This is a genomic window from Mycobacterium pinniadriaticum (assembly GCF_026242045.1).
GTDB classification, from domain to species: Bacteria; Actinomycetota; Actinomycetes; order Mycobacteriales; family Mycobacteriaceae; genus Mycobacterium; species Mycobacterium pinniadriaticum.
Genome location: NZ_JAPJDO010000009.1, coordinates 173,015 through 226,653, shown reverse-complemented (window position 1 = coordinate 226,653; position 53,639 = coordinate 173,015). Strand labels below are relative to the sequence as shown.

The following is a 53,639-nucleotide window of genomic DNA, read 5'->3' as shown; positions in this document are numbered from 1 at the left end:
GCGCGGCATCCAACGCCACATCGATATCGGCGCCGGTGGAACGCGCCACCTCACAGAACACCTCACCAGTCACCGGCGTCGGATTCTCGAAATACTCACCCCCCACCGGCGGCGTCCACTCACCGCCGATGAAGTTGTCGTAGCGGGTTTGGAAGGACATCACGGAGCCGTCGGCGCCGGGCCTCGCGTATACGGTCATGGCATTCTCCTGCCTGTTCGGGACGACGAAGTGTGTCGGTCGTCACTCAAAGTAGGCAGTGCAGGGTTGCAGCACGGTTGCACGCGGCGTGCAACGTTGCGCGGCCCGATCAGGCCAGGTCGAAGTCCAGTCCGGCCAGCTTGCCGCGGGCCTGGGCCTGGTGCACCGAGCCGGGCAGGGTGCCGTCGTGCAACGCCCGCCAGCCGTCCCGGTCGTCCCGCCCGTCGGGGCTGTCCAGCCAGCGGCGCAGTACCGCCGGGTCGCCGGTGGCCAGCACCGCGGCGCGCAAGGTCATCGTCAGCTCGGTGCGCAGTCTCCCGACTGCCGGTGAGATCGATTGCGGCAGAAGCGGCCCCGGATACCGGTCAAGGGCGGCGGTGACATCGCCGGCCTCGAGCGCCTCGTACACCTCGCCGATGTCGGTGGTGATCGGCACCAGCAGCCGGTAGGGGCGCGAGTCGATGACGTCGGCGCCGACGACCTTGCGCAACCGCGACATCTCGGCGCGCACCGTCACCACATCGAGGTCCTTGTCGTCGAGCAGCATCGCCAGATGGTCGGCGCTGAGCCCCTCCGGGTGACCGCTGAGCAGCACCAGGATGTCGGCGTGCCGGCCGGTCAGCGGGGTGGCACGCAGATGCCCGAACTCGTCGGTGACCAGCCAGCGCGGCCGCTCGGACCCGAGCACTGCCAGCCTCGGGCGCCGCGGGGCGGCCTCGACCACCGAGCCGGTCAGCCGCAGCAGCGCCAGGTGACTTTCCACGGCAACGACCGTGGCGCGCACCAGCGCCAGCGCCTGCGGGCTGGCCACCCGTGATCCGCCGGTCAGATCGAGGGCGCCCAGCAGTGCGCCGGTGGTGGGGTCGTGCACGGGCACCGCCGTGCAACTCCATGGCTGCACCACGCGGGAGAAGTGCTCCGAACCATGAATCTGCAGCTCAGCGTCCACGGCCAGGGCGGTCCCCGGCGCGTTGGTGCCCGCGCTGCGTTCGCTCCAGTCCGCACCGGGAATGAAGTTCATCGCCTCCGCGCGGCGGCAGGCGCTGCGGTCGCCTTCCACCCACAGCAGGGTGCCGTCGGCACCGGTCACCGCGACCACCACCCCGGAGCCGGCGGCGTCGTCGACGAGCAGACGCCGGATCACCGGTAGGGCCGGTGCCAGCGGGTGAGCCTGGCGCAGGCGGGCCAGTTCCTCCCCCACCGGCGAGGGCTGGGCCGCCCCGTCGGGGTCGACACCCTTGGCCAGGCTGCGCTGCCAGCTCTTCGCCACGATCGGGCGCAGCGAGCTGGATTCCAGGTAGGAGGCGTCGACCTCGCCGGCGACGAAGAGTTCGTGGACCGCACGCAGCATCGCCGACGGCCGTGAATTCCCGGCCCCGGTGCGCGGTGTTCTGGATGTGCCCATCGGCGATCACACTCCTCGCGCGGTCGCCCCGACCGGCGCGCGTGCGGCCACGATACGCCACATTCGGCGCACCAGGTCCGCATCGGATCGGAACGCCCGAAGTGACTGTGCGGCCCCGACGGCTCTCCTCCGAAGGGGCCGCACAGAGTTCACTGGGCGGTCAGCCCCACATTCCGGCAGCGTGACGGTCGGCGTCGGCCACATCGGCGGCGCCGTCGCGAACCGCGGCGCCCAGGCGCACGAGGATGTCGTTCAACGCGGACGCGGCCTGCTGCCAGCGCGCCTGCTCGGCCTGGTAGGCAGCCGCGGCGTCGCGCGTCCACACCTCCTGCAGCGGAGCGATCTGGCGGCTGAGGTCGTCGAGGGCGGCACCCAGTCGAGCCGACGTGCCCTGGATGTCAGCGAGCACCGCCGCGTCGATCTCCGCGAAATCGTAGGAGAGAATGGGATCCATGGTCATACCTCTTCGTCAGAGATCTGCGGTCACTGCGGCGATGCGCTGAGCATGTAGCTGTGCTGCCTCACGCAGTTCGTATTCGTTGTTCCGGATCGTGTCGGCAATCCCGGCCAGGGCGTGGGACAGCGTGGTCGATTCGTTGTTCCAGTGCGCGACGACGGTCTGGAATCGCGCGGCCGCCAGGCCGCCCCACACCGTTGGCGGAACCGACTGCATGCGGGTGATGAAGCCCTGCAACAGAACCCGGATCTCGTCGTTGCGGGTGTCGGCGGCCGCAGCAACGCTGCGCATGAGATCGAAGTCGGTGCTCAGAGTCGTCACGGTTCATCCTTCGAGTTGAGTTGTATACGTTGACACAGGTTTCGACGTTCACACGCCCCCAACGGTTCCCGTCACTTCGCGGGCTGACTCGACCGCCTTCTCGCACGGCTCGGCGACCATCTCCTCACGACCAGAGGCACTCTGGCATCCGACGCTGATTCGCGTCGACCCGTCGAGCACGACCACCCAACGGATGTCGCGCCCGACCCGGATCTCGCGGTAAGTGACAGCGGGGCGGCCTCCGCGACGGTCGGAGGGATTGAACTCGACGAACACCCCGCCGGGCTGATCGGCGACGGCTCGGCGCAGTGTCGCACCGGTTCGTTCCAACGTTTCCCCCGGAGAATATGTTTGGGTCATGTGCAGTGCGACGTTGGGTTCGATCGGCGAGGTTGCCTGGATGCGACGCGATCCGGGTCCGGCGGTAATCCGGGTGACCGCCCACTCGGCCGGGATCAGCAAGGTAACGCGGCCTTCGACGAGGTTGACGGCGTCGAGGGTCGGTGCCGCAGCGTGTGGTCGGGCCGCATTCAGGCCGATTGCGCAGAGCGTCAGGGCCACTGAGACCGCTACAAGTGCCGACCCCCTCCAGTGTCGTGGCCGCGTGGACGGTGAGACGGGTTTCGCCGCCGAGGCGGGTGGTGGCGGCAGGTCAGGGGTGCGAGCCAGTTCGACTGCCACGCCGACTCGGGTCAAGGTCGCCCGCAGCGCGCGAGCATACTCGGGAGCACCCGTAACTCCCGGTGGTGCATCGATAACAACCCTTGTACCGTAAGCCGTTTCGAGCGTACGCGCGACATCGCCCGGATCTTGCGGACGAGCAATTATCCTCGGTGGTTCGTCCCGGCTGCTGATTGCGACCACGTCGTCGGCGATTTCCACCATGGTGGTCGAATCTCCGGCGGCGAAGACCGCGAACCTCGGCAGCGTGCGGACATCGGCAGCGACCGCCGTTGCCGCATCGACGACGCGTGCCACCCGATGCCGCGGCCACCATGACGGGTGCACGATCGTCAGTGATTCACAGCCGGTTTCGACATGGGCACCGATGATCTGTCGCAACAGGTCGGACACCGCGATCGGCCGTTCCCGGTACAACACCGTGGTGTCGTCGATCCCGGCGAGCGCCACGGCGACCATCTCCGCCGAGTTCGACGTTTTGCACACTTCTTCTCGAACTTCCCCGCCCGAATGTCGGTTTGGGCGAGAATGTACGGTGGCGGGGCCGATCTCCAGCACCGCGTTGATCACGGTGCACACCAGCCGATCTGGACCAGTTGCGCCGTCCCGTGGGTCACCAGCAGACCGCGCCCGGGTGGCTGTGGCATCGCTCGGTGGTGGCCGACCAATGGGCCCTCCTCGGGGCTTCCGCTCATCACCAAGAACATGGCGCCGCTTTCGCGCAAATGCGCCAGAAGTGGTTCGAACATCGCCCGTGCGGATCCCGCACCTCGCCGCGCGAGGATCAGGTGCAACCCGATATCCGAGGCGTGCGGCAGCACACAGAGAAGTGAACCGAGCGCGTCCGGCGATGTGGCCGACACGAGGTCATAATCGTCCACGATCACGAAGATCTCCGGACCTGTCCACCATGACCTGGCCTTGAGCTGCTCGAGCGAAGTGTCTGCGGCCGGCAACCTGTTCTGCAGCAGGGTGATCAGCTTGGGCACCTGGTCGGCAAGACTTCCCTCGGAGAACGCATATCCGAGCAGATCTCGTGCCTCGGCGAGACCGAGCAGACCGCGTCGGTAGTCGATGACGAACATCAGCGCCGGCCGTCGTGTTGTAGCGCGCACGATCTCACCGCACAGTGCCCGTAGCGTCGCGGTCTTCCCACACTCGCGGTCGCCGAGGATCACCAGGTGCGCCTGCCGACTGAAGTCGAGAGCCACCGGTTCGAGGCGGTCGTCGCCGAGCCCCAGCAATACTCCCTTCGAACCGCCGCCTGCCTGGTCTACCACTGCGGCCTGGTCGACGACTTCGGGCAGCAGCCGGACCGGCGGCGCCTGACACGATCCCCGGGTGTCCCCCGACACCCCTGCCGGCGCGGCGATCAGGAAGTGATCGCCGTCCCGGGTGATTCCGCGACCGGGCCTGTCCATCGGTACCAGCGCCGCCCGCTTGCGGTCGATATCGGAGTCGACCGGATCCCCCAGGCGCAGTTCGATTCTGGTACCGATCCGATCCTTGAGCGCGGGCCGGATATCGGCCCAACGTCCCGCGGTGAGGATCACGTGGACACCGAAGGACAAGCCACGTCCGGCGAAGCCGGTCACCGCCGCCTCGAGATCACCGAACTCCTCGCGCAGGGTCGGCCAGCCGTCGACGACGAGGAAAACGTCGGCATACCGGTCAGCGTTCCCAGCGGATTCACGGGCGGACAGCACCGCACCGATGTGGCTGACCGTACGCCGCACCAACTCGGTTTCACGACCGTTCGCCACCGAACCCACGTGCGGCAGGAGTCGTAGCGTATCCAAGGTGCCGCCGCCGAAGTCCAGGCAGTAAAACTGGATCCGGTGTGCATCGAGGCGGGCGGCCAGCGCGGTGACCAAGGTGCGCACCACGCTGGACTTGCCACTGCGGGGTGCGCCCACCACCGCCACATTGCCGCCGGCACCGCCGAGTTCGACCACCAGCGGCACCCGCCGCTGCTCGAACGGCAGATCGACGAGGCCTATCGCCGCACTCAGCTCGCCTCCGGCAACCTCCCGCAACTCCGTCAGCTCCGGGGTTTTCGCCAGCGGCGGTAACCACACTTGATGAGCCGGGCTGCCCAGGCCGCGGAACCGGTCGACGATCACGTCCCACGCGGTCGGCTCCGTGTCGTCGGCGATGTCCCGAGGCACTGACGGCACGGAGGTGAACCGTCGCACCCCTGGAGCCGGCAGTTCGGTTTGGGCGCGGTCGCGCACCCGGGCTCCAAGATAGGTGGCCTGAAAACGGATGAGCCGACCATCACCGGTTCGAAGAAGCGCCGCCCCCGGTGTCGAGGGAAGCTCCGCGGCGTCCGCGACACCCAGCACGGCTCGGGACTCAGCGGCCGTCGACATCTTGAGGCAGATACGGTAGGACAGCAACGATTCCAGAGCACGCAACCGTCCCTCGTCCGGCCGTTGGCTGGCCAGGAGCAGATGCACTCCCAGTGAGCGGCCAACTCGCCCGATCATCGTGAAGAGGTCGGCGAAATCGGGCTGCTGGGATAGCAGTTCGGCGAATTCGTCGACAACGATGAACAACGTCGGCAGGACCGGCAACGCCGGATCGGCATCCCGACGCCGTTGATAAGAGTCGAGGTTGACGGCGTTGCCGGCACGACGCAGTAGTTTCTGACGACGGTGGATCTCACCCCCGAGGGCGTCTCTCGCTCGCGCCACCAAGTGCGACTCTTGGGAGAGGTTGGTTATGACAGCGGCGACGTGATGTAAGCCCTCCAGCCCGAGGAAGGTTGCACCGCCCTTGAAGTCGATGAGCACGAGGTTAAGATCGTCGGGTGAATGGCGGGCGATCATCCCAGCCACCACGGTGCGCAACAGCTCAGATTTCCCCGACCCGGTCGCGCCGATGCACAACCCGTGCGGCCCGTGCCCACCAGCGGCTGCCTCCTTGATGTCGAGGTCGACGAGTCCGCCATCAGCCGCGGCGCCCAGCGCCACCCGCAACCGGGCAGAACCGGTCACGGGCTGCCAGACGCGCTCCGAAACAGGGCCGTTGATCGCGAACGCCGTGCGCCACTGGCGTTGGTCGTCCGGCGCTGGGTAGCCAGGCCCTCGATGCCGGGCGAGGCGACGTGCGCAGGTCAGCGCCTGGGCCATCGTGAGGCCGTCGACGGCGGCGAACTCCTCGGTGCTCTGCCCGCACCGCACAGCGAGCCTGCCGGTGTCGACACGCAGCCGAAGCGCGGTGGACTCATCGACCTCACCCCCGACAACGATGACAGTCACGCCAGGCGCGGCGAGGCTTTGGTGGTCTACGCCGTCGACAATCAACACCACATGGCGCCTTCGTGTTTCGTCATCGATGACCGAATCGGGTATCGATTCATAGACCATGGGCTCGCCACGGGCCGAACAGCCGTTGTGCGGCAACCACTTCAACCACTCCCAACGTCGCCGATATCCGTCGGCCACCAGCGCCGCGATCGCGACCCCGTCCGGAGCGTGCAGCACGGCCAGTTGGCACACCATCGCGCGTACGAGAGCGCACGCATCCGTGGACTCACCCTCAATGATGAGCATCCGTACCCCGCACAACGCCACCGCAAGCGGTGCATCGTCGAGTGCGATGTGGCAGTGGACGAAGCGTCGCAATGCATCCGCGGTCACCGGGTCGACATCGTCGACCGGCCCGATCGGCGGCACCACGATGCGTCGAGCCAGCCGTTGCCGGCCGACCCCGATGCGGACGTGACAGAAGTCCGAGTCCGTGCGGACACGCTCCCACATTCGTCGCCCACCGGCTAGTGTCCACAACGATCCTGGCGCCGGACTTGTCCACAGCAGCGATGCACGCTGGCGCTGGGCCGCATCGGACAGTTGCTCGCTGAGCCGGCCGAGTTCGGCAAGGTAGTGGATCCGCTGACGGTCGAGGCCACCACCGGAAGACCTGCTGCCGACACGCATCGCCATGCCGAGCGCCGACACCAGCATCATGGCCGGAAGAACCGCGGCGGTCGGCCCGCGTGCGGCCATGCCCGTCCCCCATACCAGGGCACCGACACCCACCATCGCGCCGACGCCCAGAATCGGCGCGAATCGCGATATCCCACTCATCGGGGGTGGCTGCGGCGGCGCACCGACGATCAGATCGTCGGTCGGAAAGTCCGGTGCCAACCGAACGGGACGATTCATGCACGGACGGTAGGCAGCGCCAACCCCGGTGGGCAATTCACCTGTGGACAATCGAGTTCGGCAGCATCAGAGTCCGGATAGCCTCCGCTGTCATGCCTACCGCCGATGAGACGTGCCGGGTGTCCGTCCGCACCGTCGACCGCGAAACGGACGTGGCGCTGCCTGCCCGTGCACCCATCGCGGAACTGATTCCCGCCATGGTGGATCTCATCGGCACGGACCACTTCGCCGGCCACGAACCCCACCTCACCCGGGTCACCGGGGAGGTTCTCGACCCGGCTTCGACGCTGGCCCACTGCTCGATTCAGGACGGCGAATTGCTGATCCTGACAACCTCGGTTCCACCGCCCCCGGTGACGCGGTTCGATCCGAGCACCGCCGTCGTGTCGGCCGTGACCGCCTTGACCACCCCAGCGCGGTCGGCGGCCGGTCTCCGTACGGGATGGATCACGGTGAGCTGGGCTTCGGTCGTGCTCCTGGCATTACTCGGGCACACCGTTGTGGTCCCGGATGCCGCCGGCCATGCCGCGGTCGGCGCGGCGGCGGCCGTACTGGCAATGGCCGGGGCGGTGGTTTTGCACCGCACACGTCGTGATCGGCGGGGTGCTGTCGTTCTCGGGGTGCTGGCGAGCGCATTCGCGAGCGTGACCGCGGCGCTGGCTTCCTCGGACCGCGCCGGATTGCCGGATTTTCTGCTGGCGATGTCCGCCGCCTCGGCGGTATCGCTGGTCGTGTGGCGCCTTTTAGGTTGTGCTGCTTCGGTTTTCCTGCCCATAGCCGCCGTGACGATGGCGGCCTCGACGGCGGCGGTGGGCGCGGTGGCCGCCTGGTGGCCAACGGCGGCGACCGGCCCGATACTGGCGACGGCATCAGTCGGCACCTTGGCCGTGTCCGGGTGGCTGTCGGTCCGCAGTTCCGGACTGCCGAGAGCGGACCTGTCCGACGCCGAGGTCGACGCCAAGACAGAGGTCGCTCATCGCCGGCTGACCACACTTGTCGTCAGCGCGGCCGGGGCGGGGGCACTGGGTGCGGTCATCACCGCGGCGACCACGCGGCGACCGGTCCTCGCAGCGGGCTTCATCGCGATCGTCGGCGCTACGATGTTGCTGCGTTCCCATCGCCACGAAGACCGTTATCGCACTGCAGCCCTGAAGGTTTCGTCGGGTATATCGATCACGTCGTTGATCGCCCTGTGCGCAATGAAGGCACCACCGAGTTCGGTATGGCTGTGCGGGGGGCTGCTGTTCGCCGGGGCCTGCGCGCTGTGGCTTCCACGGCACGAACAGTGGCTGCGATCGATAGCGTGGCGGCGGGTCATCGCCGTGCTCGATCTGGCGGTCGGCGCGGCCGTCGTCCCCTCTGCAGCAGCGGCGGCTGGAGCTTTCGCAGCGCTGCCCTGGCTGGGGCAGGTGTGACGAGCAGCGGCGGGCGGGCCATAGCCGCGACCGCGGCGGTACTGCTTGCCTCGGCCCACTGCGCCCCGCCGGCGTTTGCCGTCGTCCCGCCGGCAATCGACAATTCACTGCTGCCGCCACCGGCACCTGCCGCCCCGACTCAGCCGACCGAACAACGTGAACCGTGCGCGGTGCCGGTGCCCGTGACAGGTGTTGACGTATCGGCGACGCAGCTGGCCGGTTTCGATATGCCGGAGATCTGGCGGTTGACCCGCGGTGCGGGACAGCGGGTGGCGGTGATCGACACCGGGATCGCCGCGCATCGCCGACTGTCCGATGTGGTCGCCGGCGGCGACTACGTCTCGAGTGGCGACGGCAGGCAGGACTGCGACGGGCACGGAACCGCCGTCGCCGGCATCATCGCGGCAGCACCCGATCGGACCGATCGAACCGGGTTCACCGGGATGGCCCCAGAAGCGACACTGATTGCAATCCGTCAGTCCAGCAACAAATTCAGTTCATCGGTTGATCCAGCAAGCAGCGGATTCGGCGACGTCTACTCCCTGGCCATGGCCGTTCGCACCGCTGCGGACATGGGCGCATCAGTCATCAATATCTCCTCGGTGGCCTGTACCGAGGAGATGCTCGAGGACCGGGCTCTCGGCGCCGCGTTGTCCTACGCGGTCGACGTCAAGGACGTGGTCGTAGTGGCCGCGGCTGGCAACGTCGGTGGGGAGGGGCAGTGCCCGGCTCAGAACACCGCCGTGCCACCGACGGTGATCGCCAGCCCGGCGTGGTACGACGACTACGTGTTGACCGTTGCCTCGCTGGACTCGAGTGGTACTCCTTCGGCGTTCAGCCTCCGCGGCCCCTGGGTCGACGTCGCGGCACCCGGTGAGCACGTCGTCTCCCTCGACCCGGACGGCGTCGGTGTGATCGACACGATGCCGACACCGGCCGGGCAGGCACCGATGTCGGGAACCAGCTACGCGACGCCGGTGGTGAGCGGCCTGGTGGCGCTGGTGCGTTCCCGATTCCCCCGGCTGTCTGCGCGTCAGGTGATGATGCGCATCGAGGCCACCGCACACCACCCGCCCGGCGGCTGGAATGCCACGAGCGGCAACGGCGTCATCGACCCGATGGCCGCTCTGAGTGACCAGACCACCGCATCGTCCCCGCCTTCCCCTCGGCCGTCCGCCGCACTGCAGCCCACCGATCCGGCACCGCATCGTCCCTACGCCGTCGCCGCGACCAGTGCTGCGCTCTGTGTGGCCGGCCTGATCGCGGCGGCATCCGCGCGGCTAGGGCGCCGACACGAAGACGTCCCGCCGGACTAGAGCGGCCTCACGGGTAAGTTCCGGGCCCGAGGGCAGGGCACTGAGGATGGCCCACGGCGCCGCTGCGGGCTCACCGTCCAGACCCAACGCGGTTGCCGCCGAATCTTTCACGGGAAAGCGAACTCCCGCGGCGCCGATCAAATATCGGGTCGCTGCGCTCGGGTCGACGACGTCGAGGCTGCGACCCGGGGACATGCGCGCTTTGTCGACGCCGGGTCCGTCGCCGTCGGCTCCGGCCAGGACCACCGCTTCGATTCGGTCGCCGGTCGGCCGCCCGACGGCGATCCCACTGCGGCCTGATAGCCATGTCGCGCACAGTTCCTCGCCGACATCGAGCAACGACGGCGTGTCGTCCGGGTAGGTGCCGACCGGCAAGGCGTCGATGAGGGGGGATCGCGCGACCAGTTCGAGTGGCACCTCGGGGATCTCCGTGCTCGTAGCCGGGTTGGCGAACCGGATGAGATCAACGGTCAGCCGTCCGACGCGCTGAAGCCCTCCCCGCAGGACGACGTAGTACTCGGGCGAATCGGCCCTGCTGACGCGTACGACGGTACCGACCGGTAGACCGCCCGTCCCGGAACGTTCGGCCAACCCGGCGACGCGGGGCGGGTTGATCGCCGGCACCTCGGGAACGACGTTGAGAACGGTCGCCGACACTTTCCGGGCCACCACACCGTCAAGGTGCAGCGCGCGCGCGGTGGCCGGATCGCCGGGGTCGATCATCGCCCGCTTGCCGTCATAGAGCAGATAGACGGCTCCATCGCCGTGCGCCGCTGTGACGAGGACGGCAGCGTTCGGGTCCAGTTCGGCAGGCGCCGCGTCATCGCCAACCGAGACCGTCGTCGTCCCGTCAGCCTCGTCGCAGACATCCCAGCGCACGTCCACAGGTGCCGTCACCGTCCCGAGTGACCGGGGCGCCCCGGGGATGCCCAGCACCGGACCATCGACGACGCGCGCCAGGGCGGCGGCGTCGACGAGTCGAGGCGTCGCCGGCGAGCCCAGAATCAGACGGGCCGATGTCAGGTCCGCCACCGGGCGCAACCGGCCGTCGACACGGACGAACAATGCACCGGACTGCCGGACCATCACCAGGGCGTCGTCGGGAATCTTGTCGTGCCGCGCCGACCCCAGGATCACGTCGAGAACCAGCATCCCGGCCGCCGCCGCGCAACCGGCCAGCAGCGCGAGCTTCTGCGCGCGGAGCGGGTCATGCCGAGAGGGCATCGCCCGGCCCAGAATCGAGTATTCGAGGCGGCGTAGCACGAATCGCTGTGCGCTGACCTGAGCTCGAAGGGACGGTCGGCCGGCCATTCCGGTGAACCTAGAACAGTTGCCTACTCGTTGATTACCTTCATCAACAGGGGTAGCCCGTCAGATCCCGCGGCTATCGCGAGCGCGCCCACACGTACGGGACCAGCGATCGCAGGAAATCCAAGTCCGGACCCTGTTGCGCATCGCAGAACGCCTGCTCGAAATACTCCTCGGCAACCAGAAGAATGCCCTCGGCGTATTCGCCGGTGGCGCGCTACCCCTCTTTCGAGCGGCGCTCCCGATAAGCGGCCACATGCTGGCGGTTACCGCAGTTGCCGGTGTCGCAGAACATCCGCGAGCGGTTGCGCGACAGATCGATCAGTACCGCATCGCAGTCGGGCGCCGCGCAGATCTTCAACCTGCGCAAGTCGCCGGCACGCACCAGGTCGGCCAACGACATGGCCATCTCGGCGCCCATGCGCTGGGCGAGCGGATCGTGGATCGACGCCAGGTGCAGATGCCACTCGGGCATCTCGGGGTGGCGGGTCAGCCACGGTGAGGCCCGGGTATCGGCCAGCAGCGCGTTGATCTGCCCGACGGCGCGCGCCTCGTCGTCGGCAGCCGCCCAGATCCGGCCCAACCGCCCACGCAGCTTGTGCACCGCCTCCACCTCGGCGTCGTCGTGGTCGCGCCGGCCGGTCCAGCCGTAGCTGTCCAGGTAGGCGTCCAGGGCCGGCAGATCGCCCAACTGTTCCCCGTCCACCCGATCGCTGTTGATCAGCGCACACGCAGCCCGCAACGTGAGCTCCGTGTCATGACTAAAAAGCATTTGACGCATGACCCCCTCGGGACCTAGTGTCACGACCAAGAGTTATTTTACTCATTACATTCGAGGGGGTGCCTCCATGTCGACGACGGTCCGTGGCCTCGACCACTTTCGCCTGGGTCTGCTGTTCGCGGTCGGATCGGCGTTCACGTTCGGCATGTCCGGCCCCTTCGCCAAGGCTTTGATGGGGGCCGGCTGGTCCCCGACCGCGGCCGTCGCCGCCCGCCTGGCGGGCGGCGCTCTGGTCATGGCGATTTTCGCCTCTGTCGTCAAGCCCGGCTGGCTTCGCGAAGCGCGGGCGCATGCCCGCACGGTGGTGGCTTACGGGCTCGTCCCGATCGCCGGCGCCCAGCTGTGCTACTACAACGCCGTCGCACACCTGTCGGTCGGCGTCGCGCTCCTGCTCGAATACACCGCTCCCATCCTGGTCGTGGGCTGGATCTGGGGAACCACCCGGCGCCGTCCCCGTACCGTGACGCTGGCCGGCGTCGCGCTCGCCGTGGCTGGAATCATGCTGGTGCTCAATGTGTTCTCGGGAGCCGCTGGGCCGGCGACATCAGGTACGGGCGGGGCCCACATCAACGCGGTCGGTGTGGCGTGGGGTCTGGCGGCGGCGATCTGCGCGGCCTGCTACTTCATGATGTCCGACGAAGTGAGCGCCGACGGCAGCGGCCTGAACTCGATCACCCTGGCCGCCGGCGGTTTGATCGTCGGTGCCATCGCCGTCGGGCTGCTGGGCCTGACGGGCGTGATGCCGCTGGTGTTCACCGCCGACAACGCCGCTGTCGCCGGTATGACGGTGCCGTGGTGGATTCCGGTGATCATGCTGGCCGTGGTCGCGACCGCGGTCGCCTACACGCTGGGTATCAGTGGTGTCGCCCGGCTGCGGCCAAGCTTCGCATCCCTGGTCGGGCTCGGCGAGGTGCTCTTCGCCGTGCTGTCGGCGTGGGCGCTGCTCGGTGAAGCGATCACCGTCACACAGGCCATCGGCGGCGGGGTGGTCCTGCTCGGCCTGGCACTGGCCCGCCAGGGTGACCGCGGCACCGCGGTCACCGCTGCGACCTGGCCTGACGCCGGACCGATGGAGGAAGTCGCCACGCCGGCCCCGGCGTGACCGCATGGCACGCGGAGCAAACGTCGGGAATGAATCACGCTCCACACCGGTAACATCCAGATGTGACATCGAAAGCCGCTGCACAGCGTTTTCTGCTGGCCCTCCCGGCCACCGTCCTCGTCGCCCTGGCCGCCCTGGTCACCCCCACCGCGCTGCCGACGGCCGCGGCCGACTGCAACGACGTCGAGGTGGTCTTTGCCCGCGGCACCGACGAAGCACCCGGCATCGGCCGGGTGGGGCAGGCGTTCGTCAACTCCCTGCGCGGCAAGATCGGCAACCGCTCGATGGGGGTCTACGCGGTCAACTACCCGGCCAGCTACGACTTCCTGGCGGCCGCCGACGGCGCCAACGACGCCAGCGCGTTCATCCAGAACGTGGTGAACACCTGCCCGAACACCCGCCTGGTGCTCGGCGGCTACTCCCAGGGCGCGGCGATCATCGACATCATCACCTCGATCCCCTTCCCCGCGGTCGGCTTCAACAACCCGCTACCGCCCAACGTGCCCGATCACGTCGCGGCGCTGGCGGTGTTCGGCAACCCCACCGCCAAGGTCGGCCTCCCGCTGACCAGCAGCCCCGTCTACGGCAGCAGGGCCATCGATCTGTGCAACACCGGCGACCCGATCTGCACCGACGGCGACAACGTCGCAGCCCATCGGGCCTACGGCGGCGACGGGACGGCCAGCCAGGCGGCCTCCTTCGTCGCCAGCCTGCTGTAGATCCCAGCGGTTTGGGCCTCCCAGCGAGGTGTGTGACTATTAGCCCAATACCCGCGACCAAGGGGGTCCCATCAGCATGGCCAGGCCGACCATGACACCAGCTCGTCTCTACGGCGTTACCTCGACGGCACTCGTCGCGGTGCTCGCGGTGCTGTCCCCCACGACCGCCGCCCCGGCAGCTCATGCCGGTACGTGCCCCGACGTCGAGGTCGTCTTCGCCCGCGGCACCAGCGAACCGGCCGGCATCGGCCGCGTCGGGCAGGCCCTCACCGACTCGCTGCAGTCTCAGCTCGGCGGCCGCACCGTGAGCACATACGGGGTGAACTACCCGGCCAGCTATGACTTCTTGGGCGCCGCCGACGGCGCCAACGACGCGACCAACCACATCGCGGCGACCGCGGCCCAGTGCCCGTCGACGCGCTTCGTGCTCGGCGGCTACTCGCAGGGGGCCGCGGTGGTCGACATGCTGGTCGGGATACCGCCACTGGGCAACAAGGTGGGCGATATCGGTTCGGCGCCGCCGCTGCCCGGCAACCTGGCGAACAAGGTCGCCGGGCTCGCGACCTTCGGCAACCCCTCCACCAAGTTCGGCATTCCGGTCACAGCGGCCGGCGGGGCGTTCGCCGGCAAGGGCATCGACCTGTGCAACGACGGTGATCCGATCTGCTCGCGCGGCCGCAACCCGTTCGCACACACCGACTACGAGACCGGCCCCGCGCCCGCGCAGGCGGCCGGCTTCATCGCGAGTCTGCTGTAGCACCTATTTTTATTTGCTGTCAGCACCCTGCAAGCCTCGTCTACCATGGCTGACATGCGCGTCACAGCGGTGCTGAGCGGTACGGTAGCGGCAGTATGCGTTGCCGCATCGCTGTTGCCCACCGCCGTGGCGACCGCCGCGCCATGTCCCGATGTCGAGGTCATCTTCGCCCGCGGCCGCTTCGAGCCACCGGGCATCGGTCGCATCGGCCAAGCGTTCGTCGATGCGCTGCGTGCCGACACCACGAAGAGCGTGGGCGTCTACGGGGTCAACTACGTCGCCGACTGGGACATCGTCCCGGGAGCCAACGATATGAGCCGGCACATGCAGTACATGGCGACCAACTGCCCGAACACCCGCCAGGTACCGGGCGGGTACTCGCTGGGTGCCGCGGTGGTCGACGTGGTCCTGGGCGCGACTGAATCCCAATTCGGCTTCAACAACCCGCTGCCCGCTTCGGTCGCCGATCACGTCGCCGCCGTGGTGCTGTTCGGTAACGGCACCCGTAGCATCTTCGGACCGGTGTCGGCGGAGAACAGCCCGCTCTACGGGCCCAAGACCATCGACCAGTGCAACGTGGACGACCCGATCTGCAACGGCATCGATCCCGCCACCCTGGCCGGCAACTGGTCGTCGCACCTGCAGGACGCCTACATCGGGTCAGGCCTGGTCGCCCAGGCGGCCAGCTTCACGGCGAGCAGGCTCTAGCTATGCGTCCGTCACGCACAGCTACTCGTGCGGTCGCGCTGTTGGTCGCAGCCGCCGCGATGTTGCTCGGCCCGTCGGCACTGCCAGGCGGGGCATCGACTGCGGTACCGAGAGCCAGCGCGGCATCCTGTCCCGACGTCGAAGTGATCTTCGCGCGCGGCCGGCTCGAATCCCCCGGCACCGGAATCATCGGTAACGACTTCGTCCGCGCACTGCGATCGAAGGTCGCAAAGAACATCGGCGTCTACGCCGTGAACTATCCCGCCGACAGCCAGGTCGACATCGGCGCCAACGACATCAGCCGGCGCGTTCTCTACAACATGAACAACTGTCCGAATACCCGCCTGGTACTGGGCGGCTACTCGCTGGGTGCTGCCGCAGCGGATATGGTTCTGGCGCTTCCCATCTCGATTCTGGGCTTCAAGACGCCGCTGCCCGCCGGCGCCGACAGCCACATCGCGGCGGTTGCCCTGTTCGGCAACGGGACCCAGTGGCTGGGTCCGATCACGAACTTCAACCCCGTCTTCGGTGATCGGACCATCGAGCTGTGCCATGGCGACGATCCGATCTGCAACCCGGCCGACCCGGACACCTGGGAGGCCAACTGGCCCGATCACCTGGCCGCCGCCTATCAGAAGGCCGGGATGATCAATCAGGCAGCGGATTTCGTAGCCGGCAAGCTCTAGAGTGTCCGCAGATCACGGGTGATCGCGATGCGCGCGGCCAACTGATCATCGGGAGGATATTCCACCCCGGTCAGGGTCAGGCCGCGCGCCGGTGCGGCGGCGAAATCACTCGAGCGTGATGTTGCGCTCAACAACGTTGCGCACCAGGCCGGTTCACGGCGGCCCTCCCCTACCGCCAGCAGCGCGCCTACCAGCGAACGGACCATCGACCAGCAGAACGCGTCGGCACTGACATAGGCGGTCACCAGATCGCCGTCGCATACCCACTCCAGTCGCTGAAGGTCACGGATGGTCGTAGCACCGGGCCGGTGCCGGCAGAACGCCGCAAAGTCGTTCAACCCCACCAGATCCTGCGAGGCAGCCGCCATGGCATCGACGTCGAGCGGCTTGGTCCAGGGTGTCACGTAGCGCGCGAGCTGGGGTTCGACACCGTAGGGAGCCAGCGACAGCCGGTATGCATAGTGGCGGCGCAATGCCGAGAATCGGGCGTCGAATCCGGCAGGCGCACGCCCGATCTCGCGCACCCGAACGTCCTCGGGCAGGAAGCGGGCCAGCCGGCGCACCAGCGGGAGGAACTCGGGCTCACCGGAGCGGGCGTGCCGCGGATAGGCATGGACGAGCGCATCGGCGGGCACATCGAGGTGAGCGACCTGACCGGTCGCGTGTACGCCGGTGTCGGTCCGCCCGGCGCCGAACACCCGAACCGGCGTCCGGAACACTGTCGAGAAGGTCTCCTCGAGAACGCCCGCGACGGTGCGGTGTCCTTCCTGGACCGCCCAGCCGGTGAAGTCTGTTCCGTCGTAGGCGATGTCGAGCCGAAGACGAACCTGCCCGCCACCGGAGGAGGTGACGGGCAGGTTCGTACTCACAGCCTCAGGACTTGTCAGCGTCCGAATCCTCGGCGGATTCGGCAGCCTGCTCCTCGGCGACCTCGTCGGCTGCCTCGGCGGTCTGGGCGTCGGCGATAGCCGTGTCCTCTTCTACGGCCTCAGCCTCTTGGACCTCGGCGATCGGCTCTTCAGCCGGAACCTCTTCCACCGGAGCCTCTTCCACCGCGGCGGGCGCGGGGGCGGCCTTCTTGGCGGCACTCTTGCGAGCCCGGTTGGCCTCGGAGGTCACGGTCTTCTCCCGCACCAGCTCGATGACCGCCATCGGGGCGTTGTCGCCCTTACGCGGCTCGACCTTGATGATCCGGGTGTAGCCACCGTTGCGGTCGGCGAAGAACGGCCCGATCTCCGCGAAGAGGACATGCACGATGTCCTTGTCGCGGATCTTCTTCATCACCTCGCGCCGGTTGTGCAGCGCGCCCTTCTTGGCATGGGTGATGAGCTTCTCGGCGTACGGCCGCAACGCCCGCGCCTTCGGCTCGGTGGTCTTGATCCGGCCGTGCTCGAACAGCGACGTAGCCAGGTTGGCCAGGATCGCCTTCTGGTGCGAGGACGACCCGCCGAGGCGGGCGCCCTTGGTGGGCTTAGGCATTGGAAACTCCAGCCATTGTGACTACTCCTTTTTCGCGGCCGACCCCCGTATCAGGTAGGGCCGGGACGGGTTCTCTCTTTGAGAGCTCTAGAGCTCTTCGGTTTCGGTGAAGTCCTGGTCGGCGTCCAAGTCGTAACCCGCATCGCTGTTCCAGGTGCCGGTGGCGACGTCGTAGCCGGCCACCTCGGACGGATCGAAGCTGGCCGGGCTGTCCTTGAGCGACAGACCCAGCTGGTGCAGCTTGATCTTGACCTCGTCGATCGACTTCTGGCCGAAGTTGCGGATGTCCAGCAGATCGGACTCCGTGCGGGCGACCAGCTCGCCGACGGTGTGCACACCTTCGCGCTTGAGGCAGTTGTACGAGCGGACGGTCAGGTCCAGATCGTCGATCGGCAGCGCGAAGGCCGCGATGTGATCGGCCTCGGCCGGCGACGGGCCGATCTCGATGCCTTCGGCCTCGACGTTGAGTTCCCGTGCCAGACCGAACAATTCGACCAGGGTCTTACCGGCCGACGCCAGGGCGTCGCGCGGGGTGATCGAATTCTTGGTCTCGACATCGAGGATCAGCTTGTCGAAGTCGGTGCGCTGCTCGACGCGGGTGGCCTCCACCTTGTAGGTGACCTTCAGCACCGGCGAGTAGATGGAATCGACCGGGATGCGGCCGATTTCGGCGCCCGAGGCCTTGTTCTGCACGGCCGGCACGTAGCCGCGGCCGCGCTCGACGACGAGCTCGACCTCAAGCTTGCCCTTGTCGTTCAGCGTCGCGATGTGCATGTCGGGGTTGTGCACCGTCACACCGGCGGGTGGGACGATGTCACCGGCGGTCACCTCACCCGGTCCCTGCTTGCGCAGGTACATGGTGACCGGCTCGTCCTCCTCGGAGGAGACGACCAGGCCCTTGAGGTTGAGGATGATGTCGGTGACGTCTTCCTTCACACCGGGCACCGTGGTGAACTCGTGCAGCACACCGTCGATGCGGATGCTCGTCACGGCTGCGCCGGGGATCGACGACAGCAGCGTACGCCGCAGCGAATTGCCAAGGGTATAGCCGAATCCCGGCTCCAGCGGTTCGATGACGAACTGGGAGCGGTTCTCGGCGAGGACCTCTTCGCTCAGTGTGGGGCGCTGAGAAATCAGCATGGTATTTCGTATCTCCTTCTCGGCACCCGCTATTTGATGCCGTTAGGTGATCCGCGGGACAGGCGCCCCGCGGACGTCTTCTTACTTCGAGTAGAACTCGACGATGAGCTGCTCAGCCAGCGGAACCTGGATCTGCTCGCGAGTGGGCAACTGGTGCACGAGGATCCGCTGACGCTCGCCGACGACCTGCAGCCAGGACGGGATCGGGCGCTCGCCGGCGGTCTGCCGGGCCACCTCGAACGGCAAGGTGTTCAGCGACTTGTCCTTGACGTCGATGATGTCGTACTGCGACACCCGATAGCTCGGGATGTTCACCTTGACACCGTTGACGGTGAAGTGGCCGTGGCTCACCAGCTGGCGAGCCATCCGACGGGTGCGCGCCAGGCCGGCGCGGTACACGACGTTGTCCAGCCGGGTCTCCAGGATCTGCAGCAGGTTCTCACCGGTCTTACCGGCGGAACGGTTCGCCTCTTCGTAGTAGCGGCGGAACTGCTTCTCCATCACGCCGTAGGTGAAGCGGGCCTTCTGCTTCTCCTGCAGCTGCTGGCGGTATTCGCTCTCCTTGATCCGGGCGCGACCATGCTGGCCGGGCGGATAGGGGCGCTTTTCGAACGACTGGTCACCACCGATGAGGTCAACGCCCAGGCGGCGCGACTTGCGAGTGGCGGGTCCGGTATAACGAGCCATGAGTCTCTAGTCTCCTTCTAGACCCGGCGCCGCTTGGGCGGCCGGCAGCCATTGTGCGGCTGCGGGGTGACATCGGAAATCGCGCCCACCTCGAGGCCAGCGGCCTGCAGCGAGCGGATGGCGGTCTCGCGGCCCGAACCCGGACCCTTCACAAACACGTCAACCTTCTTCACGCCGTGCTCCTGCGCCTTGCGGGCCGCGTTCTCGGCGGCCAGCTGCGCGGCGAACGGGGTCGACTTACGCGAACCCTTGAAGCCGACGTGACCCGACGACGCCCAGGCGATGACATTGCCCTGGGGATCGGTGATCGAGACGATCGTGTTGTTGAACGTGCTCTTGATGTGCGCGGCGCCGTGCGGGACGTTCTTCTTTTCCCGGCGACGGGTCTTCTGCCCCTTCTTGGGGCCCGCGGCGCCCTTTTTTGCCTGTGCCACTTCGGGTTACCTGGCCTTCTTCTTGCCGGCGATGGTGCGCTTCGGGCCCTTGCGGGTGCGCGCATTGGTCTTGGTCCGCTGGCCGCGCACCGGCAGGCCACGGCGGTGCCGCAGGCCCTGGTAGCAGCCGATCTCGATCTTGCGGCGGATGTCGGCCTGAACCTCACGGCGCAGGTCGCCCTCGACCTTGAGATCGTTGCCCTCGATGTAGTCGCGCAGCTGGGTCACCTGATCGTCGGTCAGGTCCTTGCTGCGCAGATCCCGGTCGATACCGGTCGCGGCGAGGATCTCCTGCGAGCGGGTACGGCCGATGCCATAGATATAAGTCAGCGCGATCTCCATGCGCTTGTCGCGCGGGAGGTCAACGCCCATGAGACGTGCCATCAGGCAGTGATTCCTTCTTCTATGCGGAGGTCTGTTCCCAGTCCGTTCCCGACTGCCGTCGAGCCTCTGGCGAGGATCGACATCGTAGGTGGGGCCCGGCCTCCGTTCCGGGCGTGGCTGAATGGCGAATCCATTCAGTGGTACTGGGAGGTCTGCATTCAGTTGTGTTGGCCGATCAGCAAGCGCCGGGCTACAGCGCTTGGCTCTTCGCGCAAGCGCTCATCGCTAGCCCTGACGCTGCTTGTGGCGCGGATCAGAGCAGATCACCATGACCCGCCCATGCCGGCGGATCACCCTGCACTTGTCGCAGATCGGCTTGACGCTCGGGTTCACCTTCACGGCTGTTCGATCCTTCTGGTTCTCGTTGTTGTCACTACGTGTCGTGCTGGTTCGCGGTCGGGGCTATTTGTACCGGTACACAATGCGACCCCGGGTCAGGTCGTAGGGAGACAACTCCACTACCACCCGGTCCTCGGGAAGGATGCGGATGTAGTGCTGCCGCATCTTGCCGCTGATGTGAGCGAGTACCTTGTGCCCGTTCTCCAGCTCAATGCGAAACATCGCATTGGGCAGGGGCTCGACCACCCGGCCCTCGACCTCGATGGCACCGTCTTTCTTGGCCATATCCTCCGGATCCTGCTTTTGTCGGTTCTGTTCGCACCGGCCGCTCTCGCGGCAGGTCCTCGCAGTCGGGCAGCATTCGCCCCGACTGCAAAACGTGAGCCGGGATCAGGAAATTCCAGAAATTCCAGGACAGGGCACGCAAGAGCCGACGCGGGTACCGCACCGTTGGTCTACGATACCCGCTCGGGCGCGCTACTCCAAAACCGTCGCGCAGCCGTGCTGAACCAGCTTAGAGCCGAGGTGAACCGGGCGCTACCGGAACCGCGGCGACAGCAAGCCGACCCTAATAACCACTGGACAACCGGCGCATACTGGACGGTGATGACTGGACCCGCCCCCCAGCCCCGCAAACCCGTCATTCTCACCGTTGACGACGACCCGGCCGTTTCGCGCGCCGTGGCCCGCGACCTTCGCCGCCACTACGGCGAGCGGTACCGGATCGTCCGTGCGGAGTCCGGGCCCGACGCGCTGGAGACGATCAACGAACTGAAGCTGCGCGGCGAGACCGTCGCGGTGTTCGTCGCCGACTACCGGATGCCCCAGATGAGTGGCATCCAGTTTCTCGAAGAGGCGATGGACGTCTACCCGATGGCCCGCCGCGTGCTGCTCACGGCCTACGCCGACACGCACGCCGCGATCGACGCCATCAACGTGGTCGACCTCGACCACTACCTGCTCAAGCCGTGGGATCCGCCGGAGGAAAAGCTCTACCCGGTGATCGACGCGCTGCTGGAGGCCTGGCATGCCACCGGCGACCGGGCCATCCCGCACACCAAGGTGATCGGGCACCGATGGAGCGAGCGGTCCTGGGAGGTCCGACAGTTCCTGGCCCGCAACCTGCACTCGTTCCGTGCGTTCAACGCCGACGAGCCCAAGGGCAAGCAGCTGCTCGACGCCGGCGGCCTGGACGGGTACCAGCTACCGGTGGTCATCAGCGAGCAGGGTCAGGTCCTGGTCGACCCGAGCAACGCCGAGCTCGCCGCGATGCTGGGCCTGTCGACGAGCCCGTCGCTGGAGATGTACGACCTGGCCGTCATCGGCGGTGGGCCGGCCGGGCTGGCAGCTGCGGTGTACGGCGCCTCCGAAGGTCTCAAGACGGTTCTGATCGAGGAGACGACCACCGGCGGCCAGGCCGGGCGCAGTTCCCGGATCGAGAACTACCTGGGCTTCCCCACCGGGATCTCCGGGGCGGAGCTGACCACCTCGGCGCGCCGGCAGGCCGAGCGGTTCGGCGCGGAGGTCATCACCACCCGCAAGGCGGTCAAGCTGAGCGCCGGGGAGGCCGGTACCGCCCGCACCATCGAGTTCGAAGACGGCGGCAGCATCGCCGCGCGGGCCGTCATCCTGGCCACCGGCGTCGACTACCGCCAGCTGCGAGTCACCGGATGCTGGGACAACCCCGACGACCCGGCCTGCAACTATGTCGGCCGCGGCGTCTACTACGGGGCCTCGGTGTCGGATTCCGCAGAGTGCAAAGGCGAGGACGTCTACATCGTGGGCGGGGCCAACTCGGCCGGACAGGCAGCCATGTTCATGTCCCGCGAGGCGCGCTCGGTCACCATGCTGGTACGCGGGCCGTCGCTGGAAGCGTCGATGTCGCACTATCTGATCCAGCAGATCGAGAAGAATCCGACGATCACGGTCCGCACCTGCACCGAGGTGGTGGACACCATCGGCGAGGACGATCACCTGACCGCGCTGGTGCTGGAGAACCGGCAGACCGGCCAACGCGAGACCGTCGGGTGCAGCCGGATGTGCTGTTTCATCGGCGCCGAGCCGCGCACCGAGTGGCTCAAGGAAGTGGTCGCCGTCGACGACCACGGCTTCGTCCTCGCCGGACCCGACCTGTTCAACGTCGCCGGGTGGGTTCTGGACCGGCCGCCGCACCACCTGGAAACAAGTGTGCCGGGTGTGTTTGTTGCAGGAGACGTGCGCGCCGAGTCCGCCAAACGAGTGGCAGCCGCCGTCGGCGAAGGGTCGATGGCGGTGATGTTGGTGCATCGGTATCTCGCGGAGGCGTAGTGACATGGGGGAAACCTGCCTGCCCGGCGAACTGAGGACATTGTTCCTGTTCGAGAAGCTGTCCGAGGACCAGCTGCAGACGCTGTGCGACAACGGGCACATCGCGGTCTTCGAGCCCGGCCCGGTGGTCATCGAGGGCGAGCCGGCCACCTGTTTCTACGTCCTGCTCGATGGTGAGCTGGTGATGTCCAAACGCTCCGGCGGGGTCGACGTGGAAACCAACCGAACCTCGCAGCGCGGCGTGTATTGCGGAGCCTGGTCGGCATACATCCCCGACGAGGAGCAGCTCTACCAAGCGTCGGTGCGGGTCACCAAGCCGTCCCGGTTCTTCGTACTCGACGCCGACGCCTTCGCCCGGTTCATGCAAACGGAGTTCCCGATGGCCGTGCATCTGCTGGAAGGCCACATGGTCGGCGGCCGGCGGCAGAGCCAGATCATCGGCCAGCGCCAGAAGCTGCTGGCGCTGGGCACCATCACCGCCGGGCTGACCCACCAGCTTAACAACCCCGCCGCGGCCACCGCCCGGGCGGTGGCCGATCTGCGTGAGGGTGTGGGCAAGATGCGCCACAAACTGGCGATGCTGGCCGACGGCAAGTTCACCCCCGAAGCGCTGCGGGTGCTGGTGAGCATTCAGGACGAGGTCGCCGAGATGGTCGCCAAATCGAAGGCCCAGGAATTGTCGGCGCTGGAGACCTCCGACCGCGAGGATCAAATCGGCGACTGGCTGGACGACCACGGCATCGCCAGCGCCTGGGACTACGCCCCCACCTTCGTCGAAGCCGGCCTGGACGTCGACTGGCTGGAACGGGTCGAGGCCTCCGTGGAATCGGTCGACTGTTCGGCGACCCTGCAGAGCGCCATCGGATGGCTGAAGTACACCATCGACACCGAGTTGCGGATGAACGAGATCGCCGACGCCAGCGAACGCATCTCGGGTCTGCTCGCCGGTGCCAAGAAGTACTCCCAGATGGACCGGGCCGAATACCAGGTCGCCAATGTCCACGAGCTGCTGCACAGCACCCTGAAGACCCTCTTCGGCGACAAGGTCGGGCCCGAGAAACCCATCAAGCTGGTCAAGGACTGGGATAAGACGATCCCTGAAATCGCTTGTTATCCAGGTGGTTTGAATGAAGTGTGGGACGTCATCATCAACAACGCCATTCAGGCGATGGGTGGCCGGGGCACGCTGACCATCCGCACCGCACACCAGGGCGACGACATGATCCGGGTCGAGATCGCCGACGACGGGCCGGGTATCCCCGACGAAATCATCGATCGGATCTTCACCGCGTTCTTCACCACCAAGCCGTTCGGCGAGGGCGACGGCCTCGGCCTGGATCTCGCACGCCGCATCATCGTCGAAAAGCACCAGGGCGACATCCGGGTCGAGTCCGAACCGGGCAACACCCGCTTCACCATCCTGTTACCGCTGGTGGCGCCGGCGCCGCTCGCGGCGACACCGACCGAACTTCCCGCCGCCGCGGAATAGCGAGGAATAGCCGACGACCCGCCCCGGGTTGTAGCGGCCATGAGCGCCAAGCCCGATCTCGGCAGGTTCGCGTCATTCGGCCAGGGGGTGACCCCGGAGCAGGCCGCGGCAATCGAAGCTCTCGGCTACGGCGCCGTGTGGGTCGCCGGTTCGCCCCCCGCCGAGCTGGATTGGGTGGAGCCCAGCCTCGAACAGACCAGCACTCTGACGCTGGCCACCGGCATCGTCAACATCTGGACCGCGCGACCCGAGGCCGTCGCCACCTCGTTCCACCGCATCGAAAGCGCCCACCCCGGAAGATTTCTGCTCGGCGTCGGCGTTGGCCACCCCGAGGCCGACGCGCAGTTCACCAAGCCGATGGCCGCCCTCAACGCCTACCTGGACGTGCTGGACGAGCGCGCAGTTCCCCAACAACGGCGGGTGCTTGCCGCGCTCGGCCCGCAGGTCCTGCAGCTGGCCGCGAACCGCAGCGCCGGGGCCCACCCGGCCCTCATCACCCCCGAACACACCGCCTCGGCTCGCCGCCTGATGGGGCCTGACGCCTTCCTCGCGCCCGTGGTACCGGTCGTGCCGACCACCGACGTCGAGAAAGCCCGCGCCGTCGGTCGCAAGGCCCTCGAGATGTATCTCGGCCTGCGCAACTACCTCAACAACTGGAAGCGCCTGGGCTTCACCGACACCGACATCACCCGCCCCGGTAGCGATCGACTTGTCGACGCCCTTGTCGTGTCCGGCGCTCCGGAGACCATCGCCTCGCGGCTCACCGAACACCTCGACGCCGGTGCCGACCACGTGGCGATCCAGGTGCTGACCGCGCCGGCCAAGGCCATCGGAACCCTGGCTGAACTCGCCGGCCCGCTCGGGCTGGGCTGACCCGAAAGGAGAATCCGATGACGGATGCCAAACCAGATCTGGGCCGATTCGGCTCGTTCGGCCGCGGGGTCACCCCGCAGCAAGCCAAGGAGATCGAGGCGCTGGGCTACGGTGCAGTCTGGGTGGGCGGCTCGCCGCCAGCCGAACTGGATTGGGTGGAGCCGATTTTGGCGAACACGACGACACTGAAGGTCGCCACCGGCATCGTCAACATCTGGACGGCGGCGGCCGGTCCGGTCGCCGAGTCGTTCCACCGGATCGAAGCGGCCTACCCGGGCCGGTTCCTGCTCGGTATCGGGGTGGGTCATCCCGAAGCCACCCAGGAGTACCAGAAGCCGATCGACGCACTGCGCGACTATCTGGACAAGCTCGACGAGTACGGAGTGCCGGAGAACCGGCGGGTGGTCGCCGCACTGGGACCACAGGTACTCAAACTGTCGGCGGCCCGCAGTGCCGGTGCCCACCCGTACCTGACCACGCCGGAACACACGGCCGAAGCGCGCCGCCTGATCGGGCCCGAGGCATTCCTGGCGCCCGAACACAAAGCCGTTCTCACCACCGACCCCGACACGGCACGAGAGGTCGGCAGACACGCCTTGGACATCTACCTCAACCTGCAGAACTACCTCAACAGCTGGAAACGGTTGGGCTTCACCGACGAAGACGTGGCCAAGCCCGGCAGCGATCGGTTGGTCGACGCCGTCGTCGCCTACGGCACACCGGAGGCCATCGCGGCCCGGCTGACCCAGCACCTCGACGCCGGGGCCGACCACGTACCCGTCCAGGTGCTGACCTCTTCTGACAGGCTGGTGGACGCGCTGGCCGCACTGGCCGGCCCACTGGGACTTCAACGACCGTAACGAAGGGGACTCGTGACCAATCCGTCGCTGCTCAAACCCGAACTCGGCCGCTATGGAGTGTGGACCGGTGGGCCGGTGTCACCGGAGCAGTCCGCGGAGATCGAGCGACTCGGCTACGGCGCGGTGTGGGTCGGGGCGTCGCCGGAGGCCGAGCTCTCGTTCGTCGAACCGATCCTCGAGCGCACCGAGAACCTCACCGTCGCCACCGGGATCGTCAACATCTGGAACGCTCCGGCCGACGAGGTCGCGGCCTCCTACCACCGGATCGAAAATGCCTACCCCGGACGGTTTTTGCTCGGCGTCGGTGTGGGCCACCCCGAGCACACGCAGGAGTACCGCAAGCCCTACGGCGCCTTGGTGGGCTATCTCGACGAGCTCGACGACCGGCACGTGCCGACCAGCCGCCGGGTGATCGCCGCGCTCGGGCCCAAGGTGCTGCAGCTCGCAGCGCAGCGCAGCGCCGGCGCCCATCCCTACCTGACCACACCCGAACACACCGGGCAGGCCCGCGAACTGGTGGGCGCTTCGGTGTTCTTGGCGCCCGAACACAAGGTGGTGCTCACTACTGATGTCGAAGAAGCCAGGAAGCTCGGCCGGGACAGCGTTGGGTTCTATCTGGGCTTGAGCAACTACGTCAACAACTGGAAGAGGCTCGGTTTCACCGACTCCGACGTCGAGCGGCCCGGCAGCGACCGGTTGATCGACGCGGTGATCGCGCACGGCACGGCCGACGCGATCGCCGCGCGGCTGGGTGAACACCTCGATGCCGGCGCCGATCACGTGACGATCCAGGTGCTCGGCGGCCCGGACGCCCTGCTGCCGACGTTGACCGAATTGGCGGCACCGTTGGGGTTGACCGCCGCCGGGTGATCACGCTTTTCACACTCTCAGGCCGCCATGACGATCGCGGGACACGGGAAACGCATCGCGGCACAGGCGTCGTGGACTGATTCACTGACCTCCTCGGCGAGATCACGTCGGACGATCGAACTGCCGGCGGCCACCCCGGCATCGCCCACGCCGAGGGTGAGCCTGGTCAGTACGACGTTGTGCCGGCGGCGGATGTGATCCATCTGCGCGATCATGTTTCCGATCACGGCCGGTCCATCGAAAACAGGTCCGATCTCACAGACCAGACCGATCAGAGCGGTCGACCGGCAATCGACCACGGCATCCGCCGCGGTGTCGGCCGCCGAGGAATCGAAGACGAAATCACATCCGCCACCGGCGGCGGGCGTCACGGTATCGGTCATGCGTAACAACACATTCTGTACCCGGCCGACCCCTAACCACGTCATCTGTTCGGGGCGGCTGAGCACCACCCGACCCACTCCGGCGGCTCGCACCCGACGGATCCCACGACCGTCCAGCCGATCCGCATGCACGGTCATCCGCATCGGATGGATACCGACCGAGATCGCCGAGTGCAACTCCGCCAGTGTGCGCACATCCACCGTCAGACGTTGTTCGCGCAGCCAGCGCGCAACCTGACTGTCGCGCAGTGCAGCCGCCGGGAACGACACCTCCGCCGGCGCGCAGGAATCCCGGTAGCCGATCATGCGGCGGACTTCCGGATTCTCGACGCACGCATAGCGCCGCCGGGGAACCAATGACCGAAAACCGGTAGACAGAGTCATCGAAACCTTCTTCACCAACGTCACAATCGCCCAGCGCTGTATCGACGGTGCCCGGCCAAACCTTGATGCAGCTCCGAGCGTGCTGTGGACTCGCTGAATCCCGTGCGCTTCACCGACACGGCAGTTGTTTGCACCGTTACTCGGCAGATGCGTACAACAAGTACCGTCTCGGCGCGAACACACCTGGCCCGGCCAGGCCAACTTCTGGCTCGCCCGGACCGCCCTACCGGACAGCGCCGCGGCAATACTGGCGCCATGCACATCACAGTCGACTACGACTTGTGTGAAGGTCACGGGCAGTGCCTGATGGCCGCCCCGGAGCTCTTCGACCTTCCCGACGGCGCCGAACAGGTGGTGGTCCTCGACGCCGATCCGCCCGAGTCCGAGCGCGATCGGGCGGTGCGGGCCGCCGCGATGTGCCCGGCGCTGGCGATCAAGGTCAGCTGAGCCCGTCGGCGTCGGCGAGGTCGTCGAGCAAGCGGTAGCGACCGGCCAGGGCCGCCGCGGCGATCCGATTCGTCACACCCAGCTTGTGCAGGAGCGCGGCGATCATCCGCTTGGCGGTCCGCTCCGACACCATCATTCGCGCGGCGATGTCGGTGGTCTCGATCCCGGTCGCCAACAGCGTCCACAACCGCAAGTCCTGGTCGGACAGGCTGTCCAGCAGTGTCGAGGGCGGCCTGCGGGTCCGGCTCAGCAGCGCGTCGAGCAGCGTGCGGTCCACCACGCAAAGGCCCTCGGCGATCGTCCACAGCGGGCCGGCCAGCGCCTCGGGCCGTGCCGTCTTCGGCAGGAACCCGTCGGCACCGGCCCGCAGAGCTTCCTCGGCCAGGGCCAGGTCGCCAGTACCCGAGAGCGCCAGAATCCTGGTCGTGGGGTGGCGGGCCTTGACGTGGCGGATCGCGGCCACCCCGCCCAGCGGGGGCATGGTCAGATCGATGATGGCGATGTCCGCACCACAGCTGCCGACCAGGTCGGCCGCCTCTTCGACATACGTGGTCTGGCCGCCGACAGTGAACAGCTCACCCCATTCGCGGGTGAGCAACAAGGCCAGGCCCTGGGCGAACAGTTCGTGGTCATCGACGATGACCACGACGATCTTCGAACCGGAGACGTGGGCGTTCATTGCCGCGATGCTAACGCCAACCCTATGGTCAGCCGGGTGAGACCACTCGATCGCTTGACCGCAACCGACGACGGCTACGCCCTGGCCCGCATCGTGGTCGCGGTGCGCACCGCGGTCGTCGTGTCCATCGGTGTCGTCTTGCTCGTCGGCCCCGCCTGGGCCCGCCACCACGCACCGGTCACCTTCGCCGTACTGACCGCGGCCATGGTGTACGCGGCCGTCATGCTGGCCAATCCGCAGCTGGAGGTGCGGCGCACCCGTTATTCGTGGTTGGTCACCGTATTCGACGCGGTGTTCACCCTCGCGATCATCGGACTGACGGGCGGCGTGTACAGCCCCGTCGTGTCGGTTCTCGCACTGGTCATCGTCGCGTCGGCGGCCCGGCTGTCATTCACCGAGACGCTGGTGGTGGCCGCGCTTCTCGGCGCGGCACTCGTTCCGACCGCGGTGATGCTGTCCCCGCGGACACCGGTCGGCATCGCCCCGACGCTGCAGGCCGGCTGGTCGGCGCTGTTCCTGGTGTTCGTGGCGATCATCACCGCGGGACTCTCGGCCCTCGCTGAACGCGAGCACCGTTCTCGCTTACGCGCGCTGGTGGAAGCGGAAGCAGAACACGCGGCCGCCGAGGAGGAGCGCGACCTCAGGGCCCGGTTACTGCGGTCCTACGAATCGCAGCAGGACGGGCTGCAGGTGCTGGTCCACGAATTCCGCACTCCGATCGCCTCACTGGAAGCCCTGACCGAGGCACTGTCCTCAGGCCGCCCGATGTCGGAGTCCGACCGGGAGGCCAGTCTGCAGTTGGCGAACCGTCATGTGCACCACCTCCGTGACATGCTCGACGCATTGTCCGACGTGGCGCTGAGCCGTCGCCCCACCTTTTCGGATGGACGCGTGCGCCGCATCGACGTCGCCGACCTGATCGCCGCCACCGCCGACGCGGCAGGCCTGGCACCACCACGGCTGCGGCTCGCAGTGAGTGGCGACGTCGGCGCCGTGCTCGTCAATGCCCAGGGGCTGCGCCGAGTGCTGACGAATCTGATGGAGAACGCCTCCAGGCACGGCAGGGGTGAGGCGGTCGACGTCACCTGCACCCACGACGGTGACGACCTGGTGATCGCGGTGCTCGACCGCGGGCCGGGCATCCCCGCAGAGAACCTCGGCGAACTGACCGCGAAGTACGTCAGCGCCGGAGGTCAGCGCGGCACCGCCGGGCTCGGGCTGTGGATCGTGCAGCAGATCGTCGAGTCCATGGGCGGCCGCGTCGAGTTCTCCGCGCGCTCCGGCGGTGGATTGATAGCGACGTTCCGCGCCCCCGTCGGGTGACCGCGGTGCCCTGATGCTGGCCCGCACAGGCCAGTGATTGGCACGCACGCCGGTGCCAAACCGCGCGCTGGATGAACAACATGGGTCCGAACGCCGCAGTGACGCGCACCACAGTCCAGCGCTGCCTCGGCGCGGACTGAAAGGACTCTCGATGAGCACAGCCCTGCCCGACACCACCCACGGGGACATCGACCTCAGCACCCGTTCGTTCTGGGCGCAGCATCCGGACGACCGCGATCGGGCCTTCGCCGTGCTGCGCAGGGAGAACCCCGTGCCGTGGAGTCGGCCTGCCGAGTCCGACCTGCTGCCGCCGGAACTCAACACGAGGGGATTCTGGTCACTGACCACCCAGGAGGACATCCGAATGGCCAGCCGCCACCCGGAGATCTTCTCCTCGGCCGAGGGCATCACCATGGAGGACTTCGCCCCCGAAGCCCGTGAGGTCGCGCAGTCGTTCATTGCCATGGATGCGCCGCGGCACGCCCAGTTGCGCGGCATCACCATGGACGCGTTCAAGCCGAAGAACATGCGCCGGCTGGAGGGCTGGATCCAGGGTCACGCCCGTGACCTGGTCACCGAGATGTCCCACCTGGGCCAAGGCGACTTCGTCGAGCTGGTGTCGGTGAAGCTGCCCGCGCGGATCTTCGGCAGCTTCTTCGGGCTGCCCGAAGGCGGGATCCGCGACAAGGCCACCAACGCCGCGCAGCGCCTGCTGGGCTGGACGGACCCTCGGGTCCGCGGCGACCAAAGCGAGCTGGAATTGTTCATGGGCGCGGTCATGGACCTGCATGCGGTGGCGACCGAGCTGATCCCGCAGCGTCGCGCCAACCCCGGCGAAGACCTGCTCACCTGGATGGTGCAGGCCGAGTTCGACGGCAAGAAGATGACCGACGACGAACTCAAGGCGTTCTTCGTCTTGTTAGCGGTCGCCGCCAACGACACCACCCGGCACGCCTCGGCCCACGCCATCTATACGTTCTCCAGGTTCCCGGATCAGAAGGCGCTACTCATCGAGGACATCGAGGGAAGGATCGACACCGCCGTCGAGGAGGTGTTGCGATGGTCGTCGCCGCTGCTGCACATGCGCCGCACCGCCACCCGGGATGTCACCGTCAACGGCTCAGAGATCAAGGCCGGCGACAAGGTCGTGCTCTGGTACATCTCCGGCAACCGCGACGAAGCCGTTTTCGAAGATCCGTTCACGTTCGACATCCTGCGTAATCCCAACCCGCACATCGCCTTCGGCGGTGGCGGCCCGCACTTCTGCCTGGGCGCTGCCCTGGCCCGCACGATGCTGCGATCCCTGCTGACCGAGGTGTACACCCGCATCCCGGATATCTCGGCACCGCAACCCGAATTCCAGATCGCCAACTTCATCAACGGCATCAACAGCCTGCCCGCCACCTGGACACCCGAAAAGCACTGACACACAGGGAGATCACCGGACATGAAGACGAAAGCCGCGGTGCTGTGGGGCTTGCACCAAAAGTGGGAGGTCGAGGAAGTCGACCTCGATGGACCCAAACAGAACGAGGTCCTGGTGAAACTCACCGCGAGCGGACTGTGCCACTCCGATGACCACCTCGTCACGGGTGACATGCCGATGCAGCTGCCCGTCGTCGGCGGGCACGAGGGGGCCGGGGTAGTGGTCGAGGTCGGGCCGGGGGTCACCGACGTGGCCGAAGGCGACCCCGTGGTGCTGAGCTTCATTCCGGCCTGTGGGCGCTGCGAGCCGTGCGCGCGCGGCATGAGCAACCTGTGCGTGCTCGGCGCCGCCATCATCGCCGGTCCGCAACTCGATGGCACCTTCCGCTTCCACGCCAGGGGCCAGGACCTGGGCCAGATGTGCGTGCTGGGAACATTTTCGGAGTACACCGTCGTCCCGGTGTCCTCACTGGTCAAGGTGGACCCATCGATCGCACTGGACACCGCCGCCCTGGTGGGGTGCGGTGTCACCACCGGTTACGGCAGTGCGGTACGCACCGGCGAGACCCGTGACGGCGACGTGGTCGTGGTGATGGGCGTCGGCGGGATCGGCATCAACGCTGTGCAGGGTGCGCGCATCGCGGGTGCCAGGGTGGTGCTCGCGCTCGACCCCGTCGAGTACAAGCGCAGCCGATCACGAGAGTTCGGCGCCACCCACACCGCAGCCACGGTCGAGGAGGCCGCCGCCCTGCTCACCGACGTCACCCACGGCGCGATGGCCGACGTGTGCGTGGTGAGCACCGATGTGGCGGAGGGTCGGTACGTGGCGCAGGCCCTGCGCCTGGTCGGAAAACGCGGCCGGGTGGTCATGACGGCGATCCCGCATCCGACCGATATGCAGGTCGACATGTCGTTGTTCGACCTGACCCTCTACGAAAAGCAGGTCCGAGGATCGCTTTTCGGCTCATCGAACCCGCGCCGCGACATCCCCCGGTTGCTCGATCTGCACGGCGCGGGGCAGTTGAAGCTCGACGAACTGGTCACCCGGGAGTACACCCTCGAGGAGATCAACCAGGGCTATGCCGATATGCACGCCGGGATCAACCTGCGCGGGCTGATCCGGTTCTGACCGACACTTCACGCGCGGGCCGCAGATGGCTATTGTGAGGTGAGTCACAGCCAAGGAGGCGCGGCCATGCTGATTTCTCTGACCAAACACACCGGTGGTTGCACGTGCCGGTGTAATGCCTGCGACGGCGGCCACCACTGTCACAACATCGGCAGCGGCTGCAAGGTCAAGATCTAACCGAGACGCACCGCCATTTTCGACGCGGGGGTTGGTCGCTGCCCGTCGCGGGTATGCGCAAAACCATGGAGACCGCCCATTCCGGCAGGCTCCAGAGACCCGGTATCGGCCTGCTGGCGGTGCAGGGCGCCACGGTACTGGTCGCCGCGGCATTCCTGCTTGCCGCGATCGCCGGCTTCATCCCCGGACTGACCACTCATCTGGACCAGCTGCACTGGCTGGGTCGCGAATCGCGGGCCGAACTGTTCGGCGTATTCCGAGTGTCGGTGCTGCACAATCTGCTCTACCTGGCCTCTGGTGTCATCGGCCTGCTGCTGGCGGGCACCTTCGCCAGAGCCCGTGCCTATCTCGTCGGCGGCGGGTCGATCTATCTCGGACTGTGGGTTTACGGACTGCTTATCGACCTGGCTGGTCCGCGAAACGTGCTGCCGCTCAACACTGCCGACAACTGGCTGCACTTCTCGATCGGCCTGGTGATGACGCTGCTGGGTGTCACGCTGGCCGGCAGCCGGATCCCGACCGGCGTCAACGGGGAGCCGCTGATCCCACCCGAGGACTGACGCACCCTCACGCGATCGACAGTGCGATTCCGTCCAGGATGTCGTGCTCACTGACCGTCAGCTCGTCGATCCCGGCTCGCTGCCGCAATGCATAGGCCAGTTCTTCGACGACGATCGAGCCCCCACCGATGACGTCGACCCGGCCCTCGTGCATCGGCCCGAGCGCGGCGCGCTGCTTGCGGGTCATACCCACGAGCTGCGAGCACACCGCCAGCAGATCCGGGAAGCCGACCCGCGACAGGTGGATCGCGTCGGGGTCGTAGGTGGTCATGTGCTGAGCCAGCGCCGCCAATGTGGTGAAGGTGCCCGCTACCCCCACCCAGGTCTTGGCCCGCTCCACCGGCACCACCCGAAGCGCCTCGCCGAGCCGTTCGCGCACCACCTCGCGGGCGGCGGCCACCTCGGCGGCGGTCGGCGGATCCGAATGCAGGCACCGCTCGGTGAGCCGCACGCAGCCGATGTCGGCCGAGAAGCTTGCCTGCACGCCGCCGTCACCGGTGCCGCTACCCAGCACCACCTCCGTCGAGCCACCGCCGAGATCGACCACCACGAACGGTGCTGCGGCACTGTCGAGTTCACCCACCGCGCCGTTGAACGAGAGTTCGGCCTCCTCCTGGCCGGTGATCACCTCGGCGACCGCGCCGGGCACCGCGGACTCCAGCACCTCGGCGGTCATGTCGAAGAACACGTCGCGGTTGGACGCATCGCGAGTCGCCGACGTTGCCACCATGCGCACCTTGCCGACGTCGAAACGCTTCAGCAGCGCGGCATAGTCGGACAGGGCCGCCCGGGTACGTCCCAGCGCATCGGGCGCGAACTGCCCGGTGGCGTCGACGCCCTGACCCAGCCGGACGATCCGCATCTCCCGGTGGACATCGTGCAGACGTCCACCCGCCATATCGGCGATCAGCAGCCGGATCGAGTTGGTGCCGCAGTCGATCGCCGCCACCCGGTTGGTCGCTACGTTGATGTCCACTCCCCCTTGTCCAGAATTCCCGCCATCCCCGGCTCGGCCGCCAGCACCGCCAGCGCCTCGTCACCAAACGGGTTGACCCCGGGGCCTTTTGCCAGTGAATGCGCGATCAGCACGTGCAGACACTTGACCCGGTCGGGCATGCCCCCGCCGGAGAATGTCGTCCCCAGCGGCTCGATCGCGTCGCGCTCGGCCAGGTACGACTCGTGAGCGCGGCGATAAGCCTCAGCCAGATCCGAGTCCTGCTGCAGCCGCTGCGTCATCTGCCGCATCAGCCCGTCGGATTCCAGCCTGCTCGCCGCGGCGGTCAACGCCGGATGGGTCAGGTAGTACAGGGTCGGAAACGGCGTGCCGTCTGCCAGCCGCGGCGCGGTCTTGACCACCGCCGGCTCGCCATTGGGGCAGCGATATGCGATCTCGAGCACGCCGCGGGGCTCGCGTCCGAGCTGCCGCGCCACCGCATCGAGATCGGCGGGGTCAACCACCGGGCGCCGGTGGTGGCACCGGAACGGGTTCCGACGGCGGCGGCTCGACGGGCTCGCCGACGGGGGCCGCCGGCGGACCGTGCGGCGTGTCGGCGATGGTGTGCCACAGCGAGGTGTACCACGGGTCGGTGTTGCGCACCGGCGTGGCCTGCGGGCCGGTGTCGGGGGTGAGGACCTCCCCCGGCGGCAGCTGCACCTGGTAAGGAATGTCGCCCGGCATCACGAAGCCGAGCCGTTCGCGCGCCTGGGCGGCGATGTACACCGGGTCACCCAACTTGGCCTTCTGCGACTCCAGGTCGGCGATCTGCTTGCGCAGCGCCACCTCCGTCGCGGCGAGCTGCTTCATCTCGGTGCGCTGGGCGAAGTAGGTACGCACCGGTCCGGCGATGGTCAGGGTCAACACACACACCACCGCGGCAAGAATCGCCGCCCGGCGCGCCGTGAAACCCAGCCGCTGCTCGGTGTGCCGCTCCACCGAGGCCGCGATCGCCCGCCGGATCGGTGCGGTGACGCTCACCGGCTCCGCAGCCGCCCGAGCCTCGGCGGGCCGCGGTTTGGTCACGGGTGCCGGACGCGAGCGGGCCCGCCCAGACGCCCCCGGCCGGGAGGCCGGTGAGCGTCGCTTCGGGTCGGGCCGCTTGCTTTCCGCCACGTGTGACTTCCTGGACTTCCTGCGCGGCGCCTACCCGCCGACCACGAAGCGCGGGAAGGCCAGATCGCCGGCGTAGCGCGCGGCGTCGCCGAGCGCCTCCTCGATGCGCAGCAACTGGTTGTACTTGGCCACCCGCTCGCTGCGGGCCGGGGCGCCGGTCTTGATCTGGCCGCTGCCGACGGCCACCGCCAGATCGGCGATCGTGGTGTCCTCGGTCTCGCCGCTGCGGTGGCTCATCATCGTGCGGTAGCCGCTGTTGTGGGCCAACGCGACGGCGTCGAGCGTCTCGGTGAGCGTGCCGATCTGATTGACCTTCACCAGAAGCGCGTTGGCCGCCCCGCGCTCGATACCCTCCTCGAGCCGTTCGGGGTTGGTGACGAACAGGTCATCGCCGACGATCTGCACCCGGTCGCCGATCGCGGTGGTCAACTCGACCCAGCCGTCCCAATCGTCCTCGGACAGCGGATCCTCGATGGACACCAACGCATACGAGTCGAGCAGTTCGGCGTAGAACTGGCCCATCTGCTCGGCGGTGCGGGTCTGCTTCTCGAAGCTGTATCCGGTTCCCGCGGAGGCGGATGTCGCCGACCCAGCGGCTCCGGTGTAGAACTCGGTGGCAGCCACGTCGAGGGCCAACGCCACATCGGTGCCGAGGGTGAACCCGGCCGCCTCGATTGCCGAGCCGATGAGGTCCAGCGCGGCCTTGGTGCCGGCGACGTCGGGCGCGAACCCGCCCTCGTCTCCCAGCCCGGTGGCCAGGCCCTGCTTCTTGAGCACGGACTTCAGCGAGTGGTAGACCTCCGCGCCCCAGCGCAGCGCCTCCTTGAAGCTCGGCGCGCCGATCGGGGCGACCATGAATTCCTGTACGTCGACGCCGGTGTCGGCGTGCGCGCCGCCGTTGAGGATGTTCATCATCGGCACCGGCAGGATGTGGGCGTTCGGGCCGCCCAGGTAGCGGAAGAGCGGCAGGGCGGCACTGTCGGCCGCGGCCTTGGCCACCGCCAGCGAGACGCCGAGGATGGCGTTGGCCCCCAGCCGCGATTTGTCGGGGGTGCCGTCGAGGTCGAGCAGCGCCTGGTCGACCAGCCGCTGGTCGTCGGCGGAGAGTCCGATGACCGCCGGGGCGATCTCGTCGAGCACCGCCTCCACGGCCTTCTGCACACCTTTCCCGCCGTAGCGGGCGGCACCGTCGCGCAGCTCGACGGCTTCGTGCTCGCCGGTGGACGCGCCCGAGGGTACGGCGGCGCGGGCAAAGGTGCCGTCGATCAGGGCCACCTCGACCTCGACGGTCGGGTTGCCGCGGGAGTCGAGAATCTCGCGGGCCGCGACCTGCTCGATGATGGGCACTGGCGTTCTCCTTAGCGTCGTGGTGTGCGACGAATGCGCTCGTCGGGCAAGGGGCCGATCAGCACCCGATGACCGCTCATAGCCTAAATGGTCCCGGTTGCCGAAGCGCTCTCAGCGCTTTCCCGCGTCGTCGGTGGGCTAGAGCGCATGGCCCTGCGCGTAGGCCGTCGCCCAGTCCCGCACGGCGCGCGCGTACTGGTCGGAGTGGTTGTAGGCGTGCAGCGCGTTCATCCAGCCACGCGGTGAAGCCAGGTCCTTGCCGCGGAAGCACAGATACCCCGCCGCCGACAGCGCGGCGTCATCGAAGTTGTCCGGGCTGATCGCACCGTCGTTGTTGGCGTCGACGCCGTAGAGCCGCCAGGTCTCGGGGATGAACTGCATGGGCCCCATCGCCCGGGCGTAGGCCGGCTCGTCGCCGTCCAGGCTCTGCTCGCTGTCGATGATTTCCAGGTTGCCGTTGGTGCCGTCCAGGCGTACCCCGCGGATCGGCGGGCTGACGTCGCCGTTGGGGGCGATGACGGCGCCCCGGTAGGTGCCGTGGTGGCTTTCGACCATGCCGATCCCGGCCAGTGTCGTCCAGGAAAGATGGCAGTTGGGGTTCTCCACCTCGGCCACCCGCGCGGCGTAGGCGTAGGCCTCCAGCGCGTTTATCGGGATACCGAGCGCAGGCGCCCGCGCGGCCGCCCACTCGTGCAACTGGTCGGCCGGCCGGCCCTTGGCGTTGGTGTCGATCGCGGGCACCGGGTCACCCGGCGGCGGTGGTACCCCCTCCGGAATAGGAGTGCCGAGTTGCCAGGAACAGCTCGATGCCAGCAGCATCGCGGCCGCCGCAATGACGGCGACAACCCGCAGCCAACGCGTTGACGACACAGCACTCCTCGAACCCAACCGACCTAGTTCATCGTCCCATGCGTTCGGTGTCATTAGTCCCGACCGACGATGCCAACGGTCGGTAACTTCGTTACCTGGCGTCTGCTAAGGTGAGCCCAACCTTGGTTTGGTAAGCCTTGCTTGCCTGGCACTATCCGATGTTAGTTAGGACTCGCCGATGACCGACGTGGCGGACATCCCAGTAAGCCTCGCGGGGAATCTCTCGGGTGGCCTCCACACCACCTTCAGCGCGGCCGCCCCCAACGTGACCGCCCAGCTGTTCGGCAGTGGGCTGATCGGCCTTCGCGAAGGCCTGGAGGCCGGCATCATCGTCATGGTCCTGGTGGCCTTCCTGGTGAAATCCGACCGCCGCGACGCACTGAAGTGGGTTTGGCTCGGCGTCGGCGCGGCGGTTCTGATGACGGTGGGCGTGTTTCTCACCATCCAATACGGCGCTTACACGGTCAAAGACCTGGCGGCGGAGGCCATCGCCGGCGTGGCGTCGCTGGTGGCCGTCGCGATCGTCACCTCGATGGTGTTGTGGATGCGTAAGGCCTCCGCCGGCATGTCCGGTGAACTGCGCGCCGGAATGTCACAGGCCCTCGAAACCGGCGCCCTGGCGGTTTTCATGCTGGCATTCCTGGCGGTGGGCCGGGAGGGCTTCGAGACCGCGTTGTTCATGGTCGGCTACGCCGAGGCCGAGACCGCCTGGCCGCTGCTCGGGTTGCTGATCGGCGTACTGGTGGCCGCCGCGATCGCCTGGGGCATGTACGCCGGCGCGGTGCGGATCAACCTGGCCAAGTTCTTCTCCTACACCGGCGTGTTCCTGATCCTGGTCGCCGCCGGCGTCCTGTCCTACGGCATCGGGGCCCTTCAGACCGTGGGTTGGCTGCCCGGCCTGGGCTCCAAGGCCTTCGACGTCAGCGCGGACTTCAACTGGTCGGCCTGGTACGGCGAGATCTTCCAGGGCGTTTTCAACATCACGCCGACCCCGACGGTGCTCCAGCTGATCTGCTGGCTGGCCTACATCGTCATCGTGCTGGGCCTGTTCCTGCGGCCCAGCAGGCCCCGCCGGCCCGCGCCGGCGGCACCGCAGGCACCCGCCACCGACACCTCCTCCGATAGCCGCATGTCCACCGAAAGCTCCGATGTCTCCGAAGATTCGGCGCGCACCACCCTCCCTGAAAGGTCTCATAAGTGACGCTCTCCCACGGCATCAAAACCGGCACCGCCGCCGCCGCGGCGATCCTGGCCGGAGTCTCGCTGGCCGCCTGCACGGCCAAGGAGACCAAATCCGCGGACTCGAGCAGCAAGGCGCCCGCCGAGATCACCGTCGACGCCTCCGACACCGAGTGCAAGTTGTCGGGCACGCAGGCCACGACCGGGCCGAGCACCTTCGTGATCACCAACAACGGGACCAAGGTCACCGAGTTCTACGTGTACGGCGAGGGTGAGCGGGTGATGGGTGAGGTGGAGAACATCTCCCCCGGGCTGCAGCGCAAGCTCGTCGTACAGCTCGCCGAGCCCGGTACTTACACGACAGCGTGCAAACCGGGCATGATCGGTGACGGCATCCGCAATGACTTCGTGGTGACCGGCGACGCCGTCGCCGTCGACACCCAGGGCGAGTTCAAGGAAGCCGCTGAGAGTTACAAGCGCTACGTCAGCAGTCAGACCGACGCGCTGGTGCCGGCGACCGAGGCGTTCGTGGCCGCGATCAAGGCCGGCGATATCGCCAAGGCGAAGTCGCTGTACCCGACCACCCGCACCTACTACGAGCGCATCGAGCCGGTGGCCGAGTCGTTCCCCAACGATCTGGATCCCCGTATCGACCTGCGTGAGGCCGATCTGGAGCCGGGCCAGACGTGGACCGGGTTCCACCGCCTGGAGAAGGACCTGTGGGTCACCGGCCTGCAGCCCGACACCAACGCGATCGCCGACCAGCTGGTGGCCGACATCAAGGAGCTCAACGACGGTGTCAAGGCACCGGATTGGACCATCGACTCCACTCAGATCGCCGGCGGCGCACAGGGCCTTTTGGACGAGGTCGCGGCCAGCAAGATCAGCGGCGAAGAGGACATCTTCAGCCACACCGACCTGTGGGACTTCCAGGCCAACGTGGACGGTTCACAGACGGCCGTCGCATCGGTCCGCCCGATCCTCGACGAGCGCAATCCCGAGCTGGGCAAGAACGTCGACAAAGGCTTCGCCGACGTCGAGGCACTGCTGGCCCAGTACCGCCAGGGGGACGGATTCGTGCTCTACGACACCGTGACCGAGCCGCAGCGCCAAGAACTGTCCCGCGCGATCGACGCGTTGAGCAAGAACGTGAGTCAGGTGCAAGGTGTCATCGCTCCCCAGTAACCCCGACGAGTCCGCCCCGGCACAGCCGGGACAGGCCGGGCTGTCCCGACGCAAGCTCTTCGGTGCCGCCGGCGTGACCGCCGCGGTGGTTGGCGCCGCAGGCGCCGGGGCCCTGGCCGGGCGGGCCTCGGCGGCCAGCTCCGGCATGGGCGGACTGGACAAGCCGGTGCCGTTCCGCGGCGAACGCCAGGCCGGGATCATCACCCCGGCCCAGGATCGGATGCACTTCGCCACGTTCGACATCACGACCGACTCCAAGGCCGAGCTCGTCGCGATGCTCAAGGAGTGGACCGGCATGGCCGAGCGGATGACCGCCGGCCAGGAGGCCGTGCACGACGGCGCCATCGGGCTCAACCCCTATGCGCCACCGTCGGATACCGGCGAAGCATTGGGCTTGCCGGCCTCCCAGCTGACGCTGACCATCGGGTTCGGCCCCTCGTTCTTCCTCAAGGACGGCAAGGACCGCTTCGGTATCGCCGGCCAGAAGCCGGCGCTACTGGAAGACCTGCCGAAGTTCCCCAACGAGACGATGGACCCGGCCCGGTGCGGTGGCGACATCGTGGTGCAGGCCTGCGCCAATGACCCCCAGGTGGCCGTGCATGCCATCCGCAACCTGGCGAGGGTCGGTTTCGGCACGGTGGCGGTGCGCTACTCCCAGCTGGGGTTCGGCCGTACCTCGTCGACCACCCGCGAGCAGTCCACTCCGCGAAACCTGTTCGGGTTCAAGGACGGGACCAACAACATCAAGGCCGAGGACACCGGCACCCTCGACGACCAAGTGTGGGTGGCCAAGGGCGACGGCCCGGACTGGCTGACCGGTGGCAGCTACCTGATCAGCCGCCGAATCCGGATGCGCATCGAATCCTGGGACCGTACAACGCTTCTCGAACAAGAACGGGTGATCGGGCGGCAGAAGGGCAGCGGCGCCCCCAACGGTTTGACCCAGGAGTTCCAGGAGCTCGACCTTGACCTCGTCGACAACAAGAACACCCCGCTGATCGACGTCGACGCGCATGTCCGGCTGGCGTCCCACCAGCATCTGGGCGGTATCCGGATCCTGCGCCGCGGCTACAATTTCACCGACGGCTCCGATGGCTTCGGCCACCTGGACGCCGGGTTGTTCTTCATCGCGTTCGTGCGCAATCCGGCCACCCAGTTCATCCCGATGCAGGCCGAACTGTCCCGAAGCGACTCGATGAACGAGTACATCACCCACACCGGCAGCGGGATCTTCGCCGTCCCGCCAGGGCTGCGAGACGGCGACTACTGGGGTTCGACGTTGCTCGGCTGATCGGCTTCGGGCACTTCGGGTTCTTCCGGTCCGAGCAGGTCGACATCGTCGACCGCGCGCTCCGGCACGTCGAATTCCTCTGCGGCGAGTGCGGTTTCGAGGTCATCCGGCAGATCTTCGGCCGAGACGACCTCGGGTACCAGCGGCAGATCCAGCGGCTCGCCGGTCGGTGCCGGCCAATGCCGGCGCCACTCGTCGGCACTGACCACACCGAGCGGCGCATCGACGTCGAGCCGGCTGGGGAGATCGGCATCGCGTCGGTTGGCCGCGATGGCGCGCTCGACGGCGCGCACGGTGTCCATGAACTCCAGGACCGCTGTGCGCAGCTCGTTTTCGGCATCCTTCTCGGCCGCCACGGTGACCATGACGATCGACGCCGGGAGCAGCTCCACCGGCAGTCCCGCGTTCAGGACCCGGCCGATCACCTTCTGCGCCAATGCCAGCGCAGGCTGTCCGGTCGGAACGTCATCGACGCAGGAGACTCGCGCGGCCTTCTCGAGCGTTTTGCGTTCCTCCCACTGGGCCAGCTGGTCTTCCAGGGAGATCGACTCTCCGGCCAGCACCGCCGGTACCCGATTGCCGAGCTTGCGCACCAGCGCGTCGGCGACGTCGTCGATGGTGAACGAATGCTGCAGCGCCTCCTCGGCGATGCGGGCGTGAAACAACACCTGCAGCAACACATCTCCGAGCTCGTCCCGCAGCTCGTGGAGATCACCGCCGCGCACCGCGTCGAACAGCTCGTAGGTTTCCTCCAGCAGATAGCGTCGCAGCGAGTCGTGGGTCTGTTCGCTTTCCCACGGCCCGGTGGTGCGCAGCTTGTCCATGATCGCCACGGCGTCGACCAGCCGCTCGCCGGGTTGGGGTTCCGGCGCCGCTATCAGCCGCTCGCCCGCCGCCAACCGGGCCCGCACCTCGGGATGCCGTCGGTCCGAAGAGAGCAGTACCGGCGCTGGACTGTCAGGTCCCCCGGTGAGCAGCGGCCGCGCCGATGGCAAGGACCACGGCACCTTGACCGGCATCTCCTCGGTGTACTGCACATCGCCGCTGAGAAGTTCGATGGCGTCGACGGGCACCAGCGAGGGGCGGCGCGGGTCGACCAGGATGACGGTCACCGCCGCTCTCCCTTCTGCACGCCGGCCGCTGTGTTGGTCGTTATATCAAGCTCGCTGTGCGGTTGTCCGTCGAGTGCGAGAAGCAGATCGGCGACCATCTGCACCAATTCCAGGTCACGGATCCGCGGGGCACCCACCCCGCCGCCCGCCCGCGGGATCGGCACCGTGACCGTCGAGGTCGTCGCCCGGTAGCTTCCACCGGGATAGACCCGCTTCAGACGCAGCTGCGCCGAGTCGGGCAGCGTCAGCGGTGAAACGCGAATGGTTGTGGCCGACCCCGTTCCAGTCGCTGCCACTTCCGTCACCCCGTATCCGCGGCACAGCAGACGCAGGCGCGCGACCGCCAGCAGCCGTTGGGCCGGCTCGGGTAGCGGGCCGTAGCGATCGGTCAATTCCTCCACGACCGACGCGATGCCCGCGTCGTCGGTGGCGGCGGCCAGTCTGCGATAGGCCTCCAACCGCAGCCGATCGCTGCCGATGTAGTCCGGGGGCAGGTGGGCGTCGACCGGCAAATCGATGCGCACATCCTTGGGCTCCTCGGCGGTGGTGACCGTCTTGCCGTCGGCCGCTGCCCGATACGCTTCGACCGCTTCACCCACCAGCCGTACGTACAGGTCGAATCCGACCCCGGCGACGTGACCGGACTGCTCGACACCCAGCACGTTTCCCGCGCCGCGGATCTCCAAGTCCTTCAACGCAACTGCCATCCCAGCGCCGAGTTCATTGTTCTGTGCGATGGTGGCCAACCGGTCGTACGCCGTCTCGGTGAGCGGCATCTCCTTGGGGTACAGGAAATAGGCGTAGCCGCGCTCACGGCTGCGGCCCACCCGGCCACGCAGCTGGTGCAGCTGGGACAGGCCGAAGGTGTCGGCACGTTCGACGATGAGCGTGTTCGCGTTGGAGATGTCCAGTCCGGTCTCGACGATCGTGGTACAGACCAGGATGTCGAACTCGCGGTTCCAGAACCCTTCGACGGTGCGTTCCAACAACTCTTCGGGCATCTGGCCGTGCGCGACCGCCACCCGCGCCTCGGGCACCAGCTGCCTGACCCTCGCCGCGGCGGCGTCGATGGTGCTGACCCGGTTGTGGATGTAGAACGCCTGCCCATCGCGCAGTAACTCTCGCCGCAGCGCGGCGGCGACCTGCTTGTCGTCGTGCCCGCCGACGTAGGTCAGCACCGGGTAGCGCTCCTCGGGCGGGGTCAGGATCGTCGACATCTCCCGGATGCCGGCCAGGCTCATCTCGAGGGTCCGCGGGATCGGGGTGGCGCTCATGGTCAGTACGTCGACGTGGGTGCGCAGGCTCTTGATGTGCTCCTTGTGCTCGACACCGAAGCGCTGCTCCTCGTCGACGATCACCAGGCCGAGGTCTTTCCAACGCACGCCGGTCTGCAGCAGCCGGTGGGTGCCGATCACGATGTCGACGCTCCCGTCGGCCATCCCGTCGACGACCGCCCGCGACTGCGCCGGGTCGGTGAACCGCGACAGGCCCTTGACGGTGACCGGGAAGCCGGCCATCCGGGCGGTGAAGGTCTGCAGGTGCTGATCGGCCAGCAGCGTGGTGGGCACCAGCACCGCCACCTGCTTGCCGTCCTGAACGGCCTTGAACGCGGCCCGCACCGCGATCTCGGTCTTGCCGTAGCCGACGTCGCCGCAGATCACCCGGTCCATGGGCACCGGCTTCTCCATGTCGGACTTGACCTCCTGAATGGCGGTCAGCTGATCGACGGTTTCGGTGAACCCGAACGCGTCCTCCATCTCGGCCTGCCACGGGGAGTCCGGGCCGAAGGCGTGCCCGGGGGCGGCCTGCCGCTTGGCGTAGAGCGCGACGAGTTCGCTGGCGATTTCGCGAACCGCCTTGCGCGCCTTGGTTTTCGTATTTGTCCAGTCACTGCCACCGAGCCGGCTCAGGCTGGGCTCCTGGCCACCGACATAGCGCGACAGCTGGTCCAGGGAGTCCATCGGTACGAACAGCTTGTCGGCGGATTGACCGCGTTTGCTTGAGGCGTACTCCAGCACGAGGTATTCGCGCCGGGCACCGCCGACGGTGCGCTCCACCATTTCGACGAACCGGCCGATTCCGTGCTGGTCGTGGACCACCAAGTCGCCGGCGGTCAGTGCCAGTGGGTCGACGGTGTTGCGGCGTTTGGCGGCCAGCCGCTTGCCTTCGGTGGCGGTGACCCGGTTGCCGGTCAGGTCGGTCTCGGTGATGACCACCAGGTTCGCGCCGGGCACGATGATCCCGTCGTGCAGCGGGCCCTTGAGCACCCCCACCACACCGGGCTTGGGGGCCTCGCCGGACTCCAGCATGGCCGCCGGGGTGTCCCGCTCGCCGAGCTGCTCGACGACCCGGTGCGCGGTGCCGGTACCCGGCGCGACGACTGTCGCGTACCCACCGGTCAGCACGTGGGCGCGCAGCATCGCGAAGATTTCGTCGACATTGCTCTGCTGGCCGCGTGCCGACGGCGCAGCGCGCACGTCGAGCTCGGTGGCGTCCTCGGCGGCCAGCTGGCTCAGCGTCCACCAGGGATGACCCGTCGCGCGGGCCGTGGCGTGCACGTCGTCGAGCTCGCGGAACCCGGATCCACCGAGTTGTTCGACGTCGATCGGGGCATCGCCGCCGATCGCGGCGACCGACCAGGACGCGTCGAGGAATTCTCGGCCGGTCTTGATCAGGTCCGCGGCCCGGGTGCGCACCTTCTCCGGATCGCATACCAGCAGGGGCGTTCCGGCGGGGAGATGGTCGGTGAGCAACGTCAGCTCGTCGGGGCGCAGCACCGGCGCCAATGCCTCCATCCCGTCGACCGGGATACCTTCGGCCAGCTTGGCGAGCATGTCGGTGACGCTGCCGGTGACCTGGTTGTCCTCGTCGCGCGGACGATCCGCGAGCAACTTGGCGGCATGAGCTCGGACCTCGTCGGTGAGCAGCAGCTCGCGGCACGGCACCGCGACCACGGACGCCACGTCGATCTCGGGGATCGAGCGCTGGTCGGCGACGGAGAACATCCGCATTTCGCTGACCTCGTCGCCCCAGAACTCGACCCGGACCGGATGCTCGGCAGTCGGCGGGAAGAGGTCCAGGATGCCGCCGCGGACGGCGAACTCGCCACGCTTGCCGACCATGTCGACCCGGGTGTAGGCCAGCTCGACCAGGCGCGCGACCAGCTGATCGAAGTCGAACTCCGCACCGGCGGCGAGCGTGACCGGTTCGACGGTCGCCGCGTCCGGGGCCATCGGTTGCAGCAGGGACCGCACGGTGGTGACCACCACCCGCAGTGGCGGGCCCAGCCGTTCGTCGTCGGGGTTCGCCAGCCGGCGCAGCAGCATCAGCCGCGCGCCGACGGTGTCGACACCCGGGGACAGTCGTTCGTGCGGCAGGGTCTCCCAGGACGGGAACATCGCCGCCGCGTCGCCGAACACACCGCGCAGTTCGGCAGTGAGGTCGTCGGCCTCCCGGCCGGTCGCGGTCACCACCAGCAGCGGGCCGCCGCGGGCGAGCGCACACGCCGCATACAGCTGCGAACTGGCCGGCCCGACCAGGCTGAGCTCTTCGGGACGCTCGCCGGCGCGAGCTATGAGTTCGACGAACTCCGGCGCGGTCAGCGCCAAGTCCACCAGCCCCGCTATCGGGGTCTGGACATGCTGGTGCCCCGGTGCGGTCATGATCCCCCCATTCTAGGCAAGACCACCGAAGACGTTGCGGCGGGCGGCGATTCGACCGTCGGCTGTGACCCAGATCGCGTCAGGGCGGGGCGATCATGCCGCTACTCGCCCTCCAGCTGCGGATCCGCCTCCAGATGGGTCAGCCCGTTCCACATCAGGTTGACCAGATGGGCGGCCACCACTTCTTTCTTCGGCTCTCGGGTGTCCAGCCACCATTGCGCGGTCATCGAGACCGAGCCGACCAGGGCCTGGGCGTAGAGCGGGGCCAATCCCGGATCGAGGCCGCGGCGGGCGAAATCGCCGGCCAGGATCGAGGACACCTGGCCGACGGCATCGTTGAGCAAGCTGGAGTAGGTGCCCGTGCTGATCGCGGCGGGCGAATCGCGAATCAGGATGCGGAAGCCGTCGGTGCGTTCCTCGACATAGGTCAGCAGCGCCAGCGCCACCCGCTCGACACGCACCCGGGAGCGGTTGTTGGTCAGCGAGGACGTGATGCCGTCGAGCAGCGCCGACATCTCACGGTCGACCACCACCGCATAGAGGCCCTCCTTGCCGCCGAAGTGCTCGTAGACCACGGGCTTGGAGACGTTGGCACGCTGGGCGATCTCCTCGATGGAAGTGCCCTCGTAGCCGCGTTCGGCGAACAGCGTGCGGGCCACGTCAATCAGCTGGCGCCGGCGTTCGGTGCCGGTCATCCTGGCCCGCGGCGCCTTCGGCTCCTTCTCCGGTGCTGCCACGGCTTGAGCTTATCCCCGAGTCGCTCCGCTCCTGCCCCGCCGGAAGGCCCAGTGGCTTGCATTAGAGTCTCAGGCGGACATTTCGGCCAGTCCGTCGTGGTGTAATCGGCAGCACCTCTGATTTTGGTTCAGATAGTTCAGGTTCGAGTCCTGGCGACGGAGCGAGCTCTCGGTGAGCGACCCCTCGGCCGGCCGGAGCACATGGGAGGTCCAGGTGACCACACATACCGATGCCGCCGTCCTGGTGCTGGCGGCCGGGGCCGGCACCCGCATGCGCTCGGACACCCCCAAGGTGCTGCACACCCTCGGTGGGCGCAGCATGCTCTCCCACGCCCTGCACGCGGTGGCCAAGGTCGCTCCCCAACATCTGGTCGCGGTACTCGGCAAGGATCGTGAACGCATCGCCCCGGTCGTCGCCGGGCTCGCCGAGCAATTGGGCCGCACCATCGAGGTCGCGATCCAGGAACAACAGCTCGGCACCGGTCACGCGGTGCTGTGCGGTCTGTCCGGGCTGCCCGACGATTTCGCCGGCACGGTGGTCGTGACCTCCGGGGATGTGCCGCTGCTGGACGCCGAGACGCTGGCCGAACTGATCGCCATCCATCGCGGTCAACAGGCGGCTGCCACCGTCGTGACCACGACGCTGCCCGACGCCACGGGGTATGGCCGGATCCTGCGGACCCAGGACGGCGAGGTGATCGCGATCGTCGAGGAAACCGACGCCACCCCGCAGCAGCGCGCCATCCGCGAGGTCAACGCCGGTGTCTACGCCTTCGCCATCGCCGAGCTGCGTTCGGCGCTGGGCCGGCTGTCGGCCGACAACGCCCAGCATGAGCTCTATCTGACCGACGTGATCTCGATCCTGCGGGCCGACCATCGGGTGGTGCACGCCAAACACGTTGATGACGCGGCCCTGGTCGCCGGGGTCAACGACCGGGTGCAGCTGTCCGACCTGGCCCGCGAACTCAACCGCCGGGTGGTCGCCACCCATCAGCGCGCCGGTGTCACCGTCGTCGACCCGACGACCACCTGGATCGACGTCGACGTCACCATCGGCCGCGACACCGTCATCCGGCCCGGCACCCAACTGCTGGGCGCGACGCGGATCGGGGCCCGCTGCGAGATCGGACCCGACACCACGCTGACCGACGTGAGCGTCGGCGACGACGCCTCGGTGATCCGCACGCACGGCAGTGACTCGACGATCGGCGACCGCGCGACCGTCGGGCCGTTCGCGTTCCTGCGGCCCGGCACCGATCTGGGCGCCGCCGGCAAGCTCGGAACGTTCGTCGAGACCAAGAACGCTGTCATCGGGGCGGGCACCAAGGTGCCGCACCTGACGTATGTGGGTGACGCCGATATCGGCGAGCACAGCAACATCGGCGCGTCCAGCGTGTTCGTCAACTACGACGGCGAGACCAAGAGCCGCACGACCATCGGCTCGCACGTGCGCACCGGCTCGGACACCATGTTCGTCGCCCCGGTGACCGTCGGCGACGGCGCCTACACGGGCGCGGGCACGGTGCTGCGCGATGACGTGCCGCCGGGCGCGCTGGCGGTTTCGGCCGGACCACAGCGCAACATCGAGGACTGGGTGCTGCGCAAGCGGCCAGGTAGTCCCGCGGCGGAGGCCGCAAATCGAGCCGGAGCGGCGGAGGCCGCCAATCGAGCCGGAGCGGCGGAGGCCGCCAATCGAGCCCGGGCCGCACAGGCCGCCGCCACGGCCGAGAAGTCCGACTCGGGCGACGCAAGCCAGTGATCGTCGTCGCCAGATGTTGCCTTTTTGGTAACCCGGGGAGATAGCACCGTACGATTGGCCCGTATCGACCTCCGACCGGCAAGGGCAGCACACAGTGGGCACGGACTGGACCGACAATCGCAAGAATCTGATGCTCTTCTCGGGCCGCGCGCACCCGGAGCTGGCCGATCAGGTCGCCAAGGAGCTCGATATCCAGGTCACCGCGCAGACCGCCCGAGACTTCGCCAACGGTGAGATCTTCGTCCGCTTCGACGAGTCGGTTCGCGGCTGCGACGCCTTCGTCCTGCAATCCCATCCGGCGCCGCTGAACAAATGGCTGATGGAACAGCTGATCATGATCGACGCCCTCAAACGCGGTAGCGCCAAGCGGATCACCGCGATCCTGCCCTTCTATCCTTACGCCCGCCAGGACAAGAAACACCGCGGCCGCGAGCCCATCTCCGCCCGCCTGGTGGCCGATCTCTACAAGACCGCGGGTGCGGACCGCATCGTCACCGTCGACCTGCACACCGACCAGATCCAGGGCTTCTTCGACGGACCGGTGGACCACATGCGGGCCCAGCCGCTGCTGACCGGCTACATCAGGGACAACTACAACTGCGAGAACGTCGTCGTGGTTTCGCCGGACTCCGGCCGTGTGCGCGTCGCCGAGAAATGGGCCGATGCGCTGGGCGGCACCCCGCTGGCGTTCATCCACAAGACCCGCGACCCGAAGGTGCCCAACCAGGTGAAGTCCAACCGGGTCGTCGGCGACGTCGCGGGCAAGACGTGTGTGCTGACCGACGACATGATCGACACCGGCGGCACCATCGCCGGCGCGGTCAAGTTACTGCACGACGACGGCGCCAAGGACGTCATCATCGCCGCCACCCACGGCGTGCTGTCCGACCCCGCGCGCGAACGGCTCGCCGACAGCGGTGCCCGCGAGGTGATCGTCACCAACACCCTGCCGATCGACGACTCCAAACGCTTCCCACAGCTCACGGTCCTGTCCATCGCGCCACTACTGGCTCGCACCATCCGTGCGGTCTTCGAAAATGGTTCGGTGACAGGCCTTTTCGACGGGGATGCGTAGCGTTGTCCAGCACCATCTATCACAACCCCCGCTGCAGCACCTCACGCAAGACTCTGGAGTTGCTGCGCAGCAACGGCATTGAGCCGAACGTCGTCGAATACCTGAAGACACCGCCGACCCGGGCAGAGATCGCGAAGCTGATCGCCGATGCCGGCATCGATGTGCGCGCGGGCGTACGCAAGCGTGAATCGCTCTACGGCGAGCTGAATCTCGCTGACGCGAACGACGACCAGTTGCTCGATGCCATGGCGGCCAACCCGATCCTCATCGAGCGTCCGTTCGTGGTGACACCCAAGGGCACCCGGTTGGCCCGGCCAATCGAATCGGTGCACGACATTCTGTGAGAGCGCTCGGCGCCGTCCTGCCCATCGCGCTGGCCATGACCGTGGCGGCCTGCGGGACGCCACCCCCGGACTACTCCTCGGTGTGGACCACACCGACCACGACGACGGCGACCCCCACCACCTCGGAGACGCCACAGCCGATCGCCGAATACCTCTACGGTGTCGGGGTGACCGGCGAGCAGATTCCGCTGGACAAGCTCACCGACATCACCGTGACGCTGCCGCGGCCGCCGGGCTGGAGCAAGTACACGAACTCCAATTTCTCCCCCGGCACCACGGTGATCGCGAAGAACAACACCTACCCGACGGCGATGGTGATCGTGTTCAAGTTGAAAGGCAACTTCGATGTCGGCGAGGCACTCAAGCACGCCAGCGCCGACGCCGAGCTGTCGCAGAACTTCACGAAGCTGAACGCCTCGTCCGATGATTTTGATGGGTTCCCGTCCTCGATGATCGAGGGCAGTTACGACCTCAACGGCAAACGCCTGCACTCGTATAACCGGGTGGTGATCCCGGTGACGCCGGCGCCGAACTTTCAGCGCTATCTGGTGCAGCTGACGGTGACGACGCTGGCCGACCAGGCCGCGGCCGCCTCCGACGATGTCGAGGCGATCATCCGCGGCTTCAGCGTCAAGCTGAAATGAGCTGTCGCGAACAGACGCAAACGACACGAAAACCACGGCATGTCGGGGACTTTTGCGTCTGCTCGCGAGGGAAATCCGGGGCCCCCTAGAGTGGTCGCCATGAGTTGGACCGCTGCAGATCTGCCGTCGTTCGCCGGGCGTTCCGTCATCGTCACCGGAGCCAACAGCGGACTGGGCCTGGTCACCGCCCGGGAGTTGGCCCGCGTCGGCGCACACGTCATCCTGGCCTGCCGCAACGCCGGTAAGGGCGCCGAAGCCGCCGCGACCATGACCGGCGATGTCGAGGTGCGCAGCCTCGATCTGCAGGACCTCGCCTCGGTCAAGGAATTCGCCTCGGGTGTGGGTGACGTCGACGTGCTGATCAACAATGCCGGCATCATGGCCGTCCCGTACGCGGTGACCAAGGACGGCTTCGAAACCCAGATCGGCACGAATCACCTGGGCCATTTCGCATTGACCAACCTCCTGCTGCCCAAGATCACCGACAGGGTGGTCACCGTTTCGTCGTTCATGCACCTGCTGGGCAAGATCAGTCTCAAGGACCTGAACTGGAAGGCCCGGCCGTATTCGGCCTGGCTGGCGTACGGCCAGTCCAAGCTGGCCAATCTGCTGTTCACCAGCGAGCTGCAGAAACGCCTGGGTGCCGTCGGTTCGCCGGTCAAATCCCACGCCGCGCACCCCGGCTACTCGGCCACCAACCTGCAGGGCCAGACCGGCAACAGGATGGGCACCAAGGTCTGGGACGCCGGCAACGCGATCTTCGCCACCAGCGCCGATTTCGGCGCCCGCCAGACGCTGTATGCGGCCAGCCAGGACCTGCCGGGCAACAGCTTCATCGGCCCCAGATTCGCGATGCGCGGGCCGACCGGGCAGTCACCGCGCAGTCCGCTGGCCCGCAACCAAACCACCGCGAAGGCGCTGTGGAGGCTATCGGAGCAGCTCACGGCCACCGAATTTCCACTCTGAGACATTCCTCGGCTACCCTGGTGGCCGCGTCACGGCGAGGGTGGTCCAGCCACCGTTATCGACGAGGCAACCTTATCGATCGGTGCCTGCCTTCTCCGTGCGGAAGACCACTGATAACTCAGGAGCACCGAATCATGGCCAAAAACGGCAGCACCAACAATCTCGTCGCCAGTGTGCGGGAGAAGACCGGCAAGGGCGCATCGCGCCAGGCCCGTCGCAACGGCAAGGTTCCCGTCGTCCTGTACGGTCACGGCGCCGAGCCGCAGCACCTCGAACTCAACGCCCACGACTACGCCGCCGTCCTGCGTCACTCCGGCACCAACGCGGTGCTGGTCCTCGACGTCAACGGCAAGGAGCAGCTGGCGCTGACCAAGGCCCTCTCCGTGCATCCGATCCGCCGCAACATCCAGCACGCCGACCTGCTGGTCGTCCGTCGAGGCGAGAAGGTGACCGTCGAGGTTCACATCACCCTCGAGGGCGATGCCGCCTCCGGCACCCTGGTCACCCAGGACGCCAACGTCATCGAGATCGAGGCCGAAGCCATGTCGATCCCGGAGCACCTGACCGTGTCGATCGAAGGCGCCGAGGAAGGCACCCAGATCACCGCCGGCCAGGTCGAGCTGCCCAAGGGCGTCACGCTGATCAGCGATCCCGACCTGCTGATCGTCAACATCGTCACCGCCCCGTCTGCCGAGGACCTGGAGTCCGAGGGCGGCGGCGAGTCGATCGAGGAGCAGGCCGCCGACGCGGCCGAAGCGGCCCAGAGCGCCGAGGGCGAGGGCGAGTCGGCCGAGGCCGAGTAAGCCCGGATGGCCGAACCCCTGCTGGTTGTCGGCCTCGGCAACCCGGGTCCGCAATACGCCAAGACCCGGCACAATCTCGGCTTCATGGTGGCCGACGTGCTGGCCGCCCGCATGGGCGGACAGTTCAAGGTGCACAAGCGTTCTGGCGCGGAGATCGTGACCGGCCGGCTCGGCCATCGCCCTGTCGTGCTGGCCAAACCGCGCACCTACATGAACGAGTCGGGGCGACAGGTCGGTCCGTTGGCGAAGTTCTACTCGGTGATGCCGACCGACCTGATCGTCATCCATGACGAGCTCGACATCGACTTCGGCCGGATCCGGCTGAAGCTCGGCGGTGGCGAGGGTGGCCACAACGGGCTGCGGTCGGTGGCCAGTTCGCTGGGTACCAAGAACTTTCAGCGGGTTCGGATCGGTGTCGGGCGCCCACCGGGGCGCAAGGATCCGGCGGCGTACGTGCTGGAGAATTTCACCGCCGCCGAACGGCCCGAGGTGCCGGCGATCTGCGAGCAGGCCGCCGACGCCACCGAGTTGCTGATCGAGGTGGGCCTGGAGACCGCCCAGAATCAGGTTCACGCCTGGTGATCGGGTAAGGCCTCCTGGTCGCCGGGCCCGCGCTCCCGGGCCAGCCACAGCCCTGTCGCGATCAACGCGGCCACCTCGAATCCGGCGATCCCCCGCTCCACCAGCCCGAGCGGGATCAGCCTCCACCAGGGCTGATCGGTGACGGTACCGAGCGCAATGGCTCCGAACAACACCGTCAGCCAACCGATTCCGATCGCAGCGAGCCACCTGGCGGCCCGGGCGATGCCGGCTCGACCCTCAGCGATCAGCAGCACCGCCAACGGCAGCGCAACGAAGGCGACCAGGGTCGCGACCCGATGCACAGAGCCGGACGCACTCGGCCCGACCGCCCAGTTGTGCTTGGGAAACGCAACGACAGCCACGAGACCCAACACCCACAGCGCCAGCAACGCCGAGCCGGCCGACAACAACCTCACCCGTCCGGCCCGGATCAGGCCGTACAGCAGTGCCGCCGAAGTAACGGCCAGGATCAGCACCGCGGCGACGAACGCCCAACCGCCCGAGGTATAGATATATTCGGAGATCGTTGCCGCGCGCAGGTTCCTGCCCCGAACGCGCCGACCGCCGAGCGTGACGTCCA

The 53,639-nt window shown here is 67.5% G+C and carries 53 protein-coding genes, 1 tRNA gene and 1 pseudogene (1 of these 55 cut by a window edge); 28 read left to right on the top strand and 27 right to left on the bottom strand.

The genetic code is table 11. The annotated features are described in order from the left end of the window. The 6 genes and pseudogenes from ORI27_RS13400 to eccCa form a co-directional block, all read right to left on the bottom strand. Positions 1–199: pseudogene (locus ORI27_RS13400) on the bottom strand (aldehyde dehydrogenase); the annotation flags it as partial. 109 nt (positions 200–308) lie between these two features. Next, positions 309–1,604 (bottom strand): helix-turn-helix domain-containing protein, encoded by a 1,296-nt coding sequence (locus tag ORI27_RS13395; protein ID WP_265997152.1) that lies wholly within the window; start codon positions 1,602–1,604, stop codon positions 309–311. 160 nt (positions 1,605–1,764) lie between these two features. Further along, on the bottom strand, positions 1,765–2,058 hold the full coding sequence (locus ORI27_RS13390; RefSeq protein ID WP_265997153.1) for a WXG100 family type VII secretion target: 294 nt from the start codon (positions 2,056–2,058) through the stop codon (positions 1,765–1,767). 15 nt (positions 2,059–2,073) lie between these two features. Then, positions 2,074–2,373, bottom strand: a complete 300-nt coding sequence (locus ORI27_RS13385; RefSeq protein ID WP_323055609.1) for a WXG100 family type VII secretion target — start codon at positions 2,371–2,373, stop codon at positions 2,074–2,076. A 57-nt stretch (positions 2,374–2,430) separates the two neighbouring features. Next, complete coding sequence (locus tag ORI27_RS13380) at positions 2,431–3,549, bottom strand: type VII secretion-associated protein (protein ID WP_265997155.1); 1,119 nt, start codon at positions 3,547–3,549, stop codon at positions 2,431–2,433. Between the two features lie 80 nt (positions 3,550–3,629). Beyond that, positions 3,630–7,232, bottom strand: a complete 3,603-nt coding sequence (gene eccCa / locus ORI27_RS13375) for a type VII secretion protein EccCa (RefSeq protein ID WP_265997156.1) — start codon at positions 7,230–7,232, stop codon at positions 3,630–3,632. A gap of 92 nt (positions 7,233–7,324) precedes the next feature. On the opposite strand from eccCa, the gene eccD reads away from it, so the two are divergent. Then, a complete protein-coding gene (eccD, locus tag ORI27_RS13370; protein ID WP_265997157.1) occupies positions 7,325–8,647 on the top strand; it encodes a type VII secretion integral membrane protein EccD in 1,323 nt (440 codons plus the stop codon). Further along, complete coding sequence (gene mycP / locus ORI27_RS13365; protein WP_323055608.1) at positions 8,644–9,963, top strand: type VII secretion-associated serine protease mycosin; 1,320 nt, start codon at positions 8,644–8,646, stop codon at positions 9,961–9,963. Before eccD ends, mycP begins: the two co-directional genes overlap by 4 nt. Here the strand turns inward: mycP and eccB are convergent. Both eccB and ORI27_RS13355 read right to left on the bottom strand, forming a co-directional pair. Further along, positions 9,928–11,274 carry a type VII secretion protein EccB gene (gene eccB / locus ORI27_RS13360; RefSeq protein WP_265997158.1) on the bottom strand — a complete coding sequence of 449 codons (1,347 nt, stop codon included), beginning with the start codon at positions 11,272–11,274 and terminating at the stop codon, positions 9,928–9,930. The genes mycP and eccB overlap by 36 nt on opposite strands. Positions 11,275–11,488: 214 nt before the next feature. After that, positions 11,489–12,043, bottom strand: a complete 555-nt coding sequence (locus ORI27_RS13355) for a CGNR zinc finger domain-containing protein (protein ID WP_265997159.1) — start codon at positions 12,041–12,043, stop codon at positions 11,489–11,491. Positions 12,044–12,119: 76 nt separating this feature from the next. On the opposite strand from ORI27_RS13355, the gene ORI27_RS13350 reads away from it, so the two are divergent. The 5 genes from ORI27_RS13350 (at position 12,120) to ORI27_RS13330 (ending at position 16,024) form a co-directional block, all read left to right on the top strand. Continuing rightward, entirely contained in the window at positions 12,120–13,154 is a 1,035-nt protein-coding gene (locus tag ORI27_RS13350; RefSeq protein ID WP_265997160.1) for an EamA family transporter, read from the top strand. A gap of 62 nt (positions 13,155–13,216) precedes the next feature. Continuing rightward, positions 13,217–13,873: a cutinase family protein gene (locus tag ORI27_RS13345; protein ID WP_323055607.1), complete on the top strand. Its 657-nt coding sequence runs from the start codon at positions 13,217–13,219 to the stop codon at positions 13,871–13,873. A 76-nt stretch (positions 13,874–13,949) separates the two neighbouring features. Continuing rightward, positions 13,950–14,630, top strand: a complete 681-nt coding sequence (locus tag ORI27_RS13340) for a cutinase family protein (RefSeq protein ID WP_266073963.1) — start codon at positions 13,950–13,952, stop codon at positions 14,628–14,630. 45 nt (positions 14,631–14,675) lie between these two features. Beyond that, positions 14,676–15,338: a cutinase family protein gene (locus ORI27_RS13335; RefSeq protein ID WP_407666296.1), complete on the top strand. Its 663-nt coding sequence runs from the start codon at positions 14,676–14,678 to the stop codon at positions 15,336–15,338. Between the two features lie 2 nt (positions 15,339–15,340). Further along, complete coding sequence (locus ORI27_RS13330) at positions 15,341–16,024, top strand: cutinase family protein (RefSeq protein WP_265997163.1); 684 nt, start codon at positions 15,341–15,343, stop codon at positions 16,022–16,024. Here the strand turns inward: ORI27_RS13330 and truA are convergent. From truA to infA, 8 genes are all read right to left on the bottom strand, one after another. Further along, positions 16,021–16,938, bottom strand: a complete 918-nt coding sequence (truA, locus tag ORI27_RS13325; RefSeq protein WP_407666301.1) for a tRNA pseudouridine(38-40) synthase TruA — start codon at positions 16,936–16,938, stop codon at positions 16,021–16,023. The two genes, ORI27_RS13330 and truA, sit on opposite strands and share 4 nt — an antisense overlap. Further along, a complete protein-coding gene (rplQ, locus tag ORI27_RS13320; protein ID WP_265997164.1) occupies positions 16,898–17,503 on the bottom strand; it encodes a 50S ribosomal protein L17 in 606 nt (201 codons plus the stop codon). Before rplQ ends, truA begins: the two co-directional genes overlap by 41 nt. Before the next feature lie 87 nt (positions 17,504–17,590). Then, positions 17,591–18,643 carry a DNA-directed RNA polymerase subunit alpha gene (locus ORI27_RS13315; RefSeq protein WP_265997165.1) on the bottom strand — a complete coding sequence of 351 codons (1,053 nt, stop codon included), beginning with the start codon at positions 18,641–18,643 and terminating at the stop codon, positions 17,591–17,593. Between the two features lie 81 nt (positions 18,644–18,724). Beyond that, positions 18,725–19,330: a 30S ribosomal protein S4 gene (gene rpsD, locus ORI27_RS13310; RefSeq protein WP_265997166.1), complete on the bottom strand. Its 606-nt coding sequence runs from the start codon at positions 19,328–19,330 to the stop codon at positions 18,725–18,727. Between the two features lie 17 nt (positions 19,331–19,347). Continuing rightward, entirely contained in the window at positions 19,348–19,764 is a 417-nt protein-coding gene (rpsK, locus tag ORI27_RS13305) for a 30S ribosomal protein S11 (RefSeq protein ID WP_265997167.1), read from the bottom strand. 6 nt (positions 19,765–19,770) lie between these two features. Further along, positions 19,771–20,148, bottom strand: a complete 378-nt coding sequence (gene rpsM / locus ORI27_RS13300; protein ID WP_059016004.1) for a 30S ribosomal protein S13 — start codon at positions 20,146–20,148, stop codon at positions 19,771–19,773. 225 nt (positions 20,149–20,373) lie between these two features. After that, on the bottom strand, positions 20,374–20,487 hold the full coding sequence (rpmJ, locus tag ORI27_RS13295) for a 50S ribosomal protein L36 (protein WP_003879483.1): 114 nt from the start codon (positions 20,485–20,487) through the stop codon (positions 20,374–20,376). A 63-nt stretch (positions 20,488–20,550) separates the two neighbouring features. Next, positions 20,551–20,772, bottom strand: a complete 222-nt coding sequence (gene infA, locus ORI27_RS13290; protein WP_005140011.1) for a translation initiation factor IF-1 — start codon at positions 20,770–20,772, stop codon at positions 20,551–20,553. A gap of 321 nt (positions 20,773–21,093) precedes the next feature. Here infA and ORI27_RS13285 point away from each other — a divergent pair, with 321 nt between their 5' ends. Genes ORI27_RS13285 through ORI27_RS13265 form a run of 5 tightly spaced genes read left to right on the top strand, consistent with a single transcriptional unit; the run spans position 21,094 to position 26,886 of the window. After that, positions 21,094–22,794 (top strand): NAD(P)/FAD-dependent oxidoreductase, encoded by a 1,701-nt coding sequence (locus tag ORI27_RS13285; protein WP_265997168.1) that lies wholly within the window; start codon positions 21,094–21,096, stop codon positions 22,792–22,794. A gap of 4 nt (positions 22,795–22,798) precedes the next feature. Then, the gene (locus tag ORI27_RS13280; protein WP_265997169.1) at positions 22,799–24,283 is read left to right on the top strand and encodes an ATP-binding protein; all 1,485 of its coding nucleotides are present in this window, start codon (positions 22,799–22,801) and stop codon (positions 24,281–24,283) included. 39 nt (positions 24,284–24,322) lie between these two features. Further along, positions 24,323–25,156 carry an LLM class F420-dependent oxidoreductase gene (locus ORI27_RS13275; RefSeq protein WP_265997170.1) on the top strand — a complete coding sequence of 278 codons (834 nt, stop codon included), beginning with the start codon at positions 24,323–24,325 and terminating at the stop codon, positions 25,154–25,156. Positions 25,157–25,173: 17 nt separating this feature from the next. Next, positions 25,174–26,016, top strand: a complete 843-nt coding sequence (locus tag ORI27_RS13270) for an LLM class F420-dependent oxidoreductase (RefSeq protein WP_265997171.1) — start codon at positions 25,174–25,176, stop codon at positions 26,014–26,016. A gap of 12 nt (positions 26,017–26,028) precedes the next feature. Beyond that, positions 26,029–26,886 (top strand): LLM class F420-dependent oxidoreductase, encoded by an 858-nt coding sequence (locus ORI27_RS13265; protein ID WP_265997172.1) that lies wholly within the window; start codon positions 26,029–26,031, stop codon positions 26,884–26,886. Between the two features lie 17 nt (positions 26,887–26,903). Here ORI27_RS13265 and ORI27_RS13260 read toward each other — a convergent pair whose 3' ends face one another. Beyond that, positions 26,904–27,653 (bottom strand): type III PLP-dependent enzyme domain-containing protein, encoded by a 750-nt coding sequence (locus ORI27_RS13260; RefSeq protein ID WP_265997173.1) that lies wholly within the window; start codon positions 27,651–27,653, stop codon positions 26,904–26,906. A 255-nt stretch (positions 27,654–27,908) separates the two neighbouring features. Here ORI27_RS13260 and ORI27_RS13255 point away from each other — a divergent pair, with 255 nt between their 5' ends. Further along, positions 27,909–28,100 carry a ferredoxin gene (locus ORI27_RS13255; protein ID WP_265997174.1) on the top strand — a complete coding sequence of 64 codons (192 nt, stop codon included), beginning with the start codon at positions 27,909–27,911 and terminating at the stop codon, positions 28,098–28,100. Here ORI27_RS13255 and ORI27_RS13250 read toward each other — a convergent pair. After that, positions 28,093–28,779 (bottom strand): response regulator transcription factor, encoded by a 687-nt coding sequence (locus ORI27_RS13250; RefSeq protein WP_265997175.1) that lies wholly within the window; start codon positions 28,777–28,779, stop codon positions 28,093–28,095. The genes ORI27_RS13255 and ORI27_RS13250 overlap by 8 nt on opposite strands. A 36-nt stretch (positions 28,780–28,815) precedes the next feature. Between ORI27_RS13250 and ORI27_RS13245 the strand changes: the two genes are divergently transcribed. The 4 genes from ORI27_RS13245 to ORI27_RS13230 all read left to right on the top strand — a co-directional run bounded on the left by ORI27_RS13245 (position 28,816) and on the right by ORI27_RS13230 (position 33,393). Then, positions 28,816–30,102: a sensor histidine kinase gene (locus tag ORI27_RS13245; protein ID WP_265997176.1), complete on the top strand. Its 1,287-nt coding sequence runs from the start codon at positions 28,816–28,818 to the stop codon at positions 30,100–30,102. A gap of 151 nt (positions 30,103–30,253) precedes the next feature. Beyond that, a complete protein-coding gene (locus tag ORI27_RS13240; protein ID WP_265997177.1) occupies positions 30,254–31,528 on the top strand; it encodes a cytochrome P450 in 1,275 nt (424 codons plus the stop codon). A gap of 21 nt (positions 31,529–31,549) precedes the next feature. Next, positions 31,550–32,656 (top strand): NDMA-dependent alcohol dehydrogenase, encoded by a 1,107-nt coding sequence (locus ORI27_RS13235; RefSeq protein ID WP_265997178.1) that lies wholly within the window; start codon positions 31,550–31,552, stop codon positions 32,654–32,656. Positions 32,657–32,886: 230 nt separating this feature from the next. Continuing rightward, positions 32,887–33,393 carry a DUF4383 domain-containing protein gene (locus tag ORI27_RS13230; RefSeq protein ID WP_265997179.1) on the top strand — a complete coding sequence of 169 codons (507 nt, stop codon included), beginning with the start codon at positions 32,887–32,889 and terminating at the stop codon, positions 33,391–33,393. Between the two features lie 7 nt (positions 33,394–33,400). Here the strand turns inward: ORI27_RS13230 and ORI27_RS13225 are convergent, their stop codons facing one another. From ORI27_RS13225 to ORI27_RS13205, 5 genes are all read right to left on the bottom strand, one after another. Continuing rightward, positions 33,401–34,291 (bottom strand): Ppx/GppA phosphatase family protein, encoded by an 891-nt coding sequence (locus ORI27_RS13225; protein ID WP_265997336.1) that lies wholly within the window; start codon positions 34,289–34,291, stop codon positions 33,401–33,403. 62 nt (positions 34,292–34,353) lie between these two features. Continuing rightward, positions 34,354–34,851, bottom strand: coding sequence for a DUF501 domain-containing protein (locus ORI27_RS13220; RefSeq protein ID WP_265997180.1), 498 nt, complete (start codon positions 34,849–34,851; stop codon positions 34,354–34,356). Continuing rightward, entirely contained in the window at positions 34,844–35,503 is a 660-nt protein-coding gene (locus ORI27_RS13215) for an FtsB family cell division protein (RefSeq protein ID WP_265997181.1), read from the bottom strand. Before ORI27_RS13215 ends, ORI27_RS13220 begins: the two co-directional genes overlap by 8 nt. A 30-nt stretch (positions 35,504–35,533) precedes the next feature. Further along, entirely contained in the window at positions 35,534–36,850 is a 1,317-nt protein-coding gene (eno, locus tag ORI27_RS13210) for a phosphopyruvate hydratase (protein WP_265997182.1), read from the bottom strand. Positions 36,851–36,988: 138 nt separating this feature from the next. Further along, the gene (locus ORI27_RS13205) at positions 36,989–37,720 is read right to left on the bottom strand and encodes a lytic transglycosylase domain-containing protein (protein ID WP_265997183.1); all 732 of its coding nucleotides are present in this window, start codon (positions 37,718–37,720) and stop codon (positions 36,989–36,991) included. A 178-nt stretch (positions 37,721–37,898) separates the two neighbouring features. Here ORI27_RS13205 and efeU point away from each other — a divergent pair, with 178 nt between their 5' ends. From efeU to efeB, 3 genes are read left to right on the top strand one after another with little or no spacing between them, the layout of a single operon-like run. Continuing rightward, entirely contained in the window at positions 37,899–38,921 is a 1,023-nt protein-coding gene (gene efeU / locus ORI27_RS13200; RefSeq protein ID WP_265997184.1) for an iron uptake transporter permease EfeU, read from the top strand. Beyond that, positions 38,918–40,084 (top strand): iron uptake system protein EfeO, encoded by a 1,167-nt coding sequence (gene efeO, locus ORI27_RS13195; RefSeq protein ID WP_265997185.1) that lies wholly within the window; start codon positions 38,918–38,920, stop codon positions 40,082–40,084. The genes efeU and efeO overlap by 4 nt, the downstream gene beginning before the upstream one ends. Then, on the top strand, positions 40,065–41,375 hold the full coding sequence (efeB, locus tag ORI27_RS13190) for an iron uptake transporter deferrochelatase/peroxidase subunit (protein ID WP_265997186.1): 1,311 nt from the start codon (positions 40,065–40,067) through the stop codon (positions 41,373–41,375). The genes efeO and efeB overlap by 20 nt, the downstream gene beginning before the upstream one ends. On the opposite strand, the gene ORI27_RS13185 is transcribed toward efeB, so the two are convergent. From ORI27_RS13185 to ORI27_RS13175, 3 genes are all read right to left on the bottom strand, one after another. Then, a complete protein-coding gene (locus ORI27_RS13185) occupies positions 41,348–42,487 on the bottom strand; it encodes a nucleoside triphosphate pyrophosphohydrolase (protein WP_265997187.1) in 1,140 nt (379 codons plus the stop codon). The genes efeB and ORI27_RS13185 overlap by 28 nt on opposite strands. Further along, positions 42,484–46,149: a transcription-repair coupling factor gene (gene mfd / locus ORI27_RS13180; RefSeq protein ID WP_265997188.1), complete on the bottom strand. Its 3,666-nt coding sequence runs from the start codon at positions 46,147–46,149 to the stop codon at positions 42,484–42,486. Before mfd ends, ORI27_RS13185 begins: the two co-directional genes overlap by 4 nt. Before the next feature lie 101 nt (positions 46,150–46,250). Further along, positions 46,251–46,844, bottom strand: a complete 594-nt coding sequence (locus ORI27_RS13175) for a TetR/AcrR family transcriptional regulator (protein WP_265997337.1) — start codon at positions 46,842–46,844, stop codon at positions 46,251–46,253. A 132-nt stretch (positions 46,845–46,976) separates the two neighbouring features. Between ORI27_RS13175 and ORI27_RS13170 the strand changes: the two genes are divergently transcribed. The 8 genes from ORI27_RS13170 (at position 46,977) to pth (ending at position 53,059) form a co-directional block, all read left to right on the top strand. Beyond that, positions 46,977–47,048: transfer RNA gene (locus ORI27_RS13170), tRNA-Gln, on the top strand. 52 nt (positions 47,049–47,100) lie between these two features. Then, entirely contained in the window at positions 47,101–48,645 is a 1,545-nt protein-coding gene (gene glmU / locus ORI27_RS13165; protein ID WP_265997189.1) for a bifunctional UDP-N-acetylglucosamine diphosphorylase/glucosamine-1-phosphate N-acetyltransferase GlmU, read from the top strand. A 94-nt stretch (positions 48,646–48,739) separates the two neighbouring features. Continuing rightward, complete coding sequence (locus ORI27_RS13160) at positions 48,740–49,720, top strand: ribose-phosphate diphosphokinase (RefSeq protein WP_265997190.1); 981 nt, start codon at positions 48,740–48,742, stop codon at positions 49,718–49,720. 2 nt (positions 49,721–49,722) lie between these two features. After that, a complete protein-coding gene (gene arsC, locus ORI27_RS13155; protein WP_265997191.1) occupies positions 49,723–50,064 on the top strand; it encodes an arsenate reductase (glutaredoxin) in 342 nt (113 codons plus the stop codon). 35 nt (positions 50,065–50,099) lie between these two features. Beyond that, a complete protein-coding gene (locus ORI27_RS13150) occupies positions 50,100–50,708 on the top strand; it encodes an LpqN/LpqT family lipoprotein (RefSeq protein ID WP_265997338.1) in 609 nt (202 codons plus the stop codon). A gap of 99 nt (positions 50,709–50,807) precedes the next feature. Further along, positions 50,808–51,674 carry an oxidoreductase gene (locus ORI27_RS13145; protein WP_265997192.1) on the top strand — a complete coding sequence of 289 codons (867 nt, stop codon included), beginning with the start codon at positions 50,808–50,810 and terminating at the stop codon, positions 51,672–51,674. Between the two features lie 134 nt (positions 51,675–51,808). Then, entirely contained in the window at positions 51,809–52,477 is a 669-nt protein-coding gene (locus ORI27_RS13140; protein ID WP_265997193.1) for a 50S ribosomal protein L25/general stress protein Ctc, read from the top strand. Between the two features lie 6 nt (positions 52,478–52,483). Continuing rightward, entirely contained in the window at positions 52,484–53,059 is a 576-nt protein-coding gene (gene pth / locus ORI27_RS13135; protein ID WP_265997194.1) for an aminoacyl-tRNA hydrolase, read from the top strand. Here pth and ORI27_RS13130 read toward each other — a convergent pair. Continuing rightward, positions 53,047–53,639, bottom strand: the 3' portion of a protein-coding gene (locus ORI27_RS13130) for a DUF998 domain-containing protein (RefSeq protein WP_265997195.1). 67 nt of this gene lie beyond the right edge of the window; 593 of the gene's 660 nt are visible here — the last part of the coding sequence; the start codon falls outside the window, past its right edge; it ends in the stop codon at positions 53,047–53,049. The genes pth and ORI27_RS13130 overlap by 13 nt on opposite strands.

Bases quoted from the DNA above. Each gene is read 5' to 3' on its own strand.
- efeU (WP_265997184.1), top strand. From the start codon at position 37,899: ATGACCGACGTGGCGGACATCCCAGTAAGCCTCGCGGGGAATCTCTCG.
- rplQ (WP_265997164.1), bottom strand. From the start codon at position 17,503: ATGCCTAAGCCCACCAAGGGCGCCCGCCTCGGCGGGTCGTCCTCGCAC.
- ORI27_RS13240 (WP_265997177.1), top strand. From the start codon at position 30,254: ATGAGCACAGCCCTGCCCGACACCACCCACGGGGACATCGACCTCAGC.
- mfd (WP_265997188.1), bottom strand. From the start codon at position 46,149: ATGACCGCACCGGGGCACCAGCATGTCCAGACCCCGATAGCGGGGCTG.
- ORI27_RS13350 (WP_265997160.1), top strand. From the start codon at position 12,120: ATGTCGACGACGGTCCGTGGCCTCGACCACTTTCGCCTGGGTCTGCTG.
- ORI27_RS13330 (WP_265997163.1), top strand. From the start codon at position 15,341: ATGCGTCCGTCACGCACAGCTACTCGTGCGGTCGCGCTGTTGGTCGCA.
- ORI27_RS13355 (WP_265997159.1), bottom strand. From the start codon at position 12,043: ATGCTTTTTAGTCATGACACGGAGCTCACGTTGCGGGCTGCGTGTGCG.
- ORI27_RS13145 (WP_265997192.1), top strand. From the start codon at position 50,808: ATGAGTTGGACCGCTGCAGATCTGCCGTCGTTCGCCGGGCGTTCCGTC.
- ORI27_RS13340 (WP_266073963.1), top strand. From the start codon at position 13,950: ATGGCCAGGCCGACCATGACACCAGCTCGTCTCTACGGCGTTACCTCG.
- ORI27_RS13225 (WP_265997336.1), bottom strand. From the start codon at position 34,291: ATGGCGGGTGGACGTCTGCACGATGTCCACCGGGAGATGCGGATCGTC.
- eccCa (WP_265997156.1), bottom strand. From the start codon at position 7,232: ATGAATCGTCCCGTTCGGTTGGCACCGGACTTTCCGACCGACGATCTG.
- pth (WP_265997194.1), top strand. From the start codon at position 52,484: ATGGCCGAACCCCTGCTGGTTGTCGGCCTCGGCAACCCGGGTCCGCAA.
- ORI27_RS13275 (WP_265997170.1), top strand. From the start codon at position 24,323: ATGAGCGCCAAGCCCGATCTCGGCAGGTTCGCGTCATTCGGCCAGGGG.
- ORI27_RS13390 (WP_265997153.1), bottom strand. From the start codon at position 2,058: ATGGATCCCATTCTCTCCTACGATTTCGCGGAGATCGACGCGGCGGTG.
- ORI27_RS13230 (WP_265997179.1), top strand. From the start codon at position 32,887: ATGCGCAAAACCATGGAGACCGCCCATTCCGGCAGGCTCCAGAGACCC.
- ORI27_RS13270 (WP_265997171.1), top strand. From the start codon at position 25,174: ATGACGGATGCCAAACCAGATCTGGGCCGATTCGGCTCGTTCGGCCGC.
- ORI27_RS13255 (WP_265997174.1), top strand. From the start codon at position 27,909: ATGCACATCACAGTCGACTACGACTTGTGTGAAGGTCACGGGCAGTGC.
- ORI27_RS13250 (WP_265997175.1), bottom strand. From the start codon at position 28,779: ATGAACGCCCACGTCTCCGGTTCGAAGATCGTCGTGGTCATCGTCGAT.
- ORI27_RS13140 (WP_265997193.1), top strand. From the start codon at position 51,809: ATGGCCAAAAACGGCAGCACCAACAATCTCGTCGCCAGTGTGCGGGAG.
- infA (WP_005140011.1), bottom strand. From the start codon at position 20,772: ATGGCCAAGAAAGACGGTGCCATCGAGGTCGAGGGCCGGGTGGTCGAG.
- rpsD (WP_265997166.1), bottom strand. From the start codon at position 19,330: ATGGCTCGTTATACCGGACCCGCCACTCGCAAGTCGCGCCGCCTGGGC.
- ORI27_RS13235 (WP_265997178.1), top strand. From the start codon at position 31,550: ATGAAGACGAAAGCCGCGGTGCTGTGGGGCTTGCACCAAAAGTGGGAG.
- ORI27_RS13395 (WP_265997152.1), bottom strand. From the start codon at position 1,604: ATGGGCACATCCAGAACACCGCGCACCGGGGCCGGGAATTCACGGCCG.
- eccD (WP_265997157.1), top strand. From the start codon at position 7,325: ATGCCTACCGCCGATGAGACGTGCCGGGTGTCCGTCCGCACCGTCGAC.
- ORI27_RS13260 (WP_265997173.1), bottom strand. From the start codon at position 27,653: ATGACTCTGTCTACCGGTTTTCGGTCATTGGTTCCCCGGCGGCGCTAT.
- eccB (WP_265997158.1), bottom strand. From the start codon at position 11,274: ATGGCCGGCCGACCGTCCCTTCGAGCTCAGGTCAGCGCACAGCGATTC.
- ORI27_RS13285 (WP_265997168.1), top strand. From the start codon at position 21,094: ATGACTGGACCCGCCCCCCAGCCCCGCAAACCCGTCATTCTCACCGTT.
- ORI27_RS13315 (WP_265997165.1), bottom strand. From the start codon at position 18,643: ATGCTGATTTCTCAGCGCCCCACACTGAGCGAAGAGGTCCTCGCCGAG.
- rpsM (WP_059016004.1), bottom strand. From the start codon at position 20,148: ATGGCACGTCTCATGGGCGTTGACCTCCCGCGCGACAAGCGCATGGAG.
- ORI27_RS13280 (WP_265997169.1), top strand. From the start codon at position 22,799: ATGGGGGAAACCTGCCTGCCCGGCGAACTGAGGACATTGTTCCTGTTC.
- ORI27_RS13335 (WP_407666296.1), top strand. From the start codon at position 14,676: ATGGCTGACATGCGCGTCACAGCGGTGCTGAGCGGTACGGTAGCGGCA.
- ORI27_RS13150 (WP_265997338.1), top strand. From the start codon at position 50,100: ATGACCGTGGCGGCCTGCGGGACGCCACCCCCGGACTACTCCTCGGTG.
- ORI27_RS13175 (WP_265997337.1), bottom strand. From the start codon at position 46,844: ATGACCGGCACCGAACGCCGGCGCCAGCTGATTGACGTGGCCCGCACG.